General features: G+C 38.6%; 43 protein-coding genes (1 of these 43 running past the window's edge). 30 read left to right on the top strand and 13 right to left on the bottom strand.

The genetic code is table 11. The features are described 5' to 3' along the window. The 13 genes from treZ to OQ268_RS11480 form a co-directional block, all read left to right on the top strand. Nucleotides 1-82: the 3' portion of a malto-oligosyltrehalose trehalohydrolase gene (treZ, locus tag OQ268_RS11540; RefSeq protein ID WP_265856298.1), read on the top strand. Its footprint begins 1,772 nt before the window's first position; 82 of the gene's 1,854 nt are visible here — the last part of the coding sequence; its start codon lies off the left edge, out of view; the stop codon is at nt 80-82. Next, nucleotides 75-4,118 carry a malto-oligosyltrehalose synthase gene (treY, locus tag OQ268_RS11535; RefSeq protein WP_265856297.1) on the top strand — a complete coding sequence of 1,348 codons (4,044 nt, stop codon included), beginning with the start codon at nt 75-77 and terminating at the stop codon, nt 4,116-4,118. The genes treZ and treY overlap by 8 nt, the downstream gene beginning before the upstream one ends. A 252-nt stretch (nt 4,119-4,370) precedes the next feature. After that, complete coding sequence (locus OQ268_RS11530) at nt 4,371-4,994, top strand: Crp/Fnr family transcriptional regulator (protein WP_265856296.1); 624 nt, start codon at nt 4,371-4,373, stop codon at nt 4,992-4,994. A 358-nt stretch (nt 4,995-5,352) separates the two neighbouring features. Next, nucleotides 5,353-8,520, top strand: coding sequence for a SusC/RagA family TonB-linked outer membrane protein (locus OQ268_RS11525; RefSeq protein ID WP_265856295.1), 3,168 nt, complete (start codon nt 5,353-5,355; stop codon nt 8,518-8,520). 20 nt (nt 8,521-8,540) lie between these two features. Continuing rightward, nucleotides 8,541-10,076, top strand: coding sequence for a RagB/SusD family nutrient uptake outer membrane protein (locus OQ268_RS11520; RefSeq protein WP_265856294.1), 1,536 nt, complete (start codon nt 8,541-8,543; stop codon nt 10,074-10,076). Between the two features lie 75 nt (nt 10,077-10,151). Beyond that, entirely contained in the window at nt 10,152-11,234 is a 1,083-nt protein-coding gene (locus tag OQ268_RS11515) for a glycoside hydrolase family 43 protein (protein WP_265856292.1), read from the top strand. Nucleotides 11,235-11,238: 4 nt separating this feature from the next. Next, on the top strand, nt 11,239-12,282 hold the full coding sequence (locus OQ268_RS11510; protein ID WP_265856291.1) for a glycoside hydrolase family 43 protein: 1,044 nt from the start codon (nt 11,239-11,241) through the stop codon (nt 12,280-12,282). 30 nt (nt 12,283-12,312) lie between these two features. Continuing rightward, a complete protein-coding gene (locus tag OQ268_RS11505) occupies nt 12,313-13,398 on the top strand; it encodes a cellulase family glycosylhydrolase (protein ID WP_265856290.1) in 1,086 nt (361 codons plus the stop codon). Between the two features lie 63 nt (nt 13,399-13,461). After that, entirely contained in the window at nt 13,462-17,493 is a 4,032-nt protein-coding gene (locus OQ268_RS11500; RefSeq protein WP_265856289.1) for a hybrid sensor histidine kinase/response regulator transcription factor, read from the top strand. Between the two features lie 364 nt (nt 17,494-17,857). Then, entirely contained in the window at nt 17,858-18,427 is a 570-nt protein-coding gene (locus OQ268_RS11495) for a UbiX family flavin prenyltransferase (protein ID WP_265856288.1), read from the top strand. Between the two features lie 90 nt (nt 18,428-18,517). Continuing rightward, nucleotides 18,518-19,840, top strand: a complete 1,323-nt coding sequence (gene mtaB, locus OQ268_RS11490) for a tRNA (N(6)-L-threonylcarbamoyladenosine(37)-C(2))-methylthiotransferase MtaB (RefSeq protein WP_265856287.1) — start codon at nt 18,518-18,520, stop codon at nt 19,838-19,840. A gap of 378 nt (nt 19,841-20,218) precedes the next feature. Further along, a complete protein-coding gene (locus OQ268_RS11485; RefSeq protein WP_265856286.1) occupies nt 20,219-21,370 on the top strand; it encodes a prolipoprotein diacylglyceryl transferase in 1,152 nt (383 codons plus the stop codon). Between the two features lie 55 nt (nt 21,371-21,425). Further along, nucleotides 21,426-22,214: an inositol monophosphatase family protein gene (locus tag OQ268_RS11480; RefSeq protein ID WP_265856285.1), complete on the top strand. Its 789-nt coding sequence runs from the start codon at nt 21,426-21,428 to the stop codon at nt 22,212-22,214. 107 nt (nt 22,215-22,321) lie between these two features. Here the strand turns inward: OQ268_RS11480 and OQ268_RS11475 are convergent, their stop codons facing one another. The 5 genes from OQ268_RS11475 to OQ268_RS11455 form a co-directional block, all read right to left on the bottom strand. After that, nucleotides 22,322-22,873 carry a NifU family protein gene (locus OQ268_RS11475; protein WP_265856284.1) on the bottom strand — a complete coding sequence of 184 codons (552 nt, stop codon included), beginning with the start codon at nt 22,871-22,873 and terminating at the stop codon, nt 22,322-22,324. Nucleotides 22,874-22,957: 84 nt separating this feature from the next. Continuing rightward, nucleotides 22,958-24,304 (bottom strand): adenylosuccinate lyase, encoded by a 1,347-nt coding sequence (gene purB, locus OQ268_RS11470; RefSeq protein WP_265856283.1) that lies wholly within the window; start codon nt 24,302-24,304, stop codon nt 22,958-22,960. A gap of 124 nt (nt 24,305-24,428) precedes the next feature. Continuing rightward, the gene (locus tag OQ268_RS11465) at nt 24,429-24,629 is read right to left on the bottom strand and encodes a hypothetical protein (RefSeq protein WP_265856282.1); all 201 of its coding nucleotides are present in this window, start codon (nt 24,627-24,629) and stop codon (nt 24,429-24,431) included. A gap of 118 nt (nt 24,630-24,747) precedes the next feature. After that, on the bottom strand, nt 24,748-24,966 hold the full coding sequence (locus OQ268_RS11460; RefSeq protein WP_265856281.1) for a hypothetical protein: 219 nt from the start codon (nt 24,964-24,966) through the stop codon (nt 24,748-24,750). Nucleotides 24,967-25,104: 138 nt separating this feature from the next. Beyond that, nucleotides 25,105-25,326 carry a hypothetical protein gene (locus tag OQ268_RS11455; protein ID WP_265856280.1) on the bottom strand — a complete coding sequence of 74 codons (222 nt, stop codon included), beginning with the start codon at nt 25,324-25,326 and terminating at the stop codon, nt 25,105-25,107. A 202-nt stretch (nt 25,327-25,528) separates the two neighbouring features. Here OQ268_RS11455 and OQ268_RS11450 point away from each other — a divergent pair, with 202 nt between their 5' ends. The 4 genes from OQ268_RS11450 to OQ268_RS11435 all read left to right on the top strand — a co-directional run bounded on the left by OQ268_RS11450 (nt 25,529) and on the right by OQ268_RS11435 (nt 28,396). Then, entirely contained in the window at nt 25,529-26,095 is a 567-nt protein-coding gene (locus OQ268_RS11450; protein ID WP_265856279.1) for an RNA polymerase sigma factor, read from the top strand. 8 nt (nt 26,096-26,103) lie between these two features. Further along, nucleotides 26,104-27,201 carry a S1C family serine protease gene (locus OQ268_RS11445; protein ID WP_265856278.1) on the top strand — a complete coding sequence of 366 codons (1,098 nt, stop codon included), beginning with the start codon at nt 26,104-26,106 and terminating at the stop codon, nt 27,199-27,201. Between the two features lie 158 nt (nt 27,202-27,359). Beyond that, nucleotides 27,360-27,995, top strand: a complete 636-nt coding sequence (locus tag OQ268_RS11440; protein ID WP_265856277.1) for a peroxiredoxin — start codon at nt 27,360-27,362, stop codon at nt 27,993-27,995. Between the two features lie 203 nt (nt 27,996-28,198). Next, complete coding sequence (locus OQ268_RS11435; RefSeq protein WP_265856276.1) at nt 28,199-28,396, top strand: cold-shock protein; 198 nt, start codon at nt 28,199-28,201, stop codon at nt 28,394-28,396. A gap of 58 nt (nt 28,397-28,454) precedes the next feature. On the opposite strand, the gene OQ268_RS11430 is transcribed toward OQ268_RS11435, so the two are convergent. From OQ268_RS11430 to OQ268_RS11415, 4 genes are read right to left on the bottom strand one after another with little or no spacing between them, the layout of a single operon-like run. Continuing rightward, nucleotides 28,455-29,636, bottom strand: a complete 1,182-nt coding sequence (locus tag OQ268_RS11430) for a class I SAM-dependent methyltransferase (protein WP_265856275.1) — start codon at nt 29,634-29,636, stop codon at nt 28,455-28,457. A gap of 10 nt (nt 29,637-29,646) precedes the next feature. Then, the gene (locus OQ268_RS11425) at nt 29,647-30,912 is read right to left on the bottom strand and encodes an aspartate kinase (protein WP_265856274.1); all 1,266 of its coding nucleotides are present in this window, start codon (nt 30,910-30,912) and stop codon (nt 29,647-29,649) included. A 1-nt stretch (nt 30,913) separates the two neighbouring features. After that, nucleotides 30,914-31,381 carry a GNAT family N-acetyltransferase gene (locus OQ268_RS11420; RefSeq protein ID WP_265856273.1) on the bottom strand — a complete coding sequence of 156 codons (468 nt, stop codon included), beginning with the start codon at nt 31,379-31,381 and terminating at the stop codon, nt 30,914-30,916. A gap of 4 nt (nt 31,382-31,385) precedes the next feature. Beyond that, on the bottom strand, nt 31,386-32,084 hold the full coding sequence (locus OQ268_RS11415; protein WP_265856272.1) for a YggS family pyridoxal phosphate-dependent enzyme: 699 nt from the start codon (nt 32,082-32,084) through the stop codon (nt 31,386-31,388). A 70-nt stretch (nt 32,085-32,154) separates the two neighbouring features. On the opposite strand from OQ268_RS11415, the gene OQ268_RS11410 reads away from it, so the two are divergent. The 4 genes from OQ268_RS11410 (at nt 32,155) to OQ268_RS11395 (ending at nt 36,984) form a co-directional block, all read left to right on the top strand. Further along, the gene (locus OQ268_RS11410; RefSeq protein ID WP_265856271.1) at nt 32,155-32,712 is read left to right on the top strand and encodes a DUF4296 domain-containing protein; all 558 of its coding nucleotides are present in this window, start codon (nt 32,155-32,157) and stop codon (nt 32,710-32,712) included. A gap of 1 nt (nt 32,713) precedes the next feature. Beyond that, the gene (locus OQ268_RS11405; protein WP_265856270.1) at nt 32,714-35,092 is read left to right on the top strand and encodes an endonuclease MutS2; all 2,379 of its coding nucleotides are present in this window, start codon (nt 32,714-32,716) and stop codon (nt 35,090-35,092) included. A 473-nt stretch (nt 35,093-35,565) separates the two neighbouring features. Further along, complete coding sequence (locus tag OQ268_RS11400; RefSeq protein WP_265856268.1) at nt 35,566-36,264, top strand: CoA transferase subunit A; 699 nt, start codon at nt 35,566-35,568, stop codon at nt 36,262-36,264. Between the two features lie 57 nt (nt 36,265-36,321). Then, nucleotides 36,322-36,984 carry a 3-oxoacid CoA-transferase subunit B gene (locus OQ268_RS11395; protein ID WP_265856267.1) on the top strand — a complete coding sequence of 221 codons (663 nt, stop codon included), beginning with the start codon at nt 36,322-36,324 and terminating at the stop codon, nt 36,982-36,984. A gap of 97 nt (nt 36,985-37,081) precedes the next feature. Here the strand turns inward: OQ268_RS11395 and OQ268_RS11390 are convergent, their stop codons facing one another. Both OQ268_RS11390 and OQ268_RS11385 read right to left on the bottom strand, forming a co-directional pair. Then, complete coding sequence (locus OQ268_RS11390; protein ID WP_265856870.1) at nt 37,082-37,726, bottom strand: uridine kinase family protein; 645 nt, start codon at nt 37,724-37,726, stop codon at nt 37,082-37,084. Between the two features lie 2 nt (nt 37,727-37,728). Further along, nucleotides 37,729-39,264 carry a muramidase family protein gene (locus tag OQ268_RS11385; protein WP_265856265.1) on the bottom strand — a complete coding sequence of 512 codons (1,536 nt, stop codon included), beginning with the start codon at nt 39,262-39,264 and terminating at the stop codon, nt 37,729-37,731. Between the two features lie 268 nt (nt 39,265-39,532). On the opposite strand from OQ268_RS11385, the gene OQ268_RS11380 reads away from it, so the two are divergent. The 4 genes from OQ268_RS11380 to OQ268_RS11365 all read left to right on the top strand — a co-directional run bounded on the left by OQ268_RS11380 (nt 39,533) and on the right by OQ268_RS11365 (nt 44,961). Further along, nucleotides 39,533-40,012, top strand: coding sequence for a Dps family protein (locus OQ268_RS11380; RefSeq protein WP_265856263.1), 480 nt, complete (start codon nt 39,533-39,535; stop codon nt 40,010-40,012). Nucleotides 40,013-40,110: 98 nt separating this feature from the next. Next, the gene (locus tag OQ268_RS11375) at nt 40,111-41,946 is read left to right on the top strand and encodes a UbiD family decarboxylase (protein ID WP_265856262.1); all 1,836 of its coding nucleotides are present in this window, start codon (nt 40,111-40,113) and stop codon (nt 41,944-41,946) included. A 296-nt stretch (nt 41,947-42,242) separates the two neighbouring features. Beyond that, complete coding sequence (locus OQ268_RS11370; RefSeq protein ID WP_265856261.1) at nt 42,243-42,440, top strand: response regulator transcription factor; 198 nt, start codon at nt 42,243-42,245, stop codon at nt 42,438-42,440. A gap of 109 nt (nt 42,441-42,549) precedes the next feature. After that, complete coding sequence (locus tag OQ268_RS11365; protein ID WP_265856260.1) at nt 42,550-44,961, top strand: hypothetical protein; 2,412 nt, start codon at nt 42,550-42,552, stop codon at nt 44,959-44,961. Nucleotides 44,962-45,010: 49 nt separating this feature from the next. On the opposite strand, the gene OQ268_RS11360 is transcribed toward OQ268_RS11365, so the two are convergent. Both OQ268_RS11360 and OQ268_RS11355 read right to left on the bottom strand, forming a co-directional pair. Beyond that, nucleotides 45,011-46,540, bottom strand: a complete 1,530-nt coding sequence (locus OQ268_RS11360; protein WP_265856259.1) for an OmpP1/FadL family transporter — start codon at nt 46,538-46,540, stop codon at nt 45,011-45,013. Nucleotides 46,541-46,560: 20 nt separating this feature from the next. Next, a complete protein-coding gene (locus OQ268_RS11355) occupies nt 46,561-47,520 on the bottom strand; it encodes a hypothetical protein (protein WP_265856257.1) in 960 nt (319 codons plus the stop codon). Between the two features lie 198 nt (nt 47,521-47,718). Between OQ268_RS11355 and proS the strand changes: the two genes are divergently transcribed. The 5 genes from proS to OQ268_RS11330 all read left to right on the top strand — a co-directional run. Then, nucleotides 47,719-49,191 carry a proline--tRNA ligase gene (proS, locus tag OQ268_RS11350; protein WP_265856256.1) on the top strand — a complete coding sequence of 491 codons (1,473 nt, stop codon included), beginning with the start codon at nt 47,719-47,721 and terminating at the stop codon, nt 49,189-49,191. A 73-nt stretch (nt 49,192-49,264) separates the two neighbouring features. Beyond that, nucleotides 49,265-50,404, top strand: coding sequence for a cystathionine gamma-synthase (locus tag OQ268_RS11345; RefSeq protein WP_265856255.1), 1,140 nt, complete (start codon nt 49,265-49,267; stop codon nt 50,402-50,404). Between the two features lie 230 nt (nt 50,405-50,634). Beyond that, a complete protein-coding gene (locus OQ268_RS11340; RefSeq protein WP_265856254.1) occupies nt 50,635-51,411 on the top strand; it encodes a TIGR02757 family protein in 777 nt (258 codons plus the stop codon). 115 nt (nt 51,412-51,526) lie between these two features. Continuing rightward, nucleotides 51,527-52,141 (top strand): Crp/Fnr family transcriptional regulator, encoded by a 615-nt coding sequence (locus tag OQ268_RS11335; RefSeq protein ID WP_265856253.1) that lies wholly within the window; start codon nt 51,527-51,529, stop codon nt 52,139-52,141. A gap of 485 nt (nt 52,142-52,626) precedes the next feature. Further along, the coding region (locus tag OQ268_RS11330; RefSeq protein ID WP_265856252.1) for a beta strand repeat-containing protein at nt 52,627-57,671 on the top strand (5,045 nt) is incomplete at its 3' end.

The following is a 57,671-nucleotide window of genomic DNA, read 5'->3' as shown; positions in this document are numbered from 1 at the left end:
AGATTTTGTGAACATCACAGGAGACAACGCTATCATCTTACCAGCAGAAACAATATTAATATTTAAAAACGAAAATGTATAAGCCTACCGCTACTTATAGAATTCAATTCAATAAAGATTTCAATTTTCAGTCGTTAAGGGAAATCATACCTTACCTTAAGCAACTTGGAATAGATACCATTTATGCGTCACCTATTTTTGAAGCGGTATCTGGGAGTGTGCATGGATATGATACCCTTAATCCACATCTCATAAATCCAGAGATTGGCACTGAAGAGGAGTTATTACAAATCGTAAATGAACTGCAGCACCTTGGAATTGGATGGATTCAGGATATTGTTCCAAATCATATGGCTTTTCATCCTAAAAATACTCGGTTAGCAGATGTTTTAAAGTTTGGAATAGAATCTAAATTTGCTGATTATTTCGACATTGATTTTATGCATGACGAAAAGCCAATGGTACCATTTTTAGGTACCAGTCTGGATGAAGCCCTTCAGAATGGCTCACTACAAGTATCACAAAATAATGAAGAATACTGCATCAATTACGGCGACGACAGCTGGCCCACTAACTTAAGCACACGCAGTATTATCGGCAAAAAAGACCTGTCTAAAATTAATCAGGATTCTAAGGAATTAAGGGAAATTGTAGAACATCAATACTACCGGTTATGCAATTGGCAGGAAACTTCGACCAGAATTAACTACCGTCGCTTCTTTACCGTTAATAGTTTAATATGTCTTAATATGCATCGAAATGATGTATTTATTGATTACCACAAATATATTCTCAAGTTGGTTGAAGAAGGGGTATTTCAAGGCTTGCGGATAGACCACGTGGATGGTTTATTCGACCCGGAAGGTTACCTGCAACAACTCCGCAAAAGCGTTGGTAAGGATGTTTATATTGTTGTCGAAAAAATTCTGGAAAAACACGAACAATTGCCTGCCAAATGGCCAATACAAGGTAATACTGGGTATGATTTTTTGGCTACCTGCAATAACTTGTTTACACACACCAATACAGAAAGCGTTTTCGAAAAACTCTATAAACAGTTTACGGGTAAGCGCCAAGACGTGGCATTGCTCATTCATAAAAAGAAGGAAGTTATTTTGTTCGAACATATGAATGGCGAACTAGATAACCTTTATCAATTGTTCAGAGAACTTGATCTAATTTCGAATCAGGATGAAGATATTTTAGGAGCTGAAAACATCAGGGCAGGTTTGGGTGCGCTAATGATCCAAATGCCAGTTTATCGTTATTATGATTACCAGTTCCCGCTTAGAGGACAGAGTTTGAACCAGCTTCAACAAATAATTGATGAGCTAGCCGGAGCTAAAAACGATGGCGTAAAGGCACTCTTTCAAAAAATTTTTATCGACAATCCGGGCACAAATAGCGCTAAGGCAAATCAACACACGAGTAAATTCTTTCAACGTTTAATGCAGTTTACAGGGCCTTTGATGGCCAAGTCTGTCGAAGATACGATGATGTTTACCTACAATAGGTTTGTTGGTCATGCTGAAGTGGGCGATGAACCCCAGGCGTTTGGAATAAGTGTAGCGGATTTCCACTCCAAAATGGCGTCGCGACAAGCACTTTGGCCACTATCGTTAAATGCCAGTTCTACCCATGACACTAAAAAAGGGGAAGATGTTAGGGCAAGATTAAATGTGCTAACAGATACTCCAAAGGTTTGGGAAGGGTTGATCGAAGAATTTTCTAGACTCACTAAACAGATTCAGCAATCTTCCAAATCCTCGCGACAGCTACATAAAAATGATCTTTATCTCATATTTCAAACCATAGTAGGGGTGTTGCCTATGCCAGGTACAACCGATGATTTCGAGAACAGGTTATTGCAGTTTATCCAAAAGGCGCTTCGTGAGGCTAAAAAAAGATCTGATTGGGCAGAACCGGATGAAGGTTATGAGCGTCAGTTAAAGTCCTATATATCTGATTTGATTCCCAAATTGGATAATAAGGTGTTTAATGCTTTACATACGAGGATCACAGACTTCGGTATTTTAAATAGTCTGCTTCAATTAACGCTAAAATTTACCAGTCCTGGTGTTCCAGATGTTTACCAGGGAACCGAATTGTGGGATTTAAGCATGGTTGATCCTGACAATCGTAGACCAGTTGATTTTAAGCGGAGACATGAACTTCTTGATTCATTTAACGACCCGGTATTTAAACACTTATGGGCGAATCGTTATACCGGGGAAGTTAAATTGTGGCTTGTGCAACGGTTAATCAATATCCGCAAATTCCATCGCCAGATTTTTGAAAAAGGCGATTATATTCCCCTTTCCGTTTCAGGGAAATTTAAACGAAATGTGATGGCCTATGCACGTAAAATCCAAGAGGAGTGGATAGTGTGTGTGGTACCACTAGGTTTAGCTACGCTATTAGCAGAAGCAGACAATCTTCATACATTTGATTGGGAAAATACGCAAATCATCATACCAGAAGGAGCTCCAGCAAACTGGGTTGATTTAGTTTCAGATAAAAGCGTTTCCAAAGATATTCTCTTGGATGGAATATCTGTAGACCAGCTATTAAAGGAATCTCCAATAGGTCTAATTCATTTTCAAACAAATTTAAATCCTCGTAAGGCAGGCATTCTGATGCATGTTTCATCGCTGCCATCGAAATTTGGTATTGGTGACTTAGGACCTGAAAGCCGAGCATTTGTAGATTTTTTGAGTTCCGCCAACCAAAAATTGTGGCAAATTCTACCATTGAATCCCACGCTTGCAGGGAATGCCTATTCTCCATATTCCAGCAATGCTGCAATGGCTGGCAATACGCACATTATAAGTTTGGAAATGCTTCGCGATGATGGGCTTTTGGAAGATACAGACCTTAAAACAAATGTTAAAAAGGAAAATAATGGTGTCGACTTTCATTGGGTAGCAACTGTCAAAATGAATATCTTGTCTAGAGCATATTCGAATTTTAAGAAAGATAGTAAATCAAGTTTAACGCAAGAATTTTTAAAGTTTTGTGTTTCAGCAAACAATTGGCTGGCTGACTATGCGCTATATACTGCCATAAGCCATCACAATAAGGGTTTACCTTGGCATAAATGGCCTGCTGATCTAAGAAATCGAAATAGTGGAGCATTGAAAATTTTTTCTGATAAATTTTCCAAAGAAATTGAAGAGGTGAAATGGTTGCAGTTTATCTTTTTTAAACAATGGTATCAATTAAAAGCCTATGCCAATGAGCGGCATGTGCAAATAATTGGCGATTTGCCTTTTTACATCGATTTTAACTCGGTAGAGGTATGGTGTGAACCTAAGATGTTCAAAATAGACAAAAATTTAGCGCCGCTGAAAATAGCTGGAGTGCCGCCTGATTATTTCAACGAGGAGGGGCAGCTATGGGGAATGCCTATTTACAATTGGGATCAGATGAAAGATGATGGATTTAAATGGTGGGTAGAGCGATTGAAAAACAATATGGACATGTTTGATTTGCTCAGGCTCGATCACTTTAGGGCATTTTCATCATTTTGGGAGGTAGATGCGGGTGAAAAAACCGCGATCAATGGATCGTGGGAAGCGGGACCAGGAAAAGCATTTTTTGATATAGTGAAAAAGAATTTCAAAAATTTTCCGTTCATCGCGGAAGATTTAGGAGAAATCTCCAGATCTGTGGAAGTGTTAAGAGATCATTATCAAATTCCTGGTACTAAGGTTCTTCAGTTTGCCTTCGGAGACGATATGGTGGGCAGCACTCATATCCCTTATCGGTTTGTATCGGCAAATGGTGTTGTTTATACTGGCACCCACGACAATAACACAGTATTAGGCTGGTTTGATGAAGAGATTGACGAGGATATCAAGACCAGACTAAATAGTTATTTTGGGAAAGTAATAACTTCAAACAATATAAACGACATGTTGATTAGGGCAGCATATTCCAGTATTGCAAAGTGGGCAATAATTCCTATTCAAGATATTTTGTGTTTAGATGCGTCTGCCAGAATGAATATACCGGGAAGCATCAAAGATAATTGGATCTGGCAATTAGATAAGAGTTTGCTTACGGATGAAGTTGTTGCCTATCTTCAAAACCAGACCGCCATTTATGGCAGGCTTTAGTGCAGACACAACTTAAATATTTTTCACTTTTTACACTAAAGTACATCTTATTTGCTGGTTTGTGCCGCAGATTGCTCCGGCTGATTTCAGCAAGGTAATGATTAATCATGCACATGAACTAGCCTCTTTAAATACATTGGTGTAATATTAATTTTACAAAGTTAAAATATCATCATTTGGCGTTTATTACGTTTTATTGTTTTGGTGTAACATTATTGTTTTTATTTTTTGCCGATACTAAAATGATATTACATGAATTCCGATACACTACTTAGCGAAGAAAAATGGGTCGATTTTAATGGTGAGTCTCCGTTGATTAACATTTATAACAGCTTTCACGATCTAACAGATGATATAAAATACATCATCAACAAACAAACATTTCTGGTTTCATTTAAGAAAAGTAAGTTTATCTCCTCTCCAATTCACAGTAACAGACATATTTATTTGATCTTAAATGGTGTTGCTCGCGGATTTATCAAAGATGATAATAAAGAGATTACCACCTGGATTGCAAAGGAGAACGAAATGGTTGGCGATTTGGATATCTTTTTCGACTCGAGCGCACCATATGAAGAATATGTTCAAGCCTTAGAAGATGTGCATGCAGTAGCTATACCCTACAGCATGTCTAAACATCTTTACAATCATTTTAATATTGCAAACTATATCGGCCGTAAAATTACGCAGTTACAATATGCCCATGCATGCGAGAGGGCATTCATCACCCGTTTGCATTCCGCCGAAAGGAGATACCTTAGATTTATCAAATCCTATCCAGAACTGATTGATCGAATTCCCCTTAAATACATTGCGTCATTTCTATGCATGCGTATGGAAACATTAAGCAGAATTAGGTCTAAACTTAATATGTAGTGTTTTTTTCCAACTCTTGAAATTCTTATTAAGCTTTATCAATAATTAAAAGTATTGTTTTGCTAATGTGCTTATAAGTAGTGAGTTATGTGTGATAAAGTCTGTTCGTGTCTCATTGTTGCATGTGTTATATCCACAAATTTGCTAGCATTATAACCAAATTTTATATCCTTTCCCTTCCGGAATTTCTAAAATTGCGTCTGTTAAATAGATACTTTATTTAACCGACGTAGCTAACCAAATATTAATCAAAAATCTCAAGCCATGAAAATGTGTCTAAATTTTACGCAATGGAAAAGCCTTTCCAGATGTATGTTTTGCTATTCATTACCTAACCAACAAATAATGTAAACCAATTATGAAAAAAGAAATTTTACTTAATCTATTAAAAGTCCATCAGGTAAGTAATTTTAAGAAAGTCATCGTGTTTCCGCTCGTATTAGCAGCAATGGTTTCCCCAAATTATGCCCGATCGATTGATAACAATAGCTTGTCTATCGCCAAATTCAAAGCAGATATTCAAATTACGGGAACAGTAACCGGTTCTGGTGGTGAAACGCTTCCAGGTGTATCAGTGTCTGTTAAAGGAGTTGGAAGGGCAGTAGTTACCGATGCAAATGGTAAGTATAGTATAGCTGTGCCTGAAAATTCTACGTTGGTATTTAACTATATCGGGTATAATCCGAAAGAGGTTGTGCTGGGTACAAGTACTGTCGTTAATGTGGTTTTAGAGCAATCAAATACTGCTTTAGATGATGTTGTGGTTATTGGTTATCAAACCGTTAGAAGAAGAGATTTAACTGGAGCAACGGGATCGGTGAACACAGGAAATACCGAAAAGTTAGTTTCCAGGTCTTTGCCAGAAGCACTGCAAGGACAAGCGCCAGGCGTAGCCGTGAGAAATGGGGGAGCGCCAGGGCAGGAAGCAGTTGTTAACATAAGAGGTTTAGCTACTTTTGGTAATGCGAGTCCATTATATGTTATTGATGGGATGATTGCAGATCCAAATACCACTGTAAACCCTAACGATGTGGAAGACGTTCAAATTTTAAAGGACGCATCTGCTGCTGCAATTTATGGTTCAAGAGCTGGTAATGGCGTAATTTTAATCACCACCAAAAAAGGTAAAGAAGGACCGGCGAAAATTTCCATTACTTCAAGGTACAGTATCTCACAAGTACCAAAAACCTATGATATGATGGATGCAGCAGAGTATGCCGCTACCAATACGCGTGCTTACCAGGCATCTGGAGTGGCTATACAGCCTGGAGTAGCCAACTATAATGGCCGCATCAATACGAACTGGGTTGATGAAACGTTAAGAACCGGTTCGGTACAAGACTATAGTGCAAGTGTATCTGGAGGCGGTAATGGTTCTAAATATTTAATTTCGGGTGGTTATTTTAAAGATAAAGGCGTTTTAATTGCTCGCGAATTTGAACGTGCTTCATTCAGGGTAAATACCGAAACCACGAAAGGCAGATTTAAATTCGGCGAAAACATGGCTATTTCTACCTCAACTGCAAGAGCGCCATTCCAGGGTGGTGCATTTGCCGGGAACCCATGGTACGACATGTTTACCAGTGTACCACTAATTCCCGTGCAAGACAACAGCCTGATTTCTACCAACAATCCAGGCGGATGGGGCTATGGATCAAATGCGAACATTAACACTTTCTCTCGTAACCAAATCGCAATTGCGAACATTACATCAGTAAAATCGAATTTCGCAAAGATCTTGGGAAATGCTTTTGTAGATTTTAAAATCATTGAAGGATTAAATTATAAATTCAATTTTGGTATTGAGACTAGTTTCGATAAAAGCAAGTCGATTAGAAAAGATGGTTCTTGGTATCAAAACCAGTCTCCAGATTTTAGTCAGCTAAGCGACAACCGTAGTCAGTTCTTAAGTTATCTGCTAGAACATACCTTAAATTACAACTACAACATCGGCAAGCATAGTATCAACGGGGTAGTTGGATATACCGAACAAACCACTCAAACGGATAATACCTTGGGTAGTGGTATAAAATTGGCTCAGTTTGGTGGCGATTACTTTAATACTATCACATCAACTGCTGGCGAAGGTAGAAATGCATCAGGTACTTTATTTAAAAGTCTTCTTAATTCATATTTAGGTCGATTAAACTATACTTATAACGATAAATATCTGGTAACTTTTACGTTCCGTGCTGATAAGGATTCTCGTTTTTCACCACAGTTTAGAACAGGATATTTTCCTTCAGGTGCACTAGGCTGGAGAATCTCAAAAGAAGATTTTTTCAAGGTAGACTGGGTGTCTGATTTGAAATTGAGGGGTTCTTATGGAGCACTTGGTGTTAATACGCTAAGCCCATATCAATACATTGGTTTCTTAAACCAGGCGCCAGATGTCGTGCTAGGCAGCGGTCAAACCACCAATGCGGGTGCAATACAAGCTAAATTAGCCTCTGGCGATTTAAGGTGGGAAAAGAAAAAAACAACTAACCTTGGCTTTGATGCATCACTATTCAAAGATCAGCTTACCGTTAATTTCGATGTATTCAGATCAGTGTCAGAAGATGTTTTATTAAGTCAGCCACTTCCTGGTTACCTGGGTAACTTGCAGGGCGACCCAATTGTGAATATTGGCTCGATCCAGAATAAAGGCGTAGAGTTAAATTTAGCTTATCGCCCGAGGTTAAGTGGTGAATTTACATGGGATGTTGCCGGAAATATCAGTGTGGTAAGAAACAAGGTATTGTCTTTAGGTAATTTAGGGATAGATGCCGAAACCGGACAGCCGAAAAATTATATCCAATCTGGAAATACCAGAACGCAGGTAGGCCGTTCTATCGGAGAATATTATGTGCTTAAAACTGATGGGATCTTCCAGAATCAAGCAGAAATTACAGCCCATAAAGCACAAAGTGCATATGCCAAACCAGGAGACATCCGTTACGTAAATACAGTAGATGGCGGCACAAATGATGATATCAATGATAAAGACCGTGTGTTCGCAGGTTCCGCATTCCCTAAATTTACATCTGGCCTGCAGTTCAACTCTCGTTACAAAAACTTTAGTCTGTCGTTGCAGCTCTACGGTGCATTTGGTCAGAAACTTTACAATGATGTTTTACGTGAACTAGATAGCTACGGAAATTCAAACTATCGCAGAGCGATAAACCCTTGGACGCCAACTAATACCGATACAACTTTTCCGAGGTTGGGATATCAGTTTGCTGCCAACGACAGGGGAATAAATGAGAATGCAAGAGGTAACACCGACCGTTGGATAGAAGATGGGTCGTTCCTGAGACTACGAAATGTAGAATTGGGATATAGCTTTCCGGCAAAACTACTATCAAAAGCAAACATCAGTAGTGCTCGTTTATACGTGAGCGGTCAAAATTTGTTCACAATAACCAAGTACAGTGGATTAGACCCAGATGTTGTAGGGGCCAATCCTAATTTAGAGCCTGGTGTAGATAACGGAAATTATCCTTCTTCCAGAATAGTTTCATTTGGCTTAAGTGTTGGATTTTAATAACCATTTATAAAATAATTATGAAAAAATATATCATCATATTAGTCGCATCTATCGCTAGCATTTCTGGATGTAAGCGAGATTTTGATGCAGTAAATCCAAATGCCCCAACTATTGCGAGTTTTTGGAAAACAAGTAATGATGCCACAAAAGGTGTGAATGCTGTATACAGTACTTTTTATCGCACGGCAAGTTTATATTCTCGGTGGATGTTCTACCATGGTATTTTAAAATCTGATGAAGGCTTCGGTTCCGGAGGCGATGGCGGATTAAACAATTTGATGCGTTTCAATCAAACCAATTATAATGATGGTTTAACTGCACAAACGTGGTCTACCTTATATGTAGGGGTTTTTAGAGCCAACCAGGTAATCGCAAACGTACCAAATATCCAAATGGATGAGACTACGAAAAAGAGGATTGTGGCAGAAGCGAAGTTTTTAAGGGCTTTGTTCTATTTCAATCTCACACTTTATTATGGTCGACCACCATTAATGCTGCAACCCTCGCAACCGAAGGATGTACCGGCGAATGCAACAACAGCGCAGGCGTATGCGCAGGTTGCTAAAGATTTAACGGAAGCTATTCCAGATCTGCCTGCTACTTATCCTGCGTCCGATTTGGGAAGGGCTACTAAAGGCGCCGCTTACGCTTTATTGGGTAAAACCTACTTACAGCAGAAGTTATATCAACAAGCGGCTGACGCTTTTGCATATATAGTAACTGGTGCCGGAAGCGCCAACTATAGTTTAACAGCAGATTATCGTGATAATTTTATCATCACAAAAGAAAATAACAGCGAATCTATTTTTGAAATTCAGTTTAGTGAAAACCAGTCAGAAAGCACTGATGACGACGTAGATGAATCACGTATCAACAATACTGGTACCTCGATTTCACAATTTTTCGCCCCTCCGGGTGTTGGTTTCTCTGATGGTGCTGCTCGCAGATGGGTGGTAGACGAATTTTTGCAGGAACAAACCGTTGCCGGTGCACAGGATCCACGTTTAGCTGCATCGTTCATATTCAACAATGCCAATCCAGCTGGACCAACGGCAACAATTGTTTATGGACAAACTTTCCAGAGTCGCTATGGCAATGGGCCTGATGCAAATGGTGTTTGGTTTCGTAAGTTATTAAACGACCACTGGAAAAACCAGGAAGGATTTCGTTCGCCAAACAATTACCGTCTAATCCGCCTTGCGGATGTTTACTTAATGTATGCTGAATGCTTAAATGGATTAAACAGGACCGCTGAGGCATATCCTTGGGTAGATCGGGTGCGCCAGCGAGCAGGATTAGCAACCCTAACCGCCGCTAAACCAGGCTTAAACCAAACTCAATTTTTAACCCAACTGAAGCACGAACGCGTAACCGAGCTGGCAGGAGAAGGCTGGCGCTGGGCAGATTTAGCCCGTTGGGGAGATTTGGGGCCAGCTTTGGCTACGAGAGATGCAGATTTTAGTGGTTTTATAGTGGGCAAGCACGAGCTGTATCCGATACCACAAAGTGATATTGATCTGAATTCTAACCTAACACAGAATCCAAGATATTAAGTTATTATCAACTGCATCGTAAGCCAATTAGTTTTACGATGCAGTTCTTTTAATTAAATTACTCCTATGTTAAACATGATCAAACAAAGAAAGTCTAAACTATGCAGCATTGCGGTGTGCAGCTTATTTGCTGTTGCAATCTTGTCGTGCGGTAAATCTGATAACCCTGTTCCTGTAGAACCCCTACCGCCACCCACAAGTACCGTTGGCACCTTTGCTAATCCATTAATGAATGGGGCAGACCCTTCAGTTTTTCAGAAAGATGGGGTTTATTACTATTTGCAAACCAATGGTACCTCAATTGCATTGTACACCACAACTGCTATGTCTAAGTTATCATCGGCCGTGCCAAAAACAGTATTTACACCAACAGCCGGAAGTGCAAATTCCAGGAATGTTTGGGCACCTGAAATGTTTTTTCTAGATGGTAAGTGGTATATCTATTATACTGCAGGCAATGGCAGCGATATCAGCCAGCGTACCTGGGTAATAGAAAACAGCAGTGCTGATCCAACTTTAGGCACCTGGGTAGAAAAAGGTAGGATTTTTGCCGCCAATGCAGATTTTTGGGCCATTGATGGCACTGTATTCGAACAAAATGGAACTCGGTATTTCTTATGGTGCGGAAGGCCAGATTTGACCAATACCAACCTTACCCAAAATATTTATATCGCAAAAATGGCCAATGCCTATACCATAGAAGGAAACGCAACACTGCTTACCGCCCCGGAATTGGCATGGGAAAAAAATGGTTTTGGTGTAAATGAAGGACCTGAAGTGCTTACTAACAACGACAAATCTTTCCTTATTTATTCGGCAAGCTACTGTGGAACCGACGATTATGCTTTGGGAATGCTGGCGTTAAAACCAGGCGGTAATCCACTAACAAAAGCCGATTGGGTAAAGTCTGATCAACCCTTGTTTTCTAAAAAACCACAAAGCAATGCCTTCGGACCAGGCCATAATTCTTTTTTTAAATCGCCCGATGGAAAAGAAAATTGGTTAATTTACCACGCAAACGCTGCAACTAACCAAGGATGTGCTGATCGGAGAAATATTAGAATGCAGAAATTTAGTTTTAAAGCAGATGGAAGTCCGGATTTTGGTGAACCGGTAGCAACAGGACTTCAAATTAATAAACCTTCTGGAGAACAATAATATCATGATTAAAAAAAATGCATTAACACCCATCTTTGTAGGCATATTTTTGTTAATGGCGAATGCTTGCACTGCACAAACCTTTACCAATCCGCTTTTGCCTTCTGGCGCAGATCCCTGGAGTATCTATAAAGACGGATACTATTATTATACAAATAGTACGCAACGTAACTTGACCATCTGGAAAACAAAGAATCTGGCTGATTTAAAAACAGCTGAAAAAAAAGTTGTTTTTACGCCACCAAAAGGCACTGCATATTCTAAAGAACTATGGGCACCTGAAATTCACTTTATTAATAACAAGTGGTATATGTACTTTGCTGCAGATGATGGTAATAACAATAATCACCGAATGTACGTTATTGAAAACCCCAGCAAGGATCCTATGCAGGGTGAATGGACTTTTAAGGGAAAAGTGGGAGATGCTACCAACAAGTGGGCGATAGATGGATCTGTTTTTACATATAAAAACCAACTCTATATGGTTTGGGCCGGATGGGAAGGAGATATTAACCAAAAACAAGAAATTTATATTGCCAAAATGAAAAATCCCTGGACTATCGACGGAGAACGACACAAAATCTCTTCGCCAGAATTTGAATGGGAAAAGCATGGCGATTTGGGGGTAAATAGCAACCCGCCGCATGTTGATGTAAATGAAGGTCCTCAAATTCTTATGAATAATGACAAAGTATTTCTCATTTATTCTGCTAGTGGTTGTTGGACAGACTTCTACGCATTAGGGATGCTTACCTTGAAAGGGAAAGATATTTTAGATGTAAATTCTTGGGTAAAGAGTAAACAGCCGGTGTTTAAGCAATCGCCAGAGAATGGTGTATACGCTCCGGGGCACAATTCTTTCTTCAAATCTCCAGATGGGAAAGAAGACTGGATTCTATATCATGCAAATTCGGCCGCAGGGCAGGGTTGCGGCGGTCAGCGATCTCCGCGAGCGCAAAAATTTACCTGGAATGCTGATGGTTCTCCCAATTTTGGTATCCCAATTAAAACCTCACAAGAATTGGCTATCCCGTCAGAAAAAAAATAACCTGGCAAATATTTAGCAATTTAAATAACTATGAACAAGAAATTTTTAATTGCATTCATGTCGTTAACCCTCCTTTTAGGGATGACAATGCATGCTCAAACTACAACTAAAACTACAGAAGTTGGTAAAGTTTGGTCAATAGAAAAGGCAAATGCCTGGTACAAGAAATATAAATGGATTAATGGTGCTGATTTTTTACCTAGCACCGCTATCAACCAGCTAGAAATGTGGCAAAAAGATTCCTTCGATCCTGCCACAATAGACAAAGAACTGGGTTGGGCAGCCGGAATAGGGTTTAATACGATGCGTGTTTATCTGCATAGCCTGGCCTGGAAACAAGATCCCGAGGGATTCAAAAAACGAATGGATCAATATCTTTCCATTGCCAACAAGCATCAGATCAAAACCATCTTTGTGTTTTTTGATGATTGCTGGAATAAACAAGGTACCATTGGAAAACAACCAGCTCCGAAGCCCGGCATCCATAATTCTGGTTGGGTGCAAGATCCCGGAGACCCAAATTCAAAAAATGCGGAAAATTTTCCAGCATTGGAAAAATATGTAAAAGACGTAATGAACCGTTTTAAGAACGATGATCGGATTTTGTTGTGGGATTTATATAATGAACCAGGCAATTCTGGTAAGCTTACCAGTTCACTGCCATTATTAAAGGCCATATTTTCTTGGGCAAGAGCTGTTAATCCTTCGCAACCCATTAGCGCCGGCCTGTGGGCATGGGATTATCGGGAGCTAAATGCATTCCAGGCGTTAAATTCGGACGTTATCACTTATCACGACTATGAAGAACCACAATGGCATCAAAGGGTTATCGATATGCTAAAGACGCATGGCAGACCAATGATTTGTACTGAATACATGGCCAGAAGCCGGGGAAGTCGTTTCGAAAATGTTATGCCGATACTCAAAAAAGAGAATATAGGCGCTATTAACTGGGGTTTGGTAGATGGAAAATCAAATACCAAATATGCCTGGGATACCCCAATGGCTGATGGTGCGGAACCGAAAGAGTGGTTTCACGATATTTTTAGAAAAGATGGAACGGCCTATAAACCCGATGAAGTGGAATTTATCAAAAAGATAAACGGAATAAAATAGCATTTTAGGATGCAAAACATTGGAGATTTATTATATTGAGAACCCTTCAATAAAGAAACATTAATGAACAAGAATATAAACAGGGCGTTAGCCCTGTTCCTTTTTATAATCGGTTTTTTGAGCACTAACACATTTGCTCAAAAAATATTCTTTAAACACTACACTGTGATGGATGGCTTGTGTGCCAACACCATCTGGGATATTCAGCAGGATAACCAGGGTTATATGTGGTTTGGAACCAAATATGGCTTAAGTCGCTTTGATGGATATAATTTTAAATCTTTTCAGCATCAAAAAGGTGTACAGGGTAGTATTGGTAATAATTTCATTAGAAAAATCTTCAAATTTGATTATAAAACCTTCTGGATTGGTACAGATGAAGGGATTTTTATTTTTGACCTCCAAACTGAAAAATTCACCGCCTTTAAACCTGTCGAAAATTATTTCGTGAATGATATTTTTCGCAGTGCAAACGGCGAGATTTGGATTGCCACAAAAGAAAAAGGCGTTTATCGCTATCAACCTAAAACCAAAAAAATCATTAATTATGCTACCAATTCACGTTTAAAAATATCATCTAACGAAATTGCCAAAATCATTCAGGATGATTCAGGTAATTTATGGATAGGAACTTACGGAAAAGGTATCGATGTTTTAAACCCTAAAACTAACCAATTACGCCATTACAAAGCCGAAAAAGGCAGTCTATCCAGCAATGTAATTTTAGATTTGTATAAGGATCATTTTGGCAATATCTGGATCGGGACAATGGCTGGGGGGCTGAATGTATGGGATAAAGCAACCAATACTTTCAAAACCTACCAGAAAGGTCCTGCAAATTCGATCAGTGATAACATTGTAAGGGCAATATATGAACCTAAACCTGGCATACTCTATCTCGGTACCGAAAAAGGACTAAATGTCCTCGATACACAAAATCAGCAATTTACGGTGTATCAAAATAAAAATAATGATCCGTTTAGTATCAACGATGATGCGGTTTATAAGGTTTTTAAAGATAAAGAAGGTGGAATTTGGGCAGGAACTTATTTCGGTGGACTAAATTATTATCACGGCAATAGCCTAAGTTTTGAATTTTACTATCCATCGGGTGTCAAAAATTCGCTTTCCGGAAATGCAGTGAGTGCTTTTTTAGAAACCAAGCCCGGGAGCATCTGGGTAGGTACCGAAGACGGGGGGCTAAATTATTTTAACGCAGCTGACAAAACATTTAAAAAATTTCCATTTCAAGCCAACCAAGACAGTCTTTCTTACCACAATATACATGCGCTCTACAAAGATAAAGAAGGCAACATTTGGGTTGGCATGTACACCGGTGGCTTAAATATCCTCAATCCTAAAACAGGGAAAATAAAGCGGTATAAAAGTGATCCAAACAGGGCAAATACTTTAAGTGATAACAGTATCTATTCTATCGATGAAGATAGGCAGGGAAGGATTTGGATTTCTACCATTTCGGGCTTAAACCTTTATGATAAGGAAAAAGATTCCTTTATTAGAATCAAAGGGAAGAATCTCGATAAAAGCTGCATCTACCAGGTTTATCAGGATAAGGATAGCATCATCTGGATCGCCACGTATGATAATGGTTTAATCAGAATGGATAAAAACGGAGGTTTAACTCAATTTGCTTATAGTAGTAGTTCAAATTCAATTAGCGCTAATAAAGTAATTTGCATTTTAGATGATGATGAAGGGAACCTGTGGCTTGGTACGGATGGTAGTGGATTGAATGTCCTCAATAAAAAAACGGGTAAATTTATTACTTACGATCAGGCCAACTGGGTAAAAAGCGCAGTGATTTACGGGATTGTTAAAGACAATACGGGTAAAATGTGGTTCTCTACCAACAATGGTGTTTTTGAGTTCGATCCTAAATCAAAAACCAATCGTAGTTTTGGAAAGTGGGATAACTTGCAAAGTCAGCAGTATAATTATAAAGCATTTTATAAAGATACTTCGGGTAAACTGTACTTTGGAGGGATCAATGGGTTTAATTCATTCCATCCAGGCGATGTTAAGAAACCTCTGGCAATCCCAAGAATTTCGTTCACAAATTTTCAACTCTTTAATAAGGATGTGGAGGTTCGCAATGATGGCGTGCTCAAGCGTTCTATCAACTACACCGATGAAATTATCCTGGCATACAACCAGTCTGTACTCAGCATTGAATATGCATCATTAAGTTTTATTGCGCCTAATAAGGTTAATTACGCATTTAAAATGGAAGGGTTCGACAAAAACTGGAATCATGTAGGCGGGCAACGAAAAGCAACCTACACCAATTTACCTCCCGGGGAATATACTTTTATGGTGAAGGAACTAGATGAACTGAGTCCTTCCAGAGCGCCAGTATCTACGCTAAAGATTGTGATTTCACCACCCTTTTACAAAAGTCTCCCCGCTTATATGCTGTATTTAATAGCCATTGTGCTGGGTTTAATTTGGCTTAGGAAATACATTTACAACAAGGAACGTAAACGAAATCAAATTAAGTTGGAACGCTTAAAGAATAAAAGCGAACAAGACTTTTATAAACAGAAAATTGAGTTCTTTACAGCGATGGCTCATGAAATTCGAACACCGTTATCGCTCATTATTGCCCCGCTAGAGAAGCTTTTAGGGAAAAAAGAGAAAGATCCAGATACCTTTGGGCAGCTACAGGTAATGGAAGAAAACTCCGATCGCTTGCTTACATTGGTTAATCAACTACTCGATTTTAGACGAATAGAAAGCGATATTTTTGAAATCCACGTAGAAAAAATAGATTTAGTTTATTTGGTGCACAGCATTAAAGATCGCTTTTTACCCATGGCAGAAAAAAATGCCCTGGAATTCTCCATCAATAGTCAGTTTCAGAAAATGGAGGTTTGCGTAGATCAAGAGGCTGTGATGAAAATTTTGAGCAATCTCTTAATCAATGCCTTCAAGTTTGCGAGAAAGAAACTCGAAATCGGCATTAACGACTTTCAGATTTCCGCAACTGGCGAGAAAATGATATCCATCAGCATTGAAGACGATGGGATTGGTATTCCTAAAAAACAGCTTGATTCTATCTTCAAAAAATTCTTTAAAGTTTCTAACGAAGAACATCATTATACCAATTTGGGCGGTACTGGAATTGGTTTAGCCCTCGCCAAATCGCTAACGGAAAAGCACGGGGGCAGCTTAAAAGTAGAAAGTATAGAAGGAGCAAAAACCATTTTTACCGTACTTATCCCTTTCAAAGAGGAAATAAAAATAGAGGAAAGTGATACAATTGAAATTGCAGACAACGAGGGGCAACAGTCAGTTTTATTGGTTGAAGATGATCCTGCGCTGCTCGATTTCCTATATAAAAGTTTTCTATCTGATGGCTACCATGTTGTGAAATCAAAAAATGGCGCCGAAGCCTTAAAAAAATTAGATAAAAACCATATCGATATCGTTATCTCTGATGTGATGATGCCGGTCATGGATGGTATAGAACTCTGTAAAACAATTAAGAACGACATTAACTTTAGTCACCTGCCTGTTGTGTTGCTTACTGCGAAAACCAATACCGAAGCAGAAATTGCCGGTTTAGAAAGTGGTGCAGATGCATATATTCCAAAACCTTTCAAATGGAAGCAACTCTCGCTACTTGTAAAAAACTTGCTCGAACTGCAATCAAACCTTAAACTCCGTTTTGCTCAAAACCCTTTTGAAACAACTGATATCCTAATTGCCGGAACCCGCGATAAAAAATTTCTCGAAAATATTACCCAAATCATCGAAGAGCGCATTTCAGATCCACAACTTTCAGTAGAGGACTTAGGTAAAGAACTTGGCTTAAGCAGGTCTAGCCTTTATAAAAAACTCAAGTCTAAAACGGGCTATGTACCAAATGAATTCGTTCGGTTAATACGCTTAAAGGCTGCTGCTAAGCTCTTAACTCAACAGGAATACAATATTTCCGAGATAGGCTATATGGTTGGTTTCAGTTCTCACTCTTATTTTTCTAAGTGCTTTTTTAGTCAGTTTAAACTTACCCCCTCAGAGTTTGCAGAGAGTTATAAAAACGATGCTACACCCGACGAGAAATCTCACCTTTAACACCATTTAAAATTCTGTCAGAAGCTGAAAAAGCAAGAACTAGCTATTGTGTAGTATTAATCTTACCGAAAATTTCATTTTTTAGTGCAATTGGCATTTCCCTTAGTGTATAGGTGCCCAATTATTGTAACGAAAAAGTGAAACTTGCACAATTTTATCATACTGAAAATCAGCGTGTTGTTGGCGAACATTAAAATTTTATTGCGTTTTATCACTTTTAATAGTTAACGCTTAGCTTTTTTTAAAAAAATATATATATTTGTTCTTACCCTTCCGAGGGTATGTTTTTCATAGGTAGATGTAGGGTCAGAACTTTGTTCTGGCCCTTTTTTATTTATTCAAGATTATAAACCTATTTTTGTAAATGATGAAGAAGAAAGTTGTAGTTGCAGTTACCGGCGCTAGTGGATCTATCTATGCTAAAGTATTATTTGATCAGTTAACCAAATTAAGTGATCAGATCGAGGCTGTAGGCGTAGTAATGAGCGACAACGCAAAAGAGGTTTGGCAATTTGAATTGGGTAATCAAGATTACAGTCAGTTCAGTAATTTCACTTTCTACTCCAAAAACAATTTTAACGCCCCATTTGCATCGGGATCTGCGAAATACGATACCATGATTATCGTTCCATGCTCAATGGGTACGCTAGGACGAATTGCCCATGGAATTTCCAACGACCTCATCTCCAGGGCTGCAGACGTAGTTTTAAAAGAACGACGAAAACTTATTGCGGTAGTTAGAGACACACCTTTTAGTCTTATCCATATCAATAACATGAAAATCGTTACCGAAGCTGGTGGAATTATTTGTCCGGCAAGCCCATCATTTTATAGCCTGCCTAAAACCTTTGAAGATTTAGCCGGAACAGTGATAAGCCGGGTCTTAGATTTGGCTGGTTTCGAGCAGGAGAGTTACCGCTGGCAAGAAAAATAGCAGCTAAAAATTGTTAACGCACTGTAATAAGTGCACCTACAGGCTTAGCGCCCAATAACTACCAACAAAATTCCTATCTTTGCAGGCTAAATGAAAAAGGTCGCATTTTATACGTTAGGTTGCAAGTTAAACTTCTCAGAAACCTCTACCATAGGTCGTTTGTTTACCGATGCAGGTTATGCTGTGGTAGAATTTCAAGATCAGGCAGATGTTTATGTTATTAATACCTGCTCCGTTACAGACCATGCCGATAAGAAATGCCGCAAGGTAGTAAAGGAGGCTTTGAAATATTCTCCAAATGCATTTGTTACCATTGTAGGCTGCTACGCCCAATTAAAGCCACAAGAAATTGCCAATATAGAAGGTGTAGATATGGTATTGGGTGCAGCCGAGAAATTTAGAATCGTAGAATTTATTACCGATTTAACCAAGCAACCTAAAGCGGTTATCCACCAACAAAGTATCGAAAAAGTAAACCATAATTTTATCGCATCATATTCCATTGGCGATAGAACGAGAACTTTTTTAAAAGTGCAAGATGGTTGCGACTATCCGTGTACTTATTGCACCATTCCACTGGCTCGTGGTGCAAGCCGTAGCGATACCATAGAAAGCGTGGTGAATCGGGCGAAAATGATTGCAGAAAGCGGCGTTAAAGAAATCGTGCTTACTGGTGTAAACCTTGGCGATTTCGGGATCCGAAATGGCGAACGCCAAGATAAGTTTTTCGATCTGGTGCAAGCCTTAGATGAAGTAGAAGGTATAGAAAGAATCAGAATCTCATCTATAGAACCCAACCTGCTTAGCAATGAAATTATAGCCTTTGTAGCAACGTCAAAAAGGTTTGTACCGCATTTCCATATTCCCCTGCAATCGGGTTCTGATAAGATTTTAGGACTTATGCGTCGTCGCTACCGCCGCGATTTGTACGTAGAACGTGTGGCTAAAATTAAAGCCGTAATGCCGCACTGCTGCATTGGTGTAGATGTAATAGTAGGTTTCCCCGGCGAAACCAAAGACGATTTCCTAGAAACCTACCAGTTTCTTAATGATTTAGATATCTCGTATTTGCATGTTTTTACCTACTCTGAACGCGAGCTTACAGCAGCAGCCGAAATGGCCGGCGTGGTAGCTGGTAGCGAGCGTAACGAACGCAGTAAAATGCTTCATATTCTTTCCGATAAAAAACGCAGGGCATTTTACCAATCGCAAATTGGCAGCCAGGCAGAAGTTCTGTTCGAAGCCGACCAAAAAATGGGCTACATGCATGGCTTTACCAAAAACTATGTTAAGGTTCGTGCGAAATACGACCCAGTTATGGTTAATGAGTTAAAGGCTGTTAAGTTGCTCGAAATTACCGCAGAAGGTGAAGTAGAAGTTGCTGAGCTGGAAACTGCCTATACGCATCATTAGAAAAGCAATCTTCGTTACTCTTTTTAATGTTAGTCGGGCTAATCCGCTAAATCTTTTTGTTAAAGTATTCTTAAGGCTGAACATTACGTATACAAAAAGGATATCGCTGCTATCCCGTTTAGTTACTTCTTCTGTGCTCATATTCATGTTTGCAATCCGCATGGTGCCAAGATTTACTACGCCAGCCACCTAAACCTGATCGAAGTGTTAGCCCACAGGCGAGGAACGAGCCGAGGACTATTAAACGGAGAGCAGGGCTACAGCAGCCGAAGCATTACCAAACATTGCTTTTCAAAATAGAAATATTGCATTTTTTGGGTACATCTTTCATGTTTCAGCTTTGCCCTTTCTTTACTATCTTCGCAACAAATAATTTGTATGTTTCCAACCGTTTCGCACTTTCTAGAATATTTGTTTGGCATTAATCTGCCACTGCCCTTTAATACTTTTGGTGTATTTGTTGCCTTGGCATTTATAGCCGGTTATTGGGCATTTACCGAAGAACTTAAACGCAAAGAGGCTTTGGGAATTTTGCATCCAATAACAAAAACCATTGTAATTGGCAAACAGGCTACCGTTTCAGAATTAATTATGAATGGCTTATTTGGCTTTCTGATTGGTTATAAACTGGTTTATGCTTTATCTAACTACAAGCTTTTTGTTAACGATGCGCAATCCGTTTTAATGTCTACACAGGGTAGTTTGTTAGGGGGAATTTTCTTTGCGGGCCTGTTTGCCTATTGGGATTATAAAGAAAAAGACAAGCACAAATTAGATAAACCGAAAGAAACGAAGGTTTTGGTTCATCCTTATCAGTTAATGAGCAATTTAATTGTTTGGGCCGCCATTTGGGGATTTCTAGGAGCAAAATTTTTTGATAACCTGGAATATTGGGACGACTTTGTTAAAAATCCGATTGAGCGTTTACTTTCTTTTAGTGGGTTAACCTTTTACGGCGGTTTAATTTGCGGTGGAGCTGCGGTAATTATCATTGCCAGGCGCAATGGTATAAAGCCACTACATATGTTAGATGTTGGCGGACCAGGCATGATGCTGGCTTATGCAGTAGGTAGAATTGGTTGTCATCTATCTGGCGATGGAGATTGGGGTATTGTTAATCCGGATCCTAAGCCATTTTCGTGGTTGCCAGATTGGTTATGGTCTTACAAGTACCCCAATAATGTGGTAGGAGAGGGCATACCTATACCTGGCTGTACTGGCAAATTTTGTAACGAATTGGCTCAGGGTGTTTACCCCACGCCACTTTATGAGGTTATTGTTTGTTTACTTCTTTTCTTCTTTTTATGGAGTATAAGAGACAAAATTAAAGCACCTGGATTAATGTTCGGTATCTATATGATCTTGAACGGTCTTGAGCGTTTCTGCATCGAATTAATTCGGGTAAATTCTAAATATCATGTTTTCGGCTTACGTTTTACACAAGCAGAAATGATTTCTACATTTTTAGTGTTAGGCGGCGTAGCGTTGAGCATGTATGCGTTAAGGAATAAGAATAAGTTGGCTGAGTAGATTCATAAAAATTCATTTAATTCCAACAACCCAATGTGGTTTTTGTTAAAAAGGTATGAATTACGAATTATTATGCAACAAGGTAATTTCCATTGCCAAACTAACCGGTAATATCATCCGCAAAGAGGCCTTACAATTTGACGCCAATAGAATTGAATATAAGGGTCTGAACGATATGGTTTCTTACGTAGACAAGACTGCAGAACAGAGGCTTGTTCAGAACCTGGAGAAATTACTGCCCGATGCTGGTTTTATTACAGAAGAGAAGACCATTAGCCGCGTAGGTAAAACCTACACTTGGATCATCGATCCTTTAGACGGCACTACTAACTTTATACACGGCATTCCTGCTTACGGTATCAGCATTGCGTTATACGAAGATCATTCGCCAGTTTTAGGGGTAGTTTATGAGCTTAATCGTGGTGAAATGTTCTACAGCTACAAAGGTGGAAATGCTTATTTGAATAAAAAGCCGATTCAGGTTTCTATGAATCCAGATTTAAGTTCGAGCTTATTGGCTACAGGTTTTCCATACTACCAATTTGATAAGCAAGCTCAATATTTAAAATTGCTCGAAGAAATGATGCAAAAAAGCCATGGCGTAAGAAGAATTGGTGCGGCCGCAATCGATTTGGTTTATACAGCTTGTGGCAGGTTCGATGCTTTTTTTGAGTATAACTTGCAACAGTGGGATTTCGCCGCCGGATGCTACATTGTACAGCAAGCAGGAGGAGAGGTGTTCGATTTTTCTGGTGGCGATGATTACTTTAACAAAAGAGAAATTTTAGCTACCAACGGAAAACTTTCGGATGAGATGTTAACAGCGATTAAAAGATATTTCTAGCAAGCAGATAATGGCAAGGCTATCGAATGGTTAAAATACTTAAAGAAAAGGTCCGGGTTTAATAAAACCGGACCTTTTCAACTTATAGAAAATGAAAAATGCGCTTTTTATAGAGCTTCAGAAACTACTTCTGTAACTTCTGGAACCATGCGTTGTAGCAAGTTTTGAATACCAGATTTTAATGTAATGGTCGAAGATGGACAACCACTGCAAGAACCCCTAAGTTCTACCGTAACTACGCCTTCATCAAAAGACTTATAAGTGATGGCACCACCATCTTGCTCTACAGCAGGACGAACATAGTCATGTAAAATTTGCTGAATTTTTATCTCAGTTTCAGACCCTTCAAATGCAGGCGCTTCCTCGGTGGCAGTTTCTTTTATCTTTAATTCAGACTCTACGGCCCCTTTAACAAATTCTTTTAAAATAGCCTCGATATCTGCCCAATCGGTATCATCTGTCTTGGTAACGGTTACAAAATTACTTGCGAAAAAAACACCAGCAACAAAGTTGAATTTAAATAGCTCTTTAGCAAATGGAGATTGCTCTGCACTTTCTTTAGTGGCAAAATCTTCACTTCCATTAATCAGCAGCTTGTTCACCATAAATTTCATGGTTGCCGGATTTGGAGTTTGCTCTGTATATACGTTGATCGTCATGTCTTATCTATTTGAATAAACAAAATTAACAAATACTCATTAATAAAGCCTTTGTTGGCTGTCTGTTTATCGTCAATTTAATTGCTAGAAAATACCGGTGTAGTTGAATGGTGTTATGGTTCGTAATTGTGCCTTTACACTTTCCTCTACCGCAAGGTCTTCTATAAATGCGGCAATGCTTGCTGCATTAATTTTAGTATTCGTACGTGTTAATTCTTTTAATGCTTCGTAAGGGTTAGGAAAGTTTTCTCTCCTTAACACAGTTTGAATGGCTTCAGCAACCACTGCCCAGTTTTCGTCTAGATCGGCGTGTAAGGCAGCTTCGTTAAGCAAAATTTTGTTTAATCCCCTAAGTGTAGCATGAATCGCTATTAATGTGTGGCCGAATGGAACGCCAATATTCCTTAATACAGTAGAATCTGTAAGGTCTCTTTGCAATCGAGAAATAGGAAGCTTAGCGGCAAAGAATTCGAATAGTGCATTAGCAATTCCTGCGTTTCCTTCGGCATTTTCAAAATCTATAGGATTTACCTTATGCGGCATGGCCGATGAACCGATTTCTCCAGCTTTAATTTTCTGTTTAAAATAGTTTTTTGAAATGTAAGTCCAAATATCTCTATCCAGATCGATGATAATATTATTTATTCGCTTAAGCGCATCACATTGCGCCGCAAACTGATCGTAATGTTCTATTTGGGTAGTATGCTGGGCCCTGCTCAACCCCAAATTCTCATTCACAAATCGGTTAGAAAATGATACCCAATCTACCTGCGGGTATGCAATGTGATGGGCATTGAAATTTCCTGTAGCTCCACCAAATTTAGCGCTATTCGGAATGTTTTTCAACTGCGCCAATTGGATACTCAAGCGCTCTGAAAATACCAAAAATTCTTTACCTAATTTAGTTGGCGAGGCTGGCTGACCATGCGTATGGGCCAACATCGGTATATTTTTCCAGTCGTTGGCTAAATCGTTAATTTTTTCAATTAGTGATGATATGGCAGGGTAATAACTTTCCTTTAATGCCAGCTTGATAGAATACGGGATCGCCGTGTTATTAATATCTTGCGATGTTAAACCGAAATGGATAAACTCTTTATAATCTTGAAGAGACAATGTATCAAATTTTGATTTAATGAAATATTCAACCGCTTTAACATCATGATTGGTTACCTTTTCGGTCTCCTTGATCTCCAACGCATCAGCTTCCGAAAAATTTTCGTGAATATGGCGCAACTGTTGGTATAGGTTTTTATCAAAGTTTTCTAAGCCAGGCAAATTTGCATCGCACAAAGCAATGAAATATTCAATTTCTACAAAAACGCGGTATTTTATTAATGCCTCTTCAGAAAAATAGGCAGCTAAACTTTCGGTAGTTTTTCTATATCTGCCATCAACTGGCGAGATAGCTTGTAGTGAAGTTAGATTCATTTTTGCGGATTATAATTTTGCCGCAAATTTACTACAATTGGTGAGATTTAAGGATAATAGCCATTATAAAAGCAAAAAGACTTTAGGTACTCCCTAAAGTCTTTTTGCTATCGATGAGAATAGACTACATTTTTGATGCAGTATCCATTTTAGTAGTATCCATTTTCATGGTGTCCATCATCATTGTATCTTTTGCCATTGTGTCAACCATTGTGGTGTCTGTAGCGGTAGAATCGGCGTCACCAGCTTTTTTATCTGAGCTGCAAGCAACTACTGAAAGAGATAAAGCCAAGGCTAAAAAGCCTAATTTGAATGCATTTTTCATTTTGTTTTTTGTTTTAGGGGGTTAATAATACTCTTAATACCAGAAAATTGAAAAGGTAACCCACAAAAATAAGAAAGCCTCAAAAAAAATTGAGGCCTTGCAAATATTAAGTTTAAAACTAGTGTTTTACTTCAGTAGTTTCTGTAGTAACAGCAACAGTAGTATCTTTTACAGTAGAATCTTTAACCATTGTATCTGTAGCAGTAGTATCTGATACGATAGTAGATGAATCAGTTAACATAGTATCGTTACCTTCTGCTTTTTTCTCTGAGTTACAAGCAACAACTGATAAAGATAAAGCCAAAGCTAAGAAACCTAATTTGAATGCATTTTTCATTTTAAATATTGTTTTAGTGTTTAATTTACCTTTAATACGCAAATTGGTAAAAGGTAACCCACCGAAGTGAAAAAAAATTATTATATAAAAACGGCCTGGAAAATGAATTTCAGGCCGTTTTTTATAAGTTAAGTTAGACTAGTGTTTAACTTCTTCAGTAGTAGTTGTAGTAGCTTTTACAGTAGTATCTTTAACTGTAGAATCTTTAACCATTGTATCAACAGCAGTTGTGTCAGTAACAATTGTAGAAGAATCAGTTAAAGTAGTATCAGCACCTTCAGCTTTTTTTTCTGAGTTACAAGCAACAACTGATAAAGATAAAGCTAAAGCTAAAAAGCCTAATTTGAATGCATTTTTCATGATTTGAAATTTTTTATGTTATTAATTTTCTTGTTAATGCCGCAAAGGTAAAAAGGTAACCCAGAAATTTTAAAAAAAAATAAAATATTTTTTGATGCCCGGGGTTACCCTTACCTTGCAAGCTGTATTAACTTATTATAGCTTGCATAAATATTTTTTTGTCTAATATTGGGTTACTATTTATCGAAAAACGTATTAACTAGTGAATAACAGTTTAAAGAGTTCAGTTCCAACAGATAGGGAGGTTATTTTAGGTATTCTAAATAACTCAGAGGATACGCTTAATAAGTTATATAAGGCTTACTTTGCAATGGTTTTGCAATTTATACTAAATAATAATGGCGATGAAGATGATGCAAAAGACGTTTATCAGGAAGCGATCATTATTTTATATAACAAAATTAAGAGTGGCAATTTTGAGTTAAGTAGTAAATTGAAAACCTATATATACTCTGTTTGCAGGCGTCTTTGGTTGAAAAAACTTACCCAAAGTAGCAGAAAAACCGGGAACATTACCGATTACGAAGATGTTTTCGCTGTTGAGGAAGATGTGGATCAGCATGAGGAAAAAGACAATCAATTTGTTAAGATGCAATCTGCGCTTGATCATTTGGGCGAACCCTGTAAAACAATTATTCAGGATTTTTATATCCACAATTTATCCATGCAGGATATTTGTGAAAAATTTGGCTACACTAATACTGATAATGCTAAAACACAGAAATATAAGTGCCTGCAGAGATTAAAGAAAATATTTTTTCAACCATAATAATTGAAATGAGAAACGATTTGGAGTTAGATGCAATTATTGAAGATTATCTTTTAGGTAAACTTAATCCGCAAGAAGCTGCGGAACTGGAAGCCTTGCGTAAAAATGATGCCACTGTAGATCATAAAGTTGTATCGCATAAATTCTTTTTAGAAGCTATGGATATTTTTGCTGGTCAGGCAAAGCTTAAAGATCAATTGAATCAAATCCACGCCGAAATTGATGTCGATCACTTAGCCGCATCGTTAAAACCACATCCTTCGCGTGTGGTTCAGCTCTGGAGGAAACATAAATCAGCCATTGCTGTAGCTGCTTCTTTCTTGGTTTTGTCTCTCGTTTCGGTTTATTCTATTCAGCATAATACCAAACAGAAAGAGCAACTTGTTTTGCTTAGTAATCAGGTTAACAAAGCGATTAAAACTCAAAACAGTTTAATTCGCAAAATCAACAATACAAATTCTGTCGCAGGTAAGCCTGCTGTCCAGAATAGTTTCGGTGGAACGGGCTTCGCCATTTCTACAAATGGTTATGTACTAACCAACTTGCATGTGATTAATGGAGCGGATTCGCTGTATGTTCAAAACAGCAAAGGTGAATCTTTTAAAGTCAAATCTGTTTATACGGATCCGCAGAATGACATCGCGATCTTAAAAATTAGTGATAAGAATTTTGTTAATTTATCTGCTATTCCTTATACCATTAAGAAAAACACCAGTAGCATTGGCGAAACAGTTTACACTTTAGGTTATCCAAAAGATGATGCAGTACTTGGCGAAGGTTATGTAAGCTCAAAAAATGGTTTTGTTGGCGATACAACCCAGTATCAGGTATCTATTCCTGTTAATCCCGGAAATAGTGGTGGTCCACTTCTAGATACCAATGGAAATTTAGTAGGAATTATCAGTGGCAAACCCGATCAGACCGAAGGTGCAGCATTTGCAATAAAGTCTAAATATATTTTGGAAGCAATGCGGGCAATTCCACAAGATTCCTTGGGAATAAATAGGTTAACTGCAACAAAGAAAAGTTTACTATCAGGATTGAAACGGCCTAAACAAATAGAGAAATTACAGGATTGTGTATTCATGATCAAAGTTTATAATTAATTTACCCAAACAAATTAATTTTCTTAAAACCTTGTTGACTAATCTCTTCAAGGTTTTTTTATATTTATAATTTGAATGTCTTAAATGCATACAATCCCTATGTATTTACTATAGTATTTATTAGATTTGTTTACATTAACATTTAGATAAATAACAGTATGAGCATAAGACTAGGAGATACCGCACCAAACTTTCAGGCAGAAACCTCGATAGGTAATATAGATTTTTACGATTTTTTAGGCGATAGCTGGGGAGTATTGTTTTCTCACCCTGCAGATTATACGCCTGTTTGTACCACAGAATTGGGTAGGACTGCAGCATTGAAAGGTGAGTTTGAAAAACGTAACGTGAAAGTGCTAGCTTTAAGTGTAGATTCTGCAACCTCTCATCAAGGTTGGATTAGTGATATTAATGAGACCCAGAATACCTCAGTGGAGTTTCCAATTATTGCTGACCCAGAAAAAACTGTAGCAAATTTATACGATATGATTCATCCAAATGCATCAGAAACCCTAACAGTAAGATCTCTTTTCGTAATTAGTCCAGATAAAAAAGTGAAGTTGATGATCACTTATCCGGCATCTACAGGTAGAAATTTTAATGAAGTGTTGCGTGTAATCGATTCTTTACAGCTTACGGCAAATTACAGTGTGGCAACACCAGCAGATTGGAATGATGGAGATGACGTAATTGTTGTTAATAGTATAAAAACTGAGGATATTCCAGCAAAATTCCCTAAAGGACACCAAGTAATTAAACCTTATTTGCGTACAACTCCTCAGCCAAATAAATAATTGCAGAAATAAGGGATGTAAAACGCAACAAATATGTTAGAAGGGCATTTTTTGGTTGCGTTTTATGTTGTAATTATTATATTTGATAGTTTTGTTTCAGTATTAGCGCTAAAATCTGGTTGTTTAAATGAATAAACTTCAATCGGTTGCAAGAAATGATGATCAAAGCATAAAGGTTTAATTTTATACATTTTTTTTATTTTATGGCAACTGGGAAAGTAAAATGGTTTAACACCGAAAAGGGATTTGGATTTATCGTTCAAGAAGACAACAAAGATTTATTTGTACATTTCAAAGATGTTCTGGGCGGAATAGATAGCTTGAAAGAAAACGATACTGTTGAATTTGAAGTTGCCGAAGGAAGAAAGGGTCTTCAAGCCGTGAATGTGAAGAAGATTTAGTTCTTTAAAGTGACTCTAACCCAGAAAAAGCCTCTCGAAAAACGAAAGGCTTTTTGCGTTAATAATGTTGTTTAATTTCAGCTTGGATAATGATGTTATCGTTATGCCACCTAGTGAAGATTAGAAATAATGTGTTACTAGGTTTAATTCTATATTTCTTCACTAAGTCTTCGGCCTTTGCCGGATAGTTTCTAACAATTACGTTGGCATTTAAGTTAGCGTTTTTTTTAAGTTCCGAGGCGGTAATAAACTTTACAATTTTGAAGATCCTTCCCGGAAAACTGATATTAATTATGTCGCTTACAAACAGTTGCGTTTGCTGTTGCAACTTCTTTAAATTATATACTCTTCCAATAAGATTAAAAGCGCCCGATTTTAACAATGCAGTATCTGGCTCGTACAGGTAATTGAAATGAGACAGATCATCTGCAAAATCTGCTGAAATATCTCGTTGCGATAATTTAAACTTAAAAACTTTTTCGGTCTCATTTATCGCTACAGCAAATACGGTTGGATCTTGCTCGCTATTTCGGTCAATAACCCATAACAGTTCTTTACATTCGTTTTTTACACTTACAATATGAATCTCACTAACATTGCTTAGTTCAGCTAACCCTGCTGTGATATCTAGCAGTGGAGCCGTCTTAATCAAAACACGTGTCGCCTTTTGGAGTAAGAATGGCAAATGTTCAACAATATCCGGTGAACAATCTTTTAAGAGAAATACTTTGCCTTTTTTCGCCCGCCGTGCGGGATCTACATAGATGTTATCTACTTGATTAGGTAGATCTGCTATTAATGCCAAGCCATCCTGAGATTCAAATGCTATATTATTTGCTCCTAGTACTGCTGCATTGTGTTCTGCAATTTTTGATAATGCTGGGTTAATCTCACAGTGTTTAACTATTTTCATTCTTTGCGCAAAGAAATAGGCGTCTACACCAAATCCGCCAGTAATATCGACGACCGATGTTCCAATCAACAGTTTTGCCTTGTATTCTGCGGTTAATTCTGATGAGGTTTGTTCGATTGATAAACTTGGGGGATAATAAATTCCTTTAGCGTTAAACCAGGTTGGTAATTTTTTTTCTGCTTTTCTTTTAGATAAAATTTGCCCCGCAATCTCTTGGGCGCTTACCTCAGCAAACTTATTTTTTGCCAGCGCAATCTCGGTAACATCTTTCTCTAAGTTGTTGTCGATAAATTTTTGTATCTCCTCATTCAGAATATTTTCGTTCATTAGTCGATGCTCAAGCTTTATTTTTCATCACCATTTGGCAGGTGTAACGGCTTTTTACCTCTAACAGGATATCTTTATCAACGGTAACCCGATCTATAGTGCTTTGATTGTAATACCTGATAGTAACCAATTCTAATCCTTTATTGTACTTTACTGTAAATTCTGTAGATAGATCGGTAATTAATTTTTCGATTTTTTTACTATGGTCATCTACGCTTACAGAAAAGCTAATGGCGGAATTAAGCATGGTATTAATTTTTATTTTATGCCTGTGAAATAATTCGAATATATTGCTCAGATTTTCCTCAATAATAAACGAGTAATCCTTTGGAAAAATGGAAATTAAAGCCTGGTTAATTTTAAAAATAAAAGAGGGTACAGGCAGTGGGTTATTATCTTTAGTGATGGCCGTTCCTGTACCCTGAGGTTCTATAAAAGAACGCACAAAAAGTGGGATGCCTTTATTCTGTAGTGGTTTAATTGTTTTTGGATGAATAACTGTTGCCCCGTAATAAGTTAGTTCGATAGCATCATGGTAGGAGAGCTGAGGGATTTTTTCGGTTTCATCAAACCATTTTGGATCGGCATTTAGTACTCCAGGAACATCTTTCCAAATGGTTACTGCATCTGCATTTAAGCAAGAAGCGAAAATTGCTGCAGAATAATCGGAACCTTCTCTGCCCAATGTTGTGGTGTAATTTTCAGTGGTTCCGCCTATGAAACCCTGGGTTACAATGATATTATCCTTCAAAAGTGGTGTTAATCCATTTTGAATTTTCTGTTGAGTTTTAGCCCAATCAATCTTTCCTTCACGATAAGTGTTATCAGTCTGAATGTAATTCCTGGCATCTGCCCAAAGGGCTTTAACGCCAATTAGGTTTAGGTAAGCGGTAACAATTTTTGTTGATACAATTTCTCCGATTGATACAATTTGATCGTAAATGTAATCTGGATCATTGTCTGGTTCATCTTCAATCAGCCATTCAATCTCTACGAATGTATTGGCAACATCATTGTAAACTTGACTACCCTTATCCCCAAAAAGTTGTTCAATGATCTCGAAGTGAAAGGCTTTTATTTCTTCAAAAATTTTATGGGTTTCACTGCTTCCTTGCAGGTAACCTTTCGATAGTTCTTCCAGTTGGTTCGTGATCTTGCCCATTGCAGAAATCACCACAAGTAACTCCCCTGTTTTATAACCGCGAATAATGCTGGCCAAGTTTTTTACACCATTAGCATCTCTAACCGAAGCGCCGCCAAACTTAAAAATATCCATATTAAAAAGATTTAACCTGTGCCGTTGATAGCGATACATTTAACCATCCGCTTTCTAAATTTGCATTGTATTTATTATAGAAGTTAATAGCAGGCTCGTTCCAATCTAGAACTTGCCATACCATTCCGTTGTAATTTCCATTTTTGGCCTCTTCAATAACCTTTTCGAAAAGTTGTTTTCCTACGCCCTTTCCTCTAAATTCCTCCGTAACAATAAAATCTTCCAGGTAAAGGCGGCATCCTTTCCATGTAGAGTACCTGGTATAAAAAAGTGCGAAGCCCACTACCAACCCATTTACTTCGGCAACAAATGCTTTCCATACCGCATGAGTTCCGAAACCAGCGTCGATAAAATGAGTCAAATCTACGGTTACTTCTTCGGGTGCACGTTCGTAAACAGCCAATTCGTTAATTAATTCTAATATTCTCAGACAATCATCTTGGCGAGCAGTTCTAATGTTGATATCCATTTAATTAATTATTGGAGATGTTTTTAAAATGTTTGATGATTCTTTTACCAAAAATGTTACTGCCTATTCTAACCATTGTGCTACCTTCTTCTATAGCCAGCTTATAATCGGCACTCATGCCTGTAGAAATTTCTTTAAATGATTCCTCGTTTTTAAAGAAACTTGCTTTTAAGCCATCGAATAAAACTTTCAATTCATTAAATTCTATGGTAATTTGCTTCTCGTTTTTGGTATTTGTTGCGATTGCCATTACACCTACAATTCTTATATTTTTCAATTCTGCATATTCGCTGGATCGGAGCAACTCGATAACCTCATCATGTGCCAAACCAAATTTCGTTTCTTCCTCGGCAATATAAATTTGTAACAGGCAATCTATCACCCGCTTATTCTTTACTGCTTGTTTATTAATTTCTTGAAGAAGCTTTAAACTATCCACACCATGAATGAGTTTTACAAAAGGTGCGATGTATTTTACTTTGTTACTTTGTAAATGCCCTATCAAATGCCATTCAATATCATCTGGTAGTTGGTTCTGTTTTTCTACCATTTCCTGCACCATATTTTCGCCGAAAACACGTTGCCCTGCATGATAGGCTTCCAAAATGGCATCAACACTTTGAGTTTTAGAAACTGCTATAAGCTTAACTCCGTCTGTTTCTACCTCTTTTTTATATTGCTTAAGATTATCAGCTATGCTCATTTATAACTATTTTTGGGTAAAATTAACAACCTTGCCGCAATTTGGGCAATAAATAATATTTTAATTGAGGATGAAACAAATATTTTGTGGGTTGATTGTTGCACTCTTTTGTGTGGCATGCAAGCCTAAAGCACCTGATGGTATCATTGAGCAGGAAAGAATGGAAAAGATTCTGTTCGATATCCACGTGGTTGATGGATATTTGTCTACCATCTATGCGCAAGATTCTGCCCGGAAAGTTGCATCTAAATACTACAGAGGCATTTACAAGAAGTTCGACACTGATTCTGCTGGTTATACCAATAGCTTAAATTACTATTATCAGAACCCAACAATATTAGCAGAAATTTATGCCTCGATCACCAAGCAGCTGGCCAGTCAGAAAAAGGCAATGTTGAAAGCAGACTCATTAATCATGCAACGGAAGTTCAATACTGACTCCATCAAGATTATTAAAAAATTTAAGGCCGATTCATCAGCGATTAGAAAGAAAATGAAGCCCGATTCATTATCAAAAGTTAAGGCAGTGGCAGATATTGCCAAAAAGAAAAAAGTAGCCGATTCAATTCTGAAGGTTAAAAAAGCCACATTAATACAAAGCAACCCAGTAGCACTTCCTGTACAATAATATGTTATACCCCGAAAATTGTTTAGAGCGTTTAGGTTTTCTCGAAATTAGGCAGCTTATTTCCAAACATTGTTTAAGTCCAATGGGGCAGACCATGGTACAGAAAATGCAGGTTATGAATCGCTTCGATCAGATAGATAAATTTTTGAGGCAAACCCATGAGTTTAAAAGCATCCTTCAAAATCAAGAGCCATTACAAATAAATACCTTCTTCGATCTAAAATCATTAATTGAAAAAATAAGAGTTGAAGGAACCTATTTGCTTGAAGAAGAGTGGTTTCAGGTTTATACCTCGCTTCAAACTGTTTTCTCTGTTTTGCGTTTTTTCGAAGAACGTGCAGAAGTTTACCCAACGTTAGAAGCACTTTTCGAACATCTTCCCATAGAAAAAAACATCTTACGCAAGATTGAGACGGTTATTGATATTAAAGGGAAAATTAAGCCTAATGCTTCTAAAGAGTTACAAGAAATTACGACTGCAATATCCAAAGCTGAACAAGACGTACGCAAACGGATGGATGCAATTTATAAACAGGCCGTGGCCAATAACTGGGTTGCAGATGGCAGTCTAACTATTCGCGATGGGAGAATGTGTATTCCTGTATTGGCAGAAAATAAGCGTAAATTAAAGGGGTTTGTACATGATGAATCTGCTACTGGCCAAACTGTTTACATTGAACCAGAAGAGGTATTTACGCTAAACAATAAGCTTCGCGATTTGGAATTCGATAAGCGGAGAGAAATCATCAAAATTTTAATTGCATTGACAAACGAGCTACGTCCGTACTCGCCACTGTTGTTATCTTATCATGGGTTTCTTACTAAACTTGATTTTGTTAGAGCAAAAGCGCTATTTGCGATGGATATTGATGCTGAGATGCCTGGATTATTAAAAGACCCAAAGACCAAATTGATTAATGCGAGGCATCCTTTACTTTCTATTTCCTTTGCAGCGGAACACAAAACAGTAACGCCACTTAATATCCACATTGATGCCGAAACGCGGGTGGTGCTGGTTTCGGGTCCAAACGCTGGAGGTAAATCGGTATGTATGAAAACTGTTGGTTTGCTTCAAATTATGCTGCAAACAGGTTTGCTTATTCCTGTTGATGCCAATAGTGAGGTCGGAATTTTTGAAAATATTTTTGCCGATATTGGTGATGACCAATCAATTGAAAGTGATTTAAGTACTTACAGCGCACATCTGAAAAAGATGCGGTATTTCGTGGAGCACGCTTCGCAAAAAACAATGGTCTTAATTGACGAATTCGGTACCGGTACCGATCCACAGTTTGGTGGACCAATGGCTGAAGCGGTTCTAGAGGTGCTTAATAATAAAAAGGTAAGGGGTGTAATTACTACCCATTATTCTAACTTAAAACTTTTTGCCGGCAATACCCCAGGACTGGAAAATGCCTCCATGCTTTTCGATAACAGTAAAATGAAACCGCTCTATATTTTAGAGATGGGGAAACCGGGAAGTTCTTATGCATACGAAATCGCCCAAAATATTGGTCTTCCTAAAGAAGTAATTCAGCTTGCCCGCGAAAAAACGGGTTCAAACCAAAACCGGGTAGATACGATGTTGGTTGATTTGGAAAGAGAAAAGAAAAATGTTTACGATGCGAAGGTAAGCCTGGCAAACCAGCAAAATAAAGCCAAAAATTTAGTGGCCGAGAATGAAAAACTCAAATCATTCTTGGAGGAAAATAAAAAGGCGCTAATAAAGGAAGCCAAGCAAGAAGCGCAAAGTATTATTAAAAATGCTAATAAGCTGGTAGAAAATACCATCGCTGAAATTAAGGAAAAGCAGGCTGATAAAGAAATTACTAAAGAGTTGCGGCAAAACCTACAAAAGGAGCTAGTAAAAAATACGATCCCGAAAGAGAAACCCAAGCCTGTTCAGGTATTATTAGGCGGAGAAATCTCAATTGGTGATTGGGTGAAGTTTAACGAGAGCGATACCACTGGCCTGGTTTTGGAAATTAACCGCAATGAATTGGTGCTTGCCATCGGCGATCTACGATCTACGGTTAAGAAAAACAGGGTACAAAGAATAAGCAATAAAGAAGCCAAGAAGGCCATCCAGAGCGTTGGAAGCTCATTTTCTGGAAGAATGAATGATGCTGTTTCTAATTTCAAAGCCGAGCTCGATCTTCGAGGAAAACGAACAGAAGATGCCTTGTTCGAAGTAGAGAAATATCTCGATAAAGCGATTATGCTTGGTTTCCCTTCTATCAAACTTATTCATGGTAAAGGGGATGGGATCTTAAGAAAAATGATTCGGGAATACCTTCGGAAATATAGTCAAGTAGATAGGATGGAAGACGAACATGCTGACAGAGGTGGAGATGGAATAACTTATGTTTATTTGAATTAATCTCGATGGAGTCATCCGTGGAGAGCAAACATATAAGATCTTTAAATGCGCATAGCCCTACGTATGTGCAGTCTATCAACAGATTTAATCAAAAAAAATTGAGAATACTCCGCAAGATATGCTCTTAAATAGCAAGTTGATCGTCCTATTCGGGAGTAACCACCATCAGGTTTAATAATAAGCGATTACTTCTTCTTGCCCGGGCATTTTTTACATCTTTTACCTTTTTTAAACTTTTCGCAACATTTCTTATGTTCGGCGGTACAGCTAAAAATAAAACCCATCCCTTTCTGGAATTCTGGGTCGGTTGGTAATGTAAATAAGTTATCTTCTCTCTCGTATATCATAGGTACACAAAAGTACCTGTTATTTAGATTAATTCCAATTAATTAACATTCCCAATAGATTTGCGAGGCTGTGTTTATTGTTTAAGATGCAATTTGTAAATTAGCAAACTAACCAAAATTCATAAAATGATAAATAAAGTTGTATCTGGAGCAGACGCGGCTATTAGCGATATTAAAGATGGCGACGTGCTCATGCTTGGTGGTTTTGGCCTTTGCGGCATCCCAGAAAATTGCATCAGCGCACTGGTAAAAAAAAACGTTCATAACCTTACCTGTATTTCCAATAACGCTGGTGTAGATGACTTTGGCATTGGTTTAATGTTGAAGCAACGCCAGGTGAAGAAGATGATTGCCTCATACGTTGGCGAAAATGCAGAGTTCGAGCGGCAGTTACTAAGTGGAGAATTAGAGGTTGACTTAATTCCTCAGGGTACATTGGCAACCAGGTGTTTGGCCGCTGGCTACGGTATGCCAGCCATTTTTACTCCTGCTGGCGTAGGAACGGAGGTTGCAGAAGGAAAAGAAATAAGAAATTTCGATGGTAAAGATTACTTGATGGAATATGCCTTTGATGCAGACTTCGCGATTGTGAAGGCCTGGAAAGGCGATACGGCCGGTAACCTTGTATTTAGGGCGACCAGCAGAAATTTTAACCCCTTAATGGCTATGGCAGGTAAGGTTACCATTGCAGAAGTTGAAGAGTTGGTAGATGCTGGTGAGCTCGACCCAGACCATATACACACACCTGGCATTTATGTGCATCGTATTTTTCAGGGTGATGGTTACGAAAAGCGAATTGAGCAAAGAACTGTTCGCAAAATATAGCCCTGTTACAGATTCAATAAGCTCAGATTATTTTTTTGATCAATTACACCCATACAAATGCCACTAAGTAAAGAAGAAATAGCGCAACGCATCGCAAAAGAGATAAAAGATGGATACTATGTTAACCTTGGGATAGGAATTCCAACCTTGGTAGCCAATTATATCCCGAAAGGTATTAATATTGTTTTGCAATCTGAAAATGGTTTGCTAGGCATGGGCCCTTTTCCTATTGAGGGAAGTGAAGATGCGGATTTAATTAATGCCGGCAAACAAACCATTACAACGCTCCCGGGATCATCTATATTTGATTCTGCTATGAGCTTTGGAATGATTAGGGCACAGAAGGTTGATCTTACTATTTTAGGAGCGATGGAAGTTTCGGAGAATGGTGACATTGCCAACTGGAAAATTCCTGGAAAAATGGTAAAAGGCATGGGCGGAGCGATGGATTTAGTCGCTTCAGCCAAAAATATTATTGTGGCTATGCAGCATGTTAACAAAGCAGGAGAGAGTAAATTGCTTCCCACGTGTACGCTTCCGCTAACTGGGGTAAGATGCATAAAAAAAGTGGTAACCGAACTGGCTGTTATGGATATCTTGCCCGAAGGTGGTTTTAAACTTGTAGAGCGAGCGGCCGGTGTGAGTATCGAATTTATACAACAATCTACCTTAGGAAAATTGGTTGTGGAAGGAGATGTGCCGGAGATGCAGTTAAATTAAATTCAGTTTAGCCACTATAGGTTCGGAAAATCTATATTGTCGTATTTTATTAACCCAAAGCAGACAATATAGATTTTTCTTTGTGAAGAAGATACTGCTATTGTATATTAACCAAAATGCTGTTTCTTAAGTTGTTAGAGATGTCTTCTGTTATCGCAATAATTTCTTCAGGTTCATTCGTATTGTTGAGGATCACTTTGTGGCATTTATCCCGGTAGGGAAGAAGATACTCTTTGTAGGCAGGTACCACATGGTTATGCCATTTGTAGAGCACATCATCTTCAGGATATCCACGTTCCAGGCCATCACGCTTAATGCGCCTGTCGAGTGCAACTTCCTCATCTGCATCTACAAAAATTGCGTGGTCTAACAATTCTGCAATTTCTTTAAAGTGAAGAATAAAAAGGCCCTCCACAATAATAATTGGGGCAGATTTTATCTCCAGAATTTTTACCACTGCCAGTGGATTGTTAAAATTATACTCTTTCTTGTAAACAACCTCACCATTCATTAATTGCTTGATGTCTCTTAGAAACTGCTCGCTATCTATGGTAGATGGAAGATCGAAGTTATATAATTTGTTTTCCTCCTGTGTCATCTCTCCGGCAGGGATATAATAATCATCCTGCGATACCAAGGTTACTTCATCTTGCTTGAAATGATGAAGGAAACAATTTAAAAAGAAGGTTTTGCCTGATCCGCTTCCACCGGCAATACCAATAATGAATGGCTTTTTATTCAAAATCATTGAGCGCTATATGTTAAATTGCAGAAAAAACGTTTATCTAAAGCCCCTAAAGAATCGGCCACCGCTTTAGTCATTACAATAATAACATCTTTAGTTGATTCGTTTTCCGTAAATTTTCCAACAACTTTCGCAAAGGTGGTGCGGTTAGTCATCGGGTTAGTAATTTTAATTACACGTCCAACAGGGGCAGTACGATGTAATACCAGCATCTTAGATCCATCCAGGTCTGCATCTGCAATCCACATGCCTGCTCCTTTCTCTTCAATTTGGCTTAATCCATAAACACTGGGGTCTCTCCGTAGTTTCGGATCTTTCACCATTGTGCTATCCGGCTCGTTTTCCTGCTCTTCTTTAGCCAGGTCTGCAACAGACCTTGGTTGAGGCGGCTTAGGAATAATCAGTTTTTGATCAACTTTGATCGAATTATCTTCAAGTTTATTGGCCGTTCTAATTTGGTAGGCTGTTAAGTTGTATTTTTTGGCGATGGAAAAAATGTTTTCTCCATTTGCAACGGTGTGAATAAAGCTATCTTCTTTAGCTGCTTCCTTTTCGGCAACGGGTGTTTGTTTATTTTGTTCGCCCTGTTTTTCTAACGGAACCTGCACATCTGTTAAAACACCACCCGGAACCTTAATTACTTGCCCAATGGTCAACGCATTATCTGACATCTGGTTTAACTTACGCAGTTGGTATGCGGTAACACCATATTGCTTGGCGATGGTAAATATAGTTTCATTACGTAGCACGGTATGCGTTCCTGCAGCATCAATTTCCGGCGTTTTGTTAGCTTGCGTAGCACTTTCGTCAGCTGTAACAACTTTGTTTTCGCCAATATTTTTCGTGGCGGGAATTTTTAATTTCTGTCCTATATGAAGGTTGTTACCCGTTAAATTATTTGCCTTCTTAACTTCCTCTACTGTTGTACCATATTTCTCGGCTATTTTCCCCAAAAATTCCTTAGGTGCAACGGTGTGTTCAATCATCGTTTCATCGCTTGTAGGAGTAGGGGCGGATGTACTACTTTCTGGTCTAGCGTTAGCTTCAGTTTTTTCCTGTGGCGCTTTTTCTTCAGCTAACTTAGATTCGATTTTAAGCACCTGACCAATACTAAGGTTATTACCCGACAAATTATTGAGTCTTTTTATTTCAGCAATGGTAGTACCATATTTTTCGGCAAGCATGTTAAGATTTTCCTTTGGCTTTACCGTATGTTCGATAATCTCTCCATTTTGAGTACCTGATGGCACATTCGATTTTTGAGTGGCTGAATTTCCGAAAGGAATAGTGGTTGGTACCTTGACAATTACACCGACTTGCAGGTATTTGTTATCATTAAAGGCCATGATATCTTTTGGCGAAACGTTGTACCTTCTTCCAATAGAATAATATGTGTCTTTTGCAACTGTTTGGTGTATAATGAGTTTTTTCCCGTTGTTGTTCTCTACGCCGATCGAGTCTCTTACTGCTGTCGCTTTAGCCCTAGTTGTATTTAATGCAAGTAAGACAACGGCAGATAAATATATTTTGTACATTTATTTCCTATAAAGTTATAAGTCAAAGAAGGCAATAATACGAATAATATTATTAATCATATTTAATTTAAGAGGGCCATTGTTAGTAACAAAAGAATGACGCCCTATCTATTTAATTCATTATTAATGGTTTGTTAAACCCGGTATTAATGTGCCTTTGTTTATAAACGAAGTAACAAATCAGGTATTGTATAGATCCTGTCTTCGTTAAAACTTTTAAGCAGCTAACTTGTTAACAACGCATTCAAATAAATTAAATTCACATAAAATGGACGCTAAAGAAATAAGCTTAAACGAAAAAGAGGTTAAACCAGTAGTTGATCTGATGAACGACTATTTGGCGAACTATCACATCCACTACCAAAAACTTAGAGGCTGCCACTGGAACATCAAAGGGCAGAATTTTTTTACGCTGCATGTTAAGTTCGAGGAATTGTATACTAATGCGCAGGTTACTATCGACGAAATTGCGGAGCGTGTTTTAACTTTAGGAAAACCGCCTCATAGCCGCTTTGCAGATTATATTAATGAGTCGCAAATTAAGGAAATTGATACCATTGGTATGAAAGACCTAGAGATGGTTGATGCAATTTTAGATGATATGGCTAAACTGATAGAATTAGAGCGCACACTTTTGGATGCAACAGATGAAGCAGGAGACGACGGTTCGAATGATATGGTAAACCGCTTTATGCAGTTTAAGGAAAAAAACACATGGATGTTGCGAGCCTTTGCAGGTAAGAAATAATTCACTTAAAATTCGCCCTGGTTTAGTAGGTTTTATGTAAAATCTGCTCAACTGGGGCTTTTTTGTTTAGGAAAAATTCGAATTGGTTATCTTTGGGGATGGCATACAAAAGTTTAGCAGCATGTGTTTTAGACCTGGAAAAGAATGGTCATCTCATTCGCATCAAAGAACAAGTAGATCCGTATTTGGAGATGGCAGCGATCCACTTACGCGTCTACGAAAATCAAGGTCCTGCTATTTTTTTTGAAAACATTAAAGGCAGCCCATTTCCGGCGGTTTCAAATCTGTTTGGTACAATAGAACGTTCTAAATTTATCTTCAGAGATACTTTGCCGAAAGTGCAACAATTGGTATCCCTGAGGAATGACCCAATGAAGGCACTTAAAAGCCCATTGAAATACGCTGGATCTGCAATGTCTGCATTATCAGCTTTGCCAATGAAAACTCCTGGTGCCCACAAGAAATTTTTGAAAACAAGTATTAGCCAGTTGCCACAAATTGTTAATTGGCCTATGGATGGTGGACCATTTGTAACCATGCCGCAGGTATATACTGAAGACATCGAGAGACCTGGGATTTTAAGCGCTAACCTAGGCATGTATCGCATCCAGCTGGGAGGCAATGACTACATCCAGGATAAAGAAATTGGTTTACATTATCAAATCCACCGGGGGATAGGGGTTCATCAATCTAAAGCCAACAAATTAGGAAGACCATTAAAGGTGAGCATTTTTGTAGGTGGCCCGCCTTCGCATCCTTTGGCAGCAGTAATGCCCTTGCCAGAAGGTTTATCAGAAATGACTTTTGCCGGTGCGCTTGGCGACAGGCGTTTCCGCTACTTCTACGATGATGAGGGATTTTGTATTTCTGCAGATGCAGATTTTATCATCACTGGTACCGTATACCCTAATGAAAATAAACAAGAAGGCCCATTTGGAGATCACCTCGGCTATTACAGTTTAATGCACCCGTTTCCACTGATGAAAGTTCATCATGTTTATCATAAAAAAGACGCTATTTGGTCTTTTACAGTTGTTGGGAGGCCGCCGCAAGAAGATACCAGTTTTGGCGCATTGATACATGAGATTACAGGTTCTGCAATTCCACAAGAAATCCACGGCTTGAAAGAGGTTCATGCCGTAGATGCCGCTGGCGTGCATCCTTTACTTTTTGCCATAGGAAGCGAACGTTATACGCCATATCTAAAACAACGTCGTCCGCAAGAGATTTTAACCATTGCTAACCACATTTTAGGAAAAAATCAACTGAGTTTAGCTAAATATGTGTTCATTGCGGCAAAAGAAGATGATGAAAAACTAAGTACCCACCACATCGCTGCATTTCTATCTCATATTTTACAGCGTATTGATCTTACCAGGGATATTCATTTTTATACGAATACAACGATTGACACGCTCGATTATAGTGGAGATGGTTTGAATAGCGGATCTAAAGTGGTAATTGCAGCCGCTGGGGATATAAAGCGCAGTCTTTGGGATAGTGTTCCTCCAGCGCTCGGGCTCGCTGAAAATGGTTATGCTGCTAAAATGGCCATTCCAGGCATAATGGTACTAAAATTTGATCCATACTTAAATGCAGAAAAGACTGCCGTAGAAGTTGCCAAACTTAATTTAATACTTACGAATGAAGACCTAAGCGGCATACCTTTAATTGTTATGGCAGACGATGCTGAATTTACCGCCGCGAATATTGACAACCTTGTTTGGGTTACCTTTACCCGTAGTAATCCTGCGGCAGATATTTATGGTATTAAAGATTTCATTATAGAAAAACATTGGGGCTGTAAAGGTTCTTTGATTATTGATGCTCGAAAAAAGCCTCACCATGCACCCGAATTAATAAAGGATGGAACGGTAGAGGCTAAGGTTGATAAAATGGGTAAAGAAGGAGGAGCGTTATTTGGTTTGTTTTAAGATAAACTGTTCTACTTATTGCCTAATACCTGCGTAACGTTTAAAGAGTAGCCGAGCTGCATCTGCGAAAATCCCTGTGTCCGATCTCTTGTATTAATGTAGTGATTATATCGAAAGAATAACTTGCTTCCAAGGTCTCTTTTACCAAAATACATTAGACTAATACCTGGCACAATCCAGTGTTCTGTATGGTTATTATTTATCAGCGAGCTTTTTTTAATATTATTTAGATAATATGGAAATGAAAGACACATCGAAAAGTTTTTTCTGCGACTAAAAGTAATTGTTGGTTCGGCATGCCATTTCCAGAAAGAGAGATGGAGTTTTTGAAATATACTTATACTGAGAAAACCTATAATGAAATTGCGTCGGAAATGTTCGTTAGTCCGCGTACGATAGATGGATATCGGAATTCGCTTTGCGAAAAACTAAATTTAAAAAGCCGTACAGGATTAGCCTTGTATGCTGTGAAACATGGCATTGTTAAGATCTAGATACTTCAATCACCTTTACGATTTAAACATAGAATGAAATAGGTCACTATTTGGTTATAAATTCCAGTTTTTGGTAAAAAATTTTCATTTTTAGCAATATCATCTAAATATGCTTTCGAAATATTTACTGTTGTGTTGCTTAATTCTTTCTGGCTATTGTGCCAAAGCACAATCTGGTGGGATCGATAGTGTAGCAGTACTACTTGAAAATTATGGACAAAGCCAAGCCCAATCTTCCCTTTTTATCCACTTCGATAAAAATATATACACCAATAATGATGATGTTTGGTTTACGGGATGCTTGCTGCAAAATATTGCACCACTCGACCAATACCAAACTTTGTATTTATCCTTAGTGAACAATGCTGATAGTACGATCTTACTTCAGGAGAAATTTTTGATTACTGAAGGCTTTGTCTTTGGCGCATTTTCTTTGCCAGATTCCTTACCTAATGGCAATTATCGTTTCATTGCAAACACGAACATCAAAGTCAATGGCCATTACGATGGTAACTTTGTACAACCAATAACTATCAAATCAACAACAATAAATTCCCTGGTAACAAATATTTCCGTATTTAAGGTATATGATGAGGAGTCAAAAAATGGAACTGCGCTTTTGCGAGTGCTAACAGGCGATAACCGATTTGTAGAAAATGCTGATGTTACTTATACCATAGGATCCAATGACAACGTCATTCAGCGTGGCAAGGCGAAAACCAGTGTTATTGGCGAATTGATGATCAATTATCCGGCAGAAAAAATAGTAAGTAAAAATGCCCAACTTCACGTAATCGTTAAGAAAAACGGACTTACAAAACATTTGAATTTCAAGCTGCCCGAACTAAATGCCGAGCGCTATCACATCAATTTTTTTCCGGAAGGCGGATATCTTGTCGAGGGATTAAGGAACAAGCTGTCTATTGAATTGAGAGATGTTGAAGGAAATTTAATTAGGGGCAAGGTTGCTATATTCGAAGATGGATTCCCGCTAGATACGATTCAAACATCTGCAATGGGTGTGGGGAATTTGCTTTTCTTTTCCGATAAATTGAAGCGCTATTCAGCAGAGATAATCGGTGACTCGCAAAAACTTAGATACAGCTTTCCTAAAGCTTTAGAGAATGGGTTGGCATTGCGAATTAATTCTCCAGTAGTAGATGGCGAATTGCTATCGCAGATTGAGAGTAATCACAGTGGTATTTTCCATGTAGTTGTGCATGATTTTAATAGTATTTTCCTGCAAACTACCTGCAATTTACAAGCAAATAATGCCCAAAACATCCGCTTCAAGCTCGATACGCTTGGCACAAGTTTGTATGGCGTAACGGTGTTGGACCAAAACTTCAAACCCGTAGCAGAAAGTTTATTCTTTGCTCATTATAATAAGCTCAATCGCATCGACATAAATTTAAATAAACCGTTTTTTTCAACTAGAGATAGTGTAGCAGTTAGCCTAAATCTATTAGATGGGGATGGGCAAGAGATTAAGGGTTTAGTTTCTGTAAGTTGTGCGCAATCGAATCGATTTTCAATTCAAAACAGCACCAATATCGCAGATTATGCTTATTTCCATCAGCTGGAAGACTTACCTACCAGTTTGTCTGGTATCAGATATTTAGATAGGGAATATCTCAATGATGTTTTAAATACAAAAGGATGGAGAAGATATAAATGGCCCTCACAAGAGGTTACTACCGGAATGCTCAACATCTCATCGATGTCTTTACAGGGATGGGTAACTAAGAATGGTAATGCGTTAAAAGAACCGATTGTTATAAGTTCTATTGCTGGTAGAAACCTAAATATGTTGGATACAGACAGTTCGGGTCACTTCATTCTCCCAACAGAAAGTTTACTTACTACAGCAAAAGGCAAAGTTATCTTAAGTTTAGGCGCAAAGAATCCGGCAGCATACGGTGTCAAAACTAGCGATCCCATCGTAGACATGAAGGATTACCTAACTAAATTACCACACGATGTTACAACGAGTTTATCATTACAACTTAATGATTCGAAAATAACGCCACAGAATAGGGACGGGATAACTTTAAAAGAAGTATTAATTCGTACGACTGACGATAAAATGTCTTTCGCAAGTAATCGTACCAGTAACAGCTGCGGCGATTATGTATGCAAAAATAGAATTTTCAACTGCCAAAATCATATTGGCGATTTCAACAATGCAATTCCCAAGAAGGGTGGTAGGTATCTTACATCTTCAGGACGCGAAATTATTTATGCAGGATGTAGTGAGCAGGAGGGAAATCCTAGCTTAAAAATTATTAAGGGAATAAATCTTCCGAAAGAATTTTATACATCAGATATAGCTAATATGTACGAACCGATTAATCATTCAACTATTTACTGGAACTATCAGTTGGAGGTAAGTGAAAAAGGAGAAAACAAGTTGACATTTACAACAGGAGATCTTCCTGGAAAATATAAAATCATTGTTCAGGGCATATCTTCAAAAGGCGTAGTTTACGGAGAAAAGGAATTTGAGGTTTTATCTAAATAAAAAGCCGCTAATTTTGTTAAATCAGCGGCTTCTTTAAATTTAAAATATATTAGAACCTAACTCCAAAGGTTAAGAACACATTATTTCGTTTACTGCTTACATCTGCAACCGGTTCCGAAAAGTCGTTTAGCTCATAAGGAGCAGAGCTAAAGTTAGTTTTATAGTTTTGGTAGGCTAAATCGAAGTAGTAATTATCTACGCGATAACCAAGGCCGCCAGTAAAGTATTGTCCTTGATAGAAAGAATTGTCTCCTCCTTTTACACCATTCCCATTCACACCATAGCCGCCTCTAACGCTAAACTCTGGGCTAACCTTTACCTCTGCACCAACACGATAATTTATAGCTTCTTTATATGAGTTTTTAATAAATTGGTTGGTGTTGTTTATCGTTGATAAGTCTGAACCGTTATCAGCTGAAAAACGCATAGAAGAATAATCAACGTAATCTACATCAGCAGAGATTAGAGCTGTACCACCAATTACATAACTTAAACCTGCCGATGCTTTAAGTGGCGTACGTAAGTTATATGTAAAAGTATAATTTCTGCTTGGATTATTTGATGAGGTTGGAGAAGTATTTGTATTTCCAGCAGTGTTCGCTTGTAAAGTTTCACTGGTATTGTCTTGTAAATTCATCCAGGTTGGCGTTTGCAAATTCAAGCCAATTCTAAATTCGCTAACTGGCCTAAAAATCATTCCCAACTTCAGATTAAAACCACCCCCTTTAGTTTCCTGATTTCTAAAATAGGTAAGGTTGTAATTTTCATTCCCATTGTATGTCGGTATGGCATCACCATCGTTAAAAGAGTTAACAACCCCAGACTCGGTGAAACTTGCATCACTTACATATCTAACATTAACGAAACTCGCAGTTGCCCCAACATATATTTTATTGCCAAAGTTCAACGCTCCGGCCACATTAAATTCAGATGTCGAACCTAGTCTTGCTTCATTCCAGTTTTGGGTGAAACTAGTACCAGTATAAGGTTCTGCCGAGTAGCCATTTGGGAAATTGGTCGCATTTTTATTGATGAGATAACTTTGGTAAGCATCACCAGCTACAGTTTGATCAATCCCGAATGCATTTGCTTGTTCTGCATACGCATCGCGAATGGAACTATTCGTGTTTACGCCCCCGTAACCAAAGTTATTTAAGAAGTCGTTATTCCTGGTGTAGCTAACACCGAAAACAGAACTTACTAAACCCCTATCTACCGCGCTGCCTTTAGCTTTGTAAGTGGGGCTGTAAAAAACTGCCCCGATGTTATTTAAGTTAATCTGACTTTTGCTCACTTGGTTATTATTGCCAAGAAAAGCACTATTATTATCTACAGAATTAAATTCTGGGGTAATGCTGAATTCTGACTTAGTAAAAAGCCCTAGTCCAGCCGGATTTGCATTAATAGAGCCTATGTCGCCACCTACCCCAATCTGTGCCCCACCCATTCCTTTAAAGCGTGCCGAACTACCATAATTTGTTTGTGAGAAACGGAAGGCATCAGGTGCGTAACTTTGGGCGTATGATGATCCTATAGTAGCTACTGTAGCTACTATCGAAGCCAATATATATTTTTTCATGTTGTGTGTTTAGAATTTAATTAACCTCTACCTGCTCTCGATGGTCTACTACCACCGCCGCCGCCGCCGCCAGACGATCCGCTACTCCCACTGCTTGATGGTGGAGGTGAATAGCTTGGTGCAGGTGCCTCACTTCTCGTTGGTCTGCTCATCTGCGTAGGGCGTTCTGCTGTAGTAGTGTTGCCATTTCCTGCAGGTTGATAACTTCGAGTCGGCCTTCCACTCGTATTAGGATTTGTAGAACTAACCGCTCCATTACTGTTCCCTGCATACCCAGACCGGCTTGGTCTACCAAAATTAGGATTAGCCCCAGGAGCGCTTGTTCTAGGCATACCTGTATCGTTACTTCCTGGTCTTGGTCTATTGGTTCTGTTATTGGTATAAACGCCACCACCATAGTAGCCGCCGCCTAAACCCCAGCCGCCACCGTAATAACCACCGCCCCAACCAAATCGATCGTAATATGAGTTTGGTCCCCAGGCATTCCAGCCATAGAATGGACTATTCCAGCCATAACCAAAGTTTCCGTAATAGAATGGATTGTTCCAGATGCTGCCATAACCATAGCCATACCCAAGACCGCCACCCCAGCCGCCTAAACCATAACCGCTGCTCCAGCCCAGGCCGCCAAAGCCCAAATAATTGGTAACACCATATGAATTACCATAATAGAAATTTTCATAGTATGGATCATAGTATCCTCTCCAGCTTGTACCATTTTGAAAACGGTTAATGCGTGAAGAATAATCCATATCATAATAAGGGTTGCTTGTTCCATAATACTCATCATAAGCCTCTGGGTTCTGAGACTGGTTTTGAGCATATTGTTGTTGTGGAACCATTTCGACCTCCTTAGCTTTTGCTACGCTGTTATATACATCGTCTTCTGCTTTGGTTGTAGCCAATTTAGATGTTGAGCATGAAGCCACCAACCCAGCGGCGGCAATCATGACAATGGGTAAAAATGTAATTGGTTTCATACTATTTATATTTAGTTGTGTGTGTTTACTAATTTACGAAAATCAAATTAAAAAGCCTCAAAAATAACTATTTGTTTAGTCAGAACCCAGATTTTAACATTTGCATGTCAATCGTGATCGTTTTGTAGGCATAAATTTATAAATTTGTGATCTTTTTCACATGATAATAACTCACAAATTACGTTCCAAATACATAAGATGAGCAAAGAAATTACAAAGAGAGAAACCGATTATTCTCAGTGGTACAACGATATTGTTTTAAAGGCAGATTTAGCTGAGCATTCAGCGGTTAGAGGTTGCATGGTTATAAAGCCAAATGGTTATGCAATATGGGAAAAGATGCAGGCTGTGCTAGATAAAATGTTTAAGGACACTGGTCATAGTAATGCCTATTTCCCGTTATTCATTCCAAAGTCATTTTTCTCTAAGGAAGCGTCTCACGTAGAAGGCTTTGCAACAGAATGTGCAGTAGTAACGCATTACCGTCTAAAGAATGATGGTAACGGCAATATTGTAGTAGATGAAACTGCAAAATTAGAAGAAGAACTTATTGTAAGGCCAACCTCGGAAACCATTATTTGGAACACTTACAAAGGATGGATTCAGTCTTACCGAGATTTGCCTATTCTAATTAATCAATGGGCTAATGTGGTGAGGTGGGAAATGCGTACACGGTTATTTCTTCGTACAGCCGAATTCCTTTGGCAAGAAGGTCATACCGCACATGCGACAGCCGAAGAGGCGATTGAAGAAACAGAGCGTATGTTGCATATCTATGCAGATTTTGCGGAGAATTGGCTCGCTGTTCCGGTGGTTAGGGGTCGTAAATCCCCAAATGAAAGGTTTGCAGGTGCATTAGACACATATTGTATTGAGGCTTTAATGCAAGATGGCAAAGCACTCCAGGCAGGCACATCGCACTTTCTAGGACAAAACTTCGCCAAAGCCTTCGATGTGAAATTTACAGGTAAAGATGGAAAATTAGACCACGTTTGGGCAACTTCCTGGGGTGTATCTACACGGTTGATGGGTGCATTAATTATGGCGCACAGCGACGATTCAGGCTTAGTAATTCCACCAAAATTGGCACCAACTCAGGTGGTAATTGTGCCGATTTATAAAGGTGAGGAAGATTTGGCAAAAATAACAGCCTATGTAAATGAACTTACCATGAGATTAAAAGGTATGGGCGTTTCTGTTAAATACGATGATAGGGATACACAGCGCCCCGGCTTTAAATTTGCCGATTACGAACTCAAAGGAATTCCTGTACGCGTGGCAATAGGTGGCAGAGATATGGAAAACAAAACGGTAGAAGTAGCTCGCCGAGATACCAAGGCAAAGCAAACGGTGCCGCAAGAGGGCTTGGATATTTACATCGCAAAACTGCTCGAAGAAATTCAAACAAACATGTTTAATAAGGCTTTGGCTTATAGAGATGAGCACATCACACCTGCCAATTCTTACCAGGAATTTAAAGATTTGTTAGATGGGAAAGCTGGCTTTATTTCGGCGCATTGGGATGGAACATCAGAAACTGAACAAAAGATAAAAGAAGAAACAAAAGCCACAATTCGCTGTATTCCTTTAGATAATAAATTAGAAGATGGGGTTTGCATTTATTCAGGTAAACCTTCTACGCAAAGAGTATTGTTCGCAAGAGCATACTAATTGAGTGGCTATCGAGATCACGATTATTTAAATCTGCACGATAACCTATTACATACTTTTCAATACCGAAAAAATGAAATTTGCAACAAAAGCCATACATGCAGGGCAGGAACCAGATCCAACAACGGGTGCGGTTATGACCCCAATTTATCAAACTTCCACCTACTACCAAAAATCGCCAGGCGATAATAAAGGTTACGAGTATTCCAGGGGCACTAATCCAACAAGACAGGCGCTCGAAGATTGCCTTGCTGCGTTAGAAAATGCCAGGTTTGGCTTAGCTTTTTCGAGTGGAATGGGGGCAACAGATGCGGTTCTGAAATTATTGCAACCTGGCGATGAGGTTATAACAGGCAACGATTTATACGGCGGATCTTATCGGATCTTCACAAAAATCTTTTCCAAATACGGTATCAAATTCCACTTTCTGGATCTTTCTAATCCAGAAAACATGCTCCCTTACATCAACGATAAAACAAAACTGGTATGGATTGAAACCCCAACAAACCCAACCATGCAGATTATAGATATCGAAGGCGTTGCTAAGATTACCAGGGAGAAAAACTTGATACTAACAGTAGACAACACCTTTGCCTCGCCGTATCTGCAGAATCCGATAGATTTAGGAGCCGATATTGTAATGCACTCGGTAACTAAGTATATTGGAGGTCACTCTGATGTGGTTATGGGTGCGCTGGTAACCAATAACGAAGCACTTTATAAAGAATTGTGGTTTATTTATAATGCATGCGGTGCAACACCTGGTCCGCAAGACGCCTTTTTAGTTCTCAGAGGTATCAAAACTTTACACCTTCGCATGCGTGCTCATTGCGAAAATGGCGAGCGTATTGCACATTACTTAAAAAATCATCCCAAAGTAGATAAAATTTATTGGCCTGGGTTCGAAGATCATCCTAACCACCATATCGCAAAAAAACAGATGCGAGGTTTTGGAGGTATGATTTCCATTACCCTTAAAAATGCAGATTTGCAGGAAACATTCCGAATTTCATCTAACTTTAAAGTTTTTACACTGGCCGAGTCGCTAGGAGGCGTAGAATCATTAATCAATCATCCAGCAACAATGACTCATGGTTCTATCCCAAAAGAGGAGCGAGAGAAAGTAGGGGTTACCGATAATTTACTCCGTTTGAGTGTTGGTGTGGAGGATGTTGATGATCTTCTAGCAGATTTGGAAAATGCACTTGCTTAACCATAAATTCCAATTGTACCTAGGCGATATATTTATTATTTTTTGTAAAGCAAGCTGCTGCAACTATAGTCGGTAGCCCGGCTTTACACTAAATCTTTATTTTAAAAGCGCTTTAATGTCTGTATCATTCTGATCGGAAAGCATGCGAGCGCTTTTAAATAAAGGATACCGTTTCAATCCGGTTTAGATGGCAACAATTCAGTTGCTATTTTCGTTTTATCAGAACGCTAATGCAATTTTTAGAACTTAAAAATTTTCTAGATAGTAAGGTAGCACAATATAATAGGCCAGAATTTATTGTGAATGATCCCATCTGTATCCCACATCTTTTTAGGTTACCTCAAGATATCGAAATTGCCGGATTTTTTGCCGCAATCTTAGCCTGGGGACAAAGAAAAACCATCATTAATAAATGTATCGAATTAATGAGTAGAATGGATAACGCTCCTTACGATTTTATGCTAAACCATACCGATACCGACCTGAAAAAACTGCTGGGTTTTAAACACCGAACCTTTAATGATACCGACCTACTCTACTTCGTAGCGTTTTTTAAAATGCATTATCAATCTAGTCAAAGTTTGGAACAAGCATTTATACCGTTGAACATAAGTGATAAACAGTTTGATATTGAAACAGCGCTCAATGCATTTCGTTCATATTTTTTCTCGCTGGAAGATTTTCCATGGAGAACTAAGAAACATATTTCTTCACCTGTTCAAAAATCTACCTGTAAACGTTTGAACATGTTTTTGCGCTGGATGGTAAGACACGATAACGAGGGTGTAGACTTCGGTTTATGGAAGACCCTTAAACCCCATCAGTTGGTTTGCCCCTGCGATGTGCATGTAGATCGGGTAGGCCGGTTACTCGGGCTGATTACGCGTCGGCAAACAGACTGGCAAACCGCGGTTGCATTAACAGAAAGTTTAAAACAATTCGATCCCAACGACCCAGTGAAATATGATTTCGCCCTCTTTGGTTTAGGTGTAGAGAAGCTTTTTTGATGGCATAAAATTGAGTTTCATCAAAAAAAACTTCTTTTTTTAAAGCAATCTTACTATACTTACATAAATCGGTGTCACCAACTCCGAAACCCTATCATCCTCTAGCTCCTTTACCATGATTGCTCTTAACTTAAACGATGGAGATAAATGGAAGAAATACAATAATTTTTCTCCATTGGTGTCTATTTTTAAAAAATTTCATCCTTTAAACGATGAGATCATCAAGCGCATTAACCAACACACCTTTCCTGTTAGCTACAAAAAAAATAAGTTTTTAGTATCGCCGGTAGACCGCAATAAATATTTATATCTGATTGTTAAAGGCGTTGTTAGGGGATTTGTGAAAGATGGTGCAACAGAGATTACAACCTGGATCGCAAAAGAAAATGAAGTGGTCGGTACCATTAGAAACCTATGGCTAGATGGAGATTCTGAAGAATATCTTCAGGCCCTCGAGGATGTAGACCTGGTTGCCATTCCGCACGTATTATCCGAATTTCTCTATGAAAATTATCCAGAAGCAAATATAGTAGGTCGCAAAATGATGGAGCTTTATTATCGGGAAGCAGAAGAACGGGCCTATCTATGTAGAATCTCCTCTGCAGAAAAGAGATATAAAAGATTTCTGGTTTCTTTTCCCGACTTAATTCATCGGGTTTCGTTGAAACATATTGCCTCGTTTCTTGCCATTCGATTAGAAACATTAAGTCGCATTCGTGCCAGAATGTAAATATTTGGCAGAAATTATTTTAATGCTGTAGAAGGGTTTGGTTAGTTTACCAAACCCTTTTTTTTTGTGGGTAATTAAACAAAAAACGTCTAAAAATGTAGTATTAATATTACATGTTAATATCTTTCTGTTGATTTTTATCAAAAATCAGCGATTGTACTTAAATCGTACACAAATTATACAATTTATCTAATCAACAATTGGTTACTTTGTAGTATTGATAATACAAGAAAAAGGGAAAAAGTGATTTTTAGTATTCGATTTATTTGTAGTGAACCTATAGCTGGAGGTTATATTTCATCAATAGATAAAATGTCGAATACTGAAATAAGACAGTAAGTGTCTAAACTTTCGCCCCATCATAAACCAAACATTTGCCAAGGTGCCGCTTTAATAATTCCGATAGGTTGTAAAATTTCTTATACATAACGGACAGATTTAAACTGGCATACAAAAAATTAATCACGCTCTATATTATTAACGATATGAAAAAAAATCTGCTACTTAGTTTAGCCCTTGCCTTAAGTGTTTTAAGTGCGTTTGCTCAGCAAAAGATTAAAGATGGAACGATAAACAATATCAATCTTCCAAATAAAGATGCCATACTAGAGTTGGAGAGTAACAACAAAGGTTTATTATTCTCAAGAATTGCCCTTAAAGAAACGAGTAACCCCGCTCCATTATCAACCCATGTGTCGGGTATGATGATCTATAACACGGCATCAGTTGCTGATGTGGTACCTGGTATTTATTATAATGATGGTAATAAGTGGATTTTAATACGCTCAGGTCAGGCCTCAAATATTACCTACAACCCAATTACGTATGCAATAACCTACAACGACCCTGCTACGAATGCACCACAGGTAATTAATTTGGCAGATGTAGTGAAGAAGAACGAAACCTTAACACCCCTTACCAAGCAAGAGAACGGCAGATATGTATATACTGCTGAGGATGGTAAACAAACCATCATCAATGTCACCGCAGATGTGATTGGTAATTTCCAAACCATAGCTAACGAAAGTTCTGTAAGACAAATAATTGAAAACATTGCTAAAAATTCTGGAGGTAATGTGTTTTTCGATGGGGCAAAGTTTACATATTTAGATATTAATGGCGTTAAGCAGGCTATCAATCTGGCAGAGATTGTTAAAGCGAATGAGACAGTAACTACTTTGGTAAACCATGATGATGGTACCTATACTTATACAAATGAGGCCGGAAAAACAACGATAATCAATGTGCCTACAAATGTGATTACTAATTTTCAAAACATTGTTAACGACGGTTCGGTTAAGCAAATTCTTGAGAATATTGTTAGAAACACAGGTGGAAATGTACTTTTCGATGGGGTAAAATTCACTTATATAGATAATAGTGGAGTAAAGCAAGTAATTAATATCTCAGAGATTGTAAAAGCTGCCGAAACCGTAACCACTTTGGTAAATAATAACGACGGTACTTATACCTACATCAATGAAAAAAATGATAAGGTAAATGTTGATGTGGTTGGTAGCGTAAACAATAATTTAATAAACAACGGAGTGCTATATGCCTCAATCAAGAATATTGTTGATAAAGAGGAGACTGTTACTAGTCTAACCTACGATGTCACGAAAAATACATTAAGCTTCAGTGATGAAAATAATGTTGTGCATGTAATTGATCTAACAGCTATCATTACGAAAAATCAGCTTACATCTTCATTGGTGGACGGAAAAACTACTGAAGTTAGTAGTTCAAAAGTTGACAACAATACAGCATTTAAGGTAGAAGTTAGGGACGGATCAATCTCATCAGAAAAAATTGCAGATAAAAATGTAACTGCTGAAAAATTGGTGGCCGCAACTACAGACAAGGACAAAGTTGGCGTGGTTCAGGCCGATGGTTCAGTTGTCTACCAAACGCTTTCATCAAGCAACATCTCAGGCAAAGATTTGACTGCAGAAGATCCTTCAATCGCAGTTACCGATGGAACAGGTGCAACCTTGGCAAACGCTAAAGTTAAAGTTGCTGATGGTGGAATTTCCACTCAAAAATTAGCCGATGCAGCGGTATCGAATGCAAAAATTGGCGTTGATGCAATCACAACTGATAAAATTAAAGATGGCGAAGTGAAAACTTCAGACCTTGCAGATAAAAATGTAACTGGTGAAAAGGTTGCAGACAAAACCATTGCTGCTGAAAAATTAGTAGCTGCAACCACTGACAAAGATAAAGTTGGTGTGGTTCAGGCAGATGGTTCTGTGATTTACCAAACACTTTCATCAATTAATATTGCCAGTAAAGATTTAACGGCAGAAGATGCCTCAATCGCTATAACCGATGGTGCAGGTGCAACTTTGGCAAATGCTAAAGTGAAAGTTGCTGATGGCGGAATCTCTACCCAAAAACTAGCCGATGCAGCGGTATCGAATGCAAAAATTGGCGCAGATGCAATTACAACTGATAAAATTAAAGACGGAAGTATTACAGCCAATAAGCTAATCGCGGCTGCTACCGACAAGGACAAAGTTGGCGTGGTTCAGGCCGATGGTTCTGTAGTTTACCAAACGCTTTCATCAAGCAATATTTCTGCTAAAGATTTGACTGCCGAAGATGCTTCGATCGCTATAACCGATGGAACAGGTGCAACTTTGGTAAACTCAAAAGTTAAAGTTGCTGATAGCGGAATCTCTACCCAAAAACTAGCCGATGCAGCGGTAACCAACGCAAAAGTTGGCGCTGATGCGATCACAACTGATAAAATCAAAGACGGCGAAGTTAAAACTTCAGACCTTGCAGATAAAAATGTAACTGCCGAAAAATTGGTTGCTGCAACTACAGACAAGGACAAAGTTGGCGTGGTTCAGGCAGATGGAAGTATAATTTACCAAACGCTTTCAGCAAGCAACATTTCTGCTAAAGATTTAACGGCAGAAGATGCCTCAATCGCTATAACCGATGGCGCAGGTGCAACTTTGCTGAACTCGAAAGTTAAAGTTGCTGATGGTGGAATTTCCGCTCAAAAACTAGCCGATGCAGCGGTAATCAACGCAAAAATTGGTGCAGATGCAATCACAACTGATAAAATTAAAGATGGCGAAGTCAAAACTGCGGATCTTGCAGATAAAAATGTAACTGGTGAAAAGGTTGCAGACAAAACCATTGCTGCTGAAAAATTGGTAGCTGCAACCGCCGACAAAGATAAAGTTGGCGTGGTTCAGGCAGATGGTTCAGTGATTTATCAAACACTTTCGTCAAGCAATATTTCTGCTAAAGATTTAACGGCAGAAGATGCTTCAATCGCCATTACAGATGGAACAGGTGCAACCTTGGCAAATGCTAAAGTGAAAGTTGCTGATGGCGGAATCTCTACCCAAAAACTAGCCGATGCTGCGGTAACCACCGCGAAAGTTGGCGCAGATGCGATCACAGCTGACAAAATTAAAGATGGCGAAGTTAAAACCGCAGATCTTGCAGATAAAAATGTAACTGCTGAAAAATTAGTAGCTGCCACCACAGATAAAGACAAAGTTGGCGTGGTTCAGGCAGATGGTTCTGTGATTTATCAAACACTTTCGTCAAGCAATATTTCTGCTAAAGATTTGACTGCAGAAGATGCTTCAATCGCAGTTACCGATGGAACAGGTGCAACCTTGGCAAACGCTAAAGTTAAGGTTGCTGATGGTGGAATCTCTACCCAAAAATTAGCCGATGCTGCGGTCACCAATGCAAAAGTTGGCGCAGATGCGATCACAACGGATAAAATTAAGGATGGAAGTGTTACATCAAATAAGCTCATCGCGGCTGCTGCCGACAAAGACAAAGTTGGCGTGGTTCAGGCCGATGGTTCTGTGGTTTACCAAACGCTTTCATCAAGCAATATTTCTGCTAAAGATTTGACTGCAGAAGATGCTTCAATCGCAGTTACCGATGGAACAGGTGCAACCTTGGCAAACGCTAAAGTTAAGGTTGCTGATGGTGGAATCTCCACCCAAAAATTAGCCGATGCTGCGGTCACCAATGCAAAAGTTGGCGTTGATGCAGTTACAACGGATAAAATTAAAGACGGAAGTATTACAGCCAATAAGCTAATCGCTGCTGCTGCCGACAAAGACAAAGTTGGCGTGGTTCAGGCAGATGGTTCTGTGATTTACCAAACACTTTCATCAAGCAATATTTCTGCTAAAGATTTGACTGCAGAAGATGCCTCAATCGCTATAACCGATGGTGCAGGTGCAACTTTGGTAAACTCGAAAGTTAAAGTTGCTGATGGCGGAATTTCCGCTCAAAAACTAGCCGATGCAGCGGTAACCAATGCAAAAATTGGCGTTGATGCAGTTACAACTGATAAAATCAAAGATGGCGAAGTTAAAACTGCGGATCTTGCAGATAAAAATGTAACTGGTGAAAAGGTTGCAGACAAAACCATTGCTGCTGAAAAATTAGTAGCCGCAACCACGGATAAGGATAAAGTTGGCGTGGTTCAGGCAGATGGAAGTATAATTTATCAAACGCTTTCATCAAGCAATATTTCTGCTAAAGATTTGACTGCCGAAGATGCTTCGATCGCTATAACCGATGGAACAGGTGCAACTTTGGTAAACTCAAAAGTTAAAGTTGCTGATGGCGGAATCTCTACCCAAAAACTAGCCGATGCTGCGGTAACCAACGCAAAAATTGGTGCTGATGCGATCACAACTGATAAAATTAAAGATGGCGAAATCAAAACTGCGGATCTTGCAGATAAAAATGTAACTGGTGAAAAGGTTGCAGACAAAACCATTGGCGCTGAAAAATTGGTGGCCGCAACCACAGATAAAGATAAAGTTGGCGTGGTTCAGGCAGATGGAAGTATAATTTATCAAACACTTTCATCAAGCAATATTTCTGCTAAAGATTTAACGGCAGAAGATGCCTCAATCGCAGTTACCGATGGGACAGGCGCAACTTTGCTGAACTCGAAAGTTAAAGTTGCTGATGGTGGAATTTCCACTCAAAAACTAGCCGATGCTGCGGTAACCAACGCAAAAGTTGGCGCTGATGCGATCACAACTGATAAAATTAAGGATGGAAGTGTTACAGCAAATAAGCTCATCGCGGCTGCTGCCGACAAGGACAAAGTTGGCGTGGTTCAGGCAGATGGAAGTATAATTTATCAAACGCTTTCATCAAGCAATATTTCTGCTAAAGATTTTACTGCAGAAGATGCTTCAATAGCTATAACCGATGGAACAGGTGCAACTTTGGTAAACTCTAAAGTTAAAGTTGCTGATGGTGGAATCTCTACCCAAAAATTAGCCGATGCTGCGGTTACTAATGCAAAAGTTGGCGCAGATGCAATCACAACGGATAAAATTAAAGACGGAAGTATTACAGCCAATAAGCTAATCGCTGCTGCTGCTGACAAAGACAAAGTTGGCGTGGTTCAGGCAGATGGTTCTGTGATTTACCAAACGCTTTCATCAAGCAATATTTCTGCTAAAGATTTAACGGCAGAAGATGCCTCAATCTCAGTTACAGATGGAACAGGTGCAACCTTGCT

Source organism: Pedobacter sandarakinus, assembly GCF_026240095.1.
Taxonomy (GTDB): Bacteria; Bacteroidota; Bacteroidia; order Sphingobacteriales; family Sphingobacteriaceae; genus Pedobacter; species Pedobacter sandarakinus.
This window is presented reverse-complemented; position numbering and strand designations above follow the sequence as displayed.

Excerpts from the sequence above, each read along its gene's own strand:
- OQ268_RS11445 (WP_265856278.1), top strand. The coding sequence starts at position 26,104 with ATGAGAAACGATTTGGAGTTAGATGCAATTATTGAAGATTATCTTTTA.
- OQ268_RS11395 (WP_265856267.1), top strand. The coding sequence starts at position 36,322 with ATGCCACTAAGTAAAGAAGAAATAGCGCAACGCATCGCAAAAGAGATA.
- OQ268_RS11410 (WP_265856271.1), top strand. The coding sequence starts at position 32,155 with ATGAAACAAATATTTTGTGGGTTGATTGTTGCACTCTTTTGTGTGGCA.
- OQ268_RS11425 (WP_265856274.1), bottom strand. The coding sequence starts at position 30,912 with ATGGATATTTTTAAGTTTGGCGGCGCTTCGGTTAGAGATGCTAATGGT.
- OQ268_RS11420 (WP_265856273.1), bottom strand. The coding sequence starts at position 31,381 with ATGGATATCAACATTAGAACTGCTCGCCAAGATGATTGTCTGAGAATA.
- OQ268_RS11480 (WP_265856285.1), top strand. The coding sequence starts at position 21,426 with ATGAATTACGAATTATTATGCAACAAGGTAATTTCCATTGCCAAACTA.
- OQ268_RS11365 (WP_265856260.1), top strand. The coding sequence starts at position 42,550 with ATGCTTTCGAAATATTTACTGTTGTGTTGCTTAATTCTTTCTGGCTAT.
- treY (WP_265856297.1), top strand. The coding sequence starts at position 75 with ATGTATAAGCCTACCGCTACTTATAGAATTCAATTCAATAAAGATTTC.
- purB (WP_265856283.1), bottom strand. The coding sequence starts at position 24,304 with ATGAATCTAACTTCACTACAAGCTATCTCGCCAGTTGATGGCAGATAT.
- OQ268_RS11355 (WP_265856257.1), bottom strand. The coding sequence starts at position 47,520 with ATGAAACCAATTACATTTTTACCCATTGTCATGATTGCCGCCGCTGGG.
- OQ268_RS11515 (WP_265856292.1), top strand. The coding sequence starts at position 10,152 with ATGATCAAACAAAGAAAGTCTAAACTATGCAGCATTGCGGTGTGCAGC.
- OQ268_RS11440 (WP_265856277.1), top strand. The coding sequence starts at position 27,360 with ATGAGCATAAGACTAGGAGATACCGCACCAAACTTTCAGGCAGAAACC.
- OQ268_RS11500 (WP_265856289.1), top strand. The coding sequence starts at position 13,462 with ATGAACAAGAATATAAACAGGGCGTTAGCCCTGTTCCTTTTTATAATC.
- OQ268_RS11455 (WP_265856280.1), bottom strand. The coding sequence starts at position 25,326 with ATGAAAAATGCATTCAAATTAGGCTTTTTAGCTTTAGCTTTATCTTTA.
- OQ268_RS11505 (WP_265856290.1), top strand. The coding sequence starts at position 12,313 with ATGAACAAGAAATTTTTAATTGCATTCATGTCGTTAACCCTCCTTTTA.
- OQ268_RS11460 (WP_265856281.1), bottom strand. The coding sequence starts at position 24,966 with ATGAAAAATGCATTCAAATTAGGTTTCTTAGCTTTGGCTTTATCTTTA.
- OQ268_RS11525 (WP_265856295.1), top strand. The coding sequence starts at position 5,353 with ATGAAAAAAGAAATTTTACTTAATCTATTAAAAGTCCATCAGGTAAGT.
- OQ268_RS11435 (WP_265856276.1), top strand. The coding sequence starts at position 28,199 with ATGGCAACTGGGAAAGTAAAATGGTTTAACACCGAAAAGGGATTTGGA.
- OQ268_RS11530 (WP_265856296.1), top strand. The coding sequence starts at position 4,371 with ATGAATTCCGATACACTACTTAGCGAAGAAAAATGGGTCGATTTTAAT.
- OQ268_RS11345 (WP_265856255.1), top strand. The coding sequence starts at position 49,265 with ATGAAATTTGCAACAAAAGCCATACATGCAGGGCAGGAACCAGATCCA.
- OQ268_RS11370 (WP_265856261.1), top strand. The coding sequence starts at position 42,243 with ATGCCATTTCCAGAAAGAGAGATGGAGTTTTTGAAATATACTTATACT.
- OQ268_RS11430 (WP_265856275.1), bottom strand. The coding sequence starts at position 29,636 with ATGAACGAAAATATTCTGAATGAGGAGATACAAAAATTTATCGACAAC.
- OQ268_RS11510 (WP_265856291.1), top strand. The coding sequence starts at position 11,239 with ATGATTAAAAAAAATGCATTAACACCCATCTTTGTAGGCATATTTTTG.
- OQ268_RS11360 (WP_265856259.1), bottom strand. The coding sequence starts at position 46,540 with ATGAAAAAATATATATTGGCTTCGATAGTAGCTACAGTAGCTACTATA.
- mtaB (WP_265856287.1), top strand. The coding sequence starts at position 18,518 with ATGAAAAAGGTCGCATTTTATACGTTAGGTTGCAAGTTAAACTTCTCA.
- OQ268_RS11335 (WP_265856253.1), top strand. The coding sequence starts at position 51,527 with ATGATTGCTCTTAACTTAAACGATGGAGATAAATGGAAGAAATACAAT.
- OQ268_RS11465 (WP_265856282.1), bottom strand. The coding sequence starts at position 24,629 with ATGAAAAATGCATTCAAATTAGGCTTTTTAGCCTTGGCTTTATCTCTT.
- OQ268_RS11495 (WP_265856288.1), top strand. The coding sequence starts at position 17,858 with ATGATGAAGAAGAAAGTTGTAGTTGCAGTTACCGGCGCTAGTGGATCT.
- OQ268_RS11340 (WP_265856254.1), top strand. The coding sequence starts at position 50,635 with ATGCAATTTTTAGAACTTAAAAATTTTCTAGATAGTAAGGTAGCACAA.
- OQ268_RS11385 (WP_265856265.1), bottom strand. The coding sequence starts at position 39,264 with ATGTACAAAATATATTTATCTGCCGTTGTCTTACTTGCATTAAATACA.
- proS (WP_265856256.1), top strand. The coding sequence starts at position 47,719 with ATGAGCAAAGAAATTACAAAGAGAGAAACCGATTATTCTCAGTGGTAC.
- OQ268_RS11400 (WP_265856268.1), top strand. The coding sequence starts at position 35,566 with ATGATAAATAAAGTTGTATCTGGAGCAGACGCGGCTATTAGCGATATT.
- OQ268_RS11415 (WP_265856272.1), bottom strand. The coding sequence starts at position 32,084 with ATGAGCATAGCTGATAATCTTAAGCAATATAAAAAAGAGGTAGAAACA.
- OQ268_RS11485 (WP_265856286.1), top strand. The coding sequence starts at position 20,219 with ATGTTTCCAACCGTTTCGCACTTTCTAGAATATTTGTTTGGCATTAAT.
- OQ268_RS11375 (WP_265856262.1), top strand. The coding sequence starts at position 40,111 with ATGGCATACAAAAGTTTAGCAGCATGTGTTTTAGACCTGGAAAAGAAT.
- OQ268_RS11380 (WP_265856263.1), top strand. The coding sequence starts at position 39,533 with ATGGACGCTAAAGAAATAAGCTTAAACGAAAAAGAGGTTAAACCAGTA.
- OQ268_RS11520 (WP_265856294.1), top strand. The coding sequence starts at position 8,541 with ATGAAAAAATATATCATCATATTAGTCGCATCTATCGCTAGCATTTCT.
- OQ268_RS11475 (WP_265856284.1), bottom strand. The coding sequence starts at position 22,873 with ATGACGATCAACGTATATACAGAGCAAACTCCAAATCCGGCAACCATG.
- OQ268_RS11405 (WP_265856270.1), top strand. The coding sequence starts at position 32,714 with ATGTTATACCCCGAAAATTGTTTAGAGCGTTTAGGTTTTCTCGAAATT.